Source organism: Streptomyces sp. NPDC028635 (genome assembly GCF_040637635.1).
Taxonomy (GTDB): domain Bacteria; phylum Actinomycetota; class Actinomycetes; order Streptomycetales; family Streptomycetaceae; genus Streptomyces.
In genome coordinates this window covers 4870-61893 of record NZ_JBEZWX010000036.1, presented here as the reverse complement: position 1 = coordinate 61893, position 57024 = coordinate 4870, and the positions used below count along the sequence as shown (strand labels likewise).

General features: G+C 73.3%; 49 protein-coding genes and 1 pseudogene (1 of these 50 only partly in view). 33 read left to right on the top strand and 17 right to left on the bottom strand.

Features of this window, described 5'->3' with window-relative positions:
• The 6 genes in view from AB0E88_RS28890 to cobI are tightly spaced (each overlapping or abutting the next) and all read left to right on the top strand, a layout consistent with a single transcriptional unit that may run on beyond the window.
• Positions 1-1364: the 3' portion of a cobyric acid synthase gene (locus AB0E88_RS28890; protein ID WP_361636466.1), read on the top strand. 145 nt of this gene lie to the left of the window's left edge; the window shows 1364 of its 1509 coding nt (coding positions 146-1509); its start codon lies off the left edge, out of view; it ends in the stop codon at positions 1362-1364.
• On the top strand, positions 1361-5014 hold the full coding sequence (gene cobN / locus AB0E88_RS28885; protein ID WP_361636463.1) for a cobaltochelatase subunit CobN: 3654 nt from the start codon (positions 1361-1363) through the stop codon (positions 5012-5014). The genes AB0E88_RS28890 and cobN overlap by 4 nt, the downstream gene beginning before the upstream one ends.
• Entirely contained in the window at positions 5011-7023 is a 2013-nt protein-coding gene (locus tag AB0E88_RS28880; protein WP_361636461.1) for a putative cobaltochelatase, read from the top strand. Before cobN ends, AB0E88_RS28880 begins: the two co-directional genes overlap by 4 nt.
• A complete protein-coding gene (gene cobO / locus AB0E88_RS28875; RefSeq protein WP_361636458.1) occupies positions 7023-7622 on the top strand; it encodes a cob(I)yrinic acid a,c-diamide adenosyltransferase in 600 nt (199 codons plus the stop codon). Before AB0E88_RS28880 ends, cobO begins: the two co-directional genes overlap by 1 nt.
• The gene (locus AB0E88_RS28870; protein WP_361636455.1) at positions 7616-8965 is read left to right on the top strand and encodes a cobyrinate a,c-diamide synthase; all 1350 of its coding nucleotides are present in this window, start codon (positions 7616-7618) and stop codon (positions 8963-8965) included. The genes cobO and AB0E88_RS28870 overlap by 7 nt, the downstream gene beginning before the upstream one ends.
• Positions 8962-9693, top strand: coding sequence for a precorrin-2 C(20)-methyltransferase (gene cobI / locus AB0E88_RS28865; protein ID WP_361636452.1), 732 nt, complete (start codon positions 8962-8964; stop codon positions 9691-9693). Before AB0E88_RS28870 ends, cobI begins: the two co-directional genes overlap by 4 nt.
• Positions 9694-9716: 23 nt before the next feature.
• Here cobI and AB0E88_RS28860 read toward each other — a convergent pair whose 3' ends face one another.
• Positions 9717-10445 (bottom strand): ZIP family metal transporter, encoded by a 729-nt coding sequence (locus AB0E88_RS28860; protein WP_361636450.1) that lies wholly within the window; start codon positions 10443-10445, stop codon positions 9717-9719.
• Positions 10446-10568: 123 nt separating this feature from the next.
• Between AB0E88_RS28860 and cobM the strand changes: the two genes are divergently transcribed.
• Genes cobM through cobC form a run of 6 tightly spaced genes read left to right on the top strand, consistent with a single transcriptional unit; the run spans position 10569 to position 16874 of the window.
• Positions 10569-11387: a precorrin-4 C(11)-methyltransferase gene (cobM, locus tag AB0E88_RS28855; protein WP_361636447.1), complete on the top strand. Its 819-nt coding sequence runs from the start codon at positions 10569-10571 to the stop codon at positions 11385-11387.
• Positions 11384-12619 (top strand): precorrin-6y C5,15-methyltransferase (decarboxylating) subunit CbiE, encoded by a 1236-nt coding sequence (gene cbiE, locus AB0E88_RS28850; RefSeq protein WP_361636445.1) that lies wholly within the window; start codon positions 11384-11386, stop codon positions 12617-12619. Before cobM ends, cbiE begins: the two co-directional genes overlap by 4 nt.
• The gene (gene cobJ, locus AB0E88_RS28845) at positions 12616-14313 is read left to right on the top strand and encodes a precorrin-3B C(17)-methyltransferase (RefSeq protein ID WP_361636442.1); all 1698 of its coding nucleotides are present in this window, start codon (positions 12616-12618) and stop codon (positions 14311-14313) included. Before cbiE ends, cobJ begins: the two co-directional genes overlap by 4 nt.
• Complete coding sequence (locus AB0E88_RS28840; RefSeq protein ID WP_361636440.1) at positions 14310-14900, top strand: precorrin-8X methylmutase; 591 nt, start codon at positions 14310-14312, stop codon at positions 14898-14900. Before cobJ ends, AB0E88_RS28840 begins: the two co-directional genes overlap by 4 nt.
• Positions 14897-15820, top strand: a complete 924-nt coding sequence (locus tag AB0E88_RS28835) for a sirohydrochlorin chelatase (RefSeq protein ID WP_361636437.1) — start codon at positions 14897-14899, stop codon at positions 15818-15820. The genes AB0E88_RS28840 and AB0E88_RS28835 overlap by 4 nt, the downstream gene beginning before the upstream one ends.
• Positions 15810-16874 carry an Rv2231c family pyridoxal phosphate-dependent protein CobC gene (cobC, locus tag AB0E88_RS28830; RefSeq protein WP_361636435.1) on the top strand — a complete coding sequence of 355 codons (1065 nt, stop codon included), beginning with the start codon at positions 15810-15812 and terminating at the stop codon, positions 16872-16874. The genes AB0E88_RS28835 and cobC overlap by 11 nt, the downstream gene beginning before the upstream one ends.
• A 437-nt stretch (positions 16875-17311) precedes the next feature.
• Here the strand turns inward: cobC and AB0E88_RS28825 are convergent, their stop codons facing one another.
• The 5 genes from AB0E88_RS28825 to AB0E88_RS28805 all read right to left on the bottom strand — a co-directional run bounded on the left by AB0E88_RS28825 (position 17312) and on the right by AB0E88_RS28805 (position 21974).
• Entirely contained in the window at positions 17312-18226 is a 915-nt protein-coding gene (locus AB0E88_RS28825) for an SCO1860 family LAETG-anchored protein (RefSeq protein WP_361636432.1), read from the bottom strand.
• A gap of 142 nt (positions 18227-18368) precedes the next feature.
• A complete protein-coding gene (locus AB0E88_RS28820) occupies positions 18369-19460 on the bottom strand; it encodes an amidohydrolase family protein (RefSeq protein WP_361636430.1) in 1092 nt (363 codons plus the stop codon).
• 44 nt (positions 19461-19504) lie between these two features.
• Positions 19505-20296 (bottom strand): amino acid ABC transporter ATP-binding protein, encoded by a 792-nt coding sequence (locus AB0E88_RS28815; protein ID WP_361636428.1) that lies wholly within the window; start codon positions 20294-20296, stop codon positions 19505-19507.
• A complete protein-coding gene (locus AB0E88_RS28810) occupies positions 20293-21126 on the bottom strand; it encodes an amino acid ABC transporter permease (RefSeq protein ID WP_361636425.1) in 834 nt (277 codons plus the stop codon). The genes AB0E88_RS28815 and AB0E88_RS28810 overlap by 4 nt, the downstream gene beginning before the upstream one ends.
• A complete protein-coding gene (locus tag AB0E88_RS28805) occupies positions 21123-21974 on the bottom strand; it encodes an ABC transporter substrate-binding protein (protein ID WP_361636422.1) in 852 nt (283 codons plus the stop codon). The genes AB0E88_RS28810 and AB0E88_RS28805 overlap by 4 nt, the downstream gene beginning before the upstream one ends.
• 227 nt (positions 21975-22201) lie before the next feature.
• Here AB0E88_RS28805 and AB0E88_RS28800 point away from each other — a divergent pair, with 227 nt between their 5' ends.
• The 6 genes from AB0E88_RS28800 to thpD all read left to right on the top strand — a co-directional run bounded on the left by AB0E88_RS28800 (position 22202) and on the right by thpD (position 27557).
• Entirely contained in the window at positions 22202-23302 is a 1101-nt protein-coding gene (locus AB0E88_RS28800; protein WP_361636419.1) for an aminotransferase class V-fold PLP-dependent enzyme, read from the top strand.
• A 200-nt stretch (positions 23303-23502) separates the two neighbouring features.
• Positions 23503-24030, top strand: a complete 528-nt coding sequence (locus AB0E88_RS28795; protein WP_361636416.1) for a DinB family protein — start codon at positions 23503-23505, stop codon at positions 24028-24030.
• A 345-nt stretch (positions 24031-24375) separates the two neighbouring features.
• Positions 24376-24891: a diaminobutyrate acetyltransferase gene (gene ectA / locus AB0E88_RS28790; protein WP_361636413.1), complete on the top strand. Its 516-nt coding sequence runs from the start codon at positions 24376-24378 to the stop codon at positions 24889-24891.
• 13 nt (positions 24892-24904) lie between these two features.
• Positions 24905-26176, top strand: coding sequence for a diaminobutyrate--2-oxoglutarate transaminase (gene ectB, locus AB0E88_RS28785; protein ID WP_361636410.1), 1272 nt, complete (start codon positions 24905-24907; stop codon positions 26174-26176).
• A 65-nt stretch (positions 26177-26241) separates the two neighbouring features.
• On the top strand, positions 26242-26646 hold the full coding sequence (locus AB0E88_RS28780) for an ectoine synthase (RefSeq protein WP_361636407.1): 405 nt from the start codon (positions 26242-26244) through the stop codon (positions 26644-26646).
• Positions 26647-26651: 5 nt separating this feature from the next.
• Complete coding sequence (thpD, locus tag AB0E88_RS28775) at positions 26652-27557, top strand: ectoine hydroxylase (RefSeq protein ID WP_361636404.1); 906 nt, start codon at positions 26652-26654, stop codon at positions 27555-27557.
• Between the two features lie 117 nt (positions 27558-27674).
• Here thpD and AB0E88_RS28770 read toward each other — a convergent pair whose 3' ends face one another.
• The 3 genes from AB0E88_RS28770 to AB0E88_RS28760 all read right to left on the bottom strand — a co-directional run bounded on the left by AB0E88_RS28770 (position 27675) and on the right by AB0E88_RS28760 (position 30644).
• Complete coding sequence (locus AB0E88_RS28770) at positions 27675-28736, bottom strand: aminotransferase class V-fold PLP-dependent enzyme (protein WP_361636401.1); 1062 nt, start codon at positions 28734-28736, stop codon at positions 27675-27677.
• A 104-nt stretch (positions 28737-28840) separates the two neighbouring features.
• Positions 28841-29557 carry a DsbA family oxidoreductase gene (locus AB0E88_RS28765; RefSeq protein WP_361636484.1) on the bottom strand — a complete coding sequence of 239 codons (717 nt, stop codon included), beginning with the start codon at positions 29555-29557 and terminating at the stop codon, positions 28841-28843.
• Positions 29558-29654: 97 nt separating this feature from the next.
• Positions 29655-30644: a helix-turn-helix domain-containing protein gene (locus AB0E88_RS28760; RefSeq protein WP_361636398.1), complete on the bottom strand. Its 990-nt coding sequence runs from the start codon at positions 30642-30644 to the stop codon at positions 29655-29657.
• Positions 30645-30715: 71 nt separating this feature from the next.
• On the opposite strand from AB0E88_RS28760, the gene AB0E88_RS28755 reads away from it, so the two are divergent.
• Positions 30716-32095, top strand: coding sequence for an MFS transporter (locus tag AB0E88_RS28755; protein ID WP_361636396.1), 1380 nt, complete (start codon positions 30716-30718; stop codon positions 32093-32095).
• A gap of 213 nt (positions 32096-32308) precedes the next feature.
• Here AB0E88_RS28755 and AB0E88_RS28750 read toward each other — a convergent pair whose 3' ends face one another.
• Complete coding sequence (locus tag AB0E88_RS28750) at positions 32309-33838, bottom strand: aldehyde dehydrogenase (NADP(+)) (RefSeq protein ID WP_361636393.1); 1530 nt, start codon at positions 33836-33838, stop codon at positions 32309-32311.
• Positions 33839-33954: 116 nt separating this feature from the next.
• Between AB0E88_RS28750 and AB0E88_RS28745 the strand changes: the two genes are divergently transcribed.
• From AB0E88_RS28745 to AB0E88_RS28720, 6 genes are all read left to right on the top strand, one after another.
• Entirely contained in the window at positions 33955-34728 is a 774-nt protein-coding gene (locus AB0E88_RS28745) for an IclR family transcriptional regulator (RefSeq protein ID WP_361636390.1), read from the top strand.
• 40 nt (positions 34729-34768) lie between these two features.
• Complete coding sequence (locus AB0E88_RS28740; protein WP_361636387.1) at positions 34769-35239, top strand: GNAT family N-acetyltransferase; 471 nt, start codon at positions 34769-34771, stop codon at positions 35237-35239.
• Between the two features lie 82 nt (positions 35240-35321).
• On the top strand, positions 35322-36371 hold the full coding sequence (locus AB0E88_RS28735) for a hypothetical protein (RefSeq protein ID WP_361636385.1): 1050 nt from the start codon (positions 35322-35324) through the stop codon (positions 36369-36371).
• Positions 36371-37627 (top strand): histidine kinase, encoded by a 1257-nt coding sequence (locus AB0E88_RS28730; RefSeq protein WP_361636482.1) that lies wholly within the window; start codon positions 36371-36373, stop codon positions 37625-37627. Before AB0E88_RS28735 ends, AB0E88_RS28730 begins: the two co-directional genes overlap by 1 nt.
• Positions 37628-37711: 84 nt before the next feature.
• Complete coding sequence (locus AB0E88_RS28725; RefSeq protein ID WP_361636383.1) at positions 37712-38371, top strand: response regulator transcription factor; 660 nt, start codon at positions 37712-37714, stop codon at positions 38369-38371.
• A 54-nt stretch (positions 38372-38425) separates the two neighbouring features.
• Positions 38426-39877 (top strand): penicillin-binding transpeptidase domain-containing protein, encoded by a 1452-nt coding sequence (locus tag AB0E88_RS28720; protein WP_361636381.1) that lies wholly within the window; start codon positions 38426-38428, stop codon positions 39875-39877.
• Positions 39878-39990: 113 nt separating this feature from the next.
• On the opposite strand, the gene AB0E88_RS28715 is transcribed toward AB0E88_RS28720, so the two are convergent.
• Positions 39991-40788, bottom strand: a complete 798-nt coding sequence (locus AB0E88_RS28715) for an HAD family acid phosphatase (protein ID WP_361636378.1) — start codon at positions 40786-40788, stop codon at positions 39991-39993.
• Positions 40789-41014: 226 nt separating this feature from the next.
• Between AB0E88_RS28715 and AB0E88_RS28710 the strand changes: the two are divergent.
• A pseudogene (locus AB0E88_RS28710) lies at positions 41015-41539 on the top strand (DUF6584 family protein); the annotation flags it as partial.
• Between the two features lie 63 nt (positions 41540-41602).
• Here the strand turns inward: AB0E88_RS28710 and AB0E88_RS28705 are convergent.
• The 3 genes from AB0E88_RS28705 to AB0E88_RS28695 form a co-directional block, all read right to left on the bottom strand.
• Positions 41603-42193, bottom strand: a complete 591-nt coding sequence (locus AB0E88_RS28705) for a TIGR03086 family metal-binding protein (RefSeq protein ID WP_361636376.1) — start codon at positions 42191-42193, stop codon at positions 41603-41605.
• 285 nt (positions 42194-42478) lie between these two features.
• Positions 42479-43636: a hypothetical protein gene (locus tag AB0E88_RS28700; protein WP_361636373.1), complete on the bottom strand. Its 1158-nt coding sequence runs from the start codon at positions 43634-43636 to the stop codon at positions 42479-42481.
• Positions 43633-44574 (bottom strand): 5-dehydro-4-deoxyglucarate dehydratase, encoded by a 942-nt coding sequence (locus AB0E88_RS28695; protein ID WP_361636370.1) that lies wholly within the window; start codon positions 44572-44574, stop codon positions 43633-43635. Before AB0E88_RS28695 ends, AB0E88_RS28700 begins: the two co-directional genes overlap by 4 nt.
• A 256-nt stretch (positions 44575-44830) precedes the next feature.
• Between AB0E88_RS28695 and AB0E88_RS28690 the strand changes: the two genes are divergently transcribed.
• The 7 genes from AB0E88_RS28690 (at position 44831) to AB0E88_RS28660 (ending at position 52118) form a co-directional block, all read left to right on the top strand.
• Positions 44831-45640, top strand: a complete 810-nt coding sequence (locus tag AB0E88_RS28690) for an NAD(P)-dependent oxidoreductase (RefSeq protein WP_361636367.1) — start codon at positions 44831-44833, stop codon at positions 45638-45640.
• Between the two features lie 257 nt (positions 45641-45897).
• Positions 45898-46668 carry a DeoR/GlpR family DNA-binding transcription regulator gene (locus AB0E88_RS28685; protein WP_361636364.1) on the top strand — a complete coding sequence of 257 codons (771 nt, stop codon included), beginning with the start codon at positions 45898-45900 and terminating at the stop codon, positions 46666-46668.
• Positions 46669-46742: 74 nt separating this feature from the next.
• A complete protein-coding gene (locus AB0E88_RS28680; RefSeq protein ID WP_361636361.1) occupies positions 46743-48113 on the top strand; it encodes a sugar ABC transporter substrate-binding protein in 1371 nt (456 codons plus the stop codon).
• The gene (locus AB0E88_RS28675; RefSeq protein ID WP_361636358.1) at positions 48110-49048 is read left to right on the top strand and encodes a sugar ABC transporter permease; all 939 of its coding nucleotides are present in this window, start codon (positions 48110-48112) and stop codon (positions 49046-49048) included. The genes AB0E88_RS28680 and AB0E88_RS28675 overlap by 4 nt, the downstream gene beginning before the upstream one ends.
• On the top strand, positions 49045-49872 hold the full coding sequence (locus tag AB0E88_RS28670; RefSeq protein ID WP_361636355.1) for a carbohydrate ABC transporter permease: 828 nt from the start codon (positions 49045-49047) through the stop codon (positions 49870-49872). Before AB0E88_RS28675 ends, AB0E88_RS28670 begins: the two co-directional genes overlap by 4 nt.
• On the top strand, positions 49869-50858 hold the full coding sequence (locus AB0E88_RS28665; RefSeq protein ID WP_361636352.1) for a zinc-dependent alcohol dehydrogenase family protein: 990 nt from the start codon (positions 49869-49871) through the stop codon (positions 50856-50858). Before AB0E88_RS28670 ends, AB0E88_RS28665 begins: the two co-directional genes overlap by 4 nt.
• A gap of 60 nt (positions 50859-50918) precedes the next feature.
• A complete protein-coding gene (locus AB0E88_RS28660; protein ID WP_361636350.1) occupies positions 50919-52118 on the top strand; it encodes a TerD family protein in 1200 nt (399 codons plus the stop codon).
• 52 nt (positions 52119-52170) lie between these two features.
• On the opposite strand, the gene AB0E88_RS28655 is transcribed toward AB0E88_RS28660, so the two are convergent.
• The 3 genes from AB0E88_RS28655 to AB0E88_RS28645 form a co-directional block, all read right to left on the bottom strand.
• Complete coding sequence (locus AB0E88_RS28655) at positions 52171-52743, bottom strand: helix-turn-helix domain-containing protein (RefSeq protein WP_361636347.1); 573 nt, start codon at positions 52741-52743, stop codon at positions 52171-52173.
• Positions 52744-52830: 87 nt separating this feature from the next.
• Positions 52831-54429, bottom strand: coding sequence for a TROVE domain-containing protein (locus AB0E88_RS28650; RefSeq protein WP_361636344.1), 1599 nt, complete (start codon positions 54427-54429; stop codon positions 52831-52833).
• Positions 54430-54787: 358 nt separating this feature from the next.
• A complete protein-coding gene (locus AB0E88_RS28645; protein WP_361636342.1) occupies positions 54788-56230 on the bottom strand; it encodes an alkaline phosphatase PhoX in 1443 nt (480 codons plus the stop codon).
• Positions 56231-57024: the final 794 nt, after the last annotated feature.

Below are 57024 nucleotides of genomic sequence, written 5' to 3'. Positions count from 1 at the left end.
CCCGCGAGGGCGCCGAGATCGGGCGGGCGCAGGCCATGCAGGCCCAGGCCTGCCGGATCGAGCCGACCGCGCTGATGAACCCGGTGCTGCTCAAGCCCGGTGGTGAACAGAGCAGCCAGGTGGTGCTGCTGGGCAAGCCGGTGGGCGAGCTGAGCGCGCGCGGCTACCACGGCGGGCGCCAGCAGAAGCTGCTCGGCACGGTCCTGGAGTGCCTGGCCGAGTTGCGGGGCACGTATGACGCGGTGATCTGCGAGGGGGCGGGCTCGCCGGCCGAGATCAATCTGCGCCGGACCGACATCGTGAACATGGGCATCGCGCGGGGTGCGCGGCTGCCCGTGCTCGTCGTCGGCGACATCGACCGCGGGGGCGTCTTCGCGTCCTTCTTCGGCACCGTCGCCCTGCTCTCGCCCGAGGACCAGGAACTGGTCGCCGGGTTCCTGGTGAACAAGTTCCGCGGTGACGTCTCCCTGCTGGAGCCGGGCCTGGACATGCTGCACGGCCTGACGGGCCGCCACACCTTCGGCGTGCTGCCCTTCCGGCACGGGCTCGGCATCGACGAGGAGGACGGCCTGCGGGTCTCCCTGCGCGGCACCGTCCGCGAGTCGTCCGTCTCCCCGCCCGTGGGCGAGGACGTGCTGCGGGTCGCCGTCTGCGCGATCCCCCTGATGTCCAACTTCACCGACGTGGACGCGCTGGCCGCCGAACCGGGCGTGGTCGTGCGGTTCGTGGACCGTCCGGAGGAGCTGGCCGACGCGGACCTCGTGGTGATCCCGGGCACGCGCGGGACCGTCCGGGCTCTTCAGTGGCTGCGGGAGCGGGGACTCGCCGACGCCTTGGTGCGCAGGGCCGCCGAAGGCCGTCCGGTCCTCGGCATCTGCGGCGGCTTCCAGGTGCTCGGCGAGCACATCGAGGACGAGGTCGAGTCGCGCGCCGGAGCGGTCGACGGGCTCGGCGTCCTGCCCGTGCGCGTGCGCTTCGCCCGCGAGAAGACCCTCACCCGGCCGGTCGGGGAAGCCCTCGGCGAACGGGTCGAGGGGTACGAGATCCACCACGGGGTCGCCTCCGTGACGGGCGGGGAGCCCTTCCTCGACGGTTGCCGCGTCGGCCAGACGTGGGGCACGCACTGGCACGGCTCGCTGGAGTCGGACGGCTTCCGCCGCGCCTTCCTGCGCGAGGTGGCCGCCGCCGCGGGCCGCCGCTTCGTGCCCGCGCCGGACACCTCCTTCGCCGCGCTGCGCGAGGAGCAGCTCGACCGGCTCGGCGACCTCATCGAACAGCACGCGGACACGGACGCGCTGTGGCGGCTCATCGAGTCCGGCGCGCCGCAAGGACTGCCTTTCATTCCACCGGGAGCGCCCGCATGAGCACAGTGTTGTTGTTGTCGACCGCCGACACGGATCTGCTGGCGGCCCGGGCCTCCGGCGCGGACTACCGGATCGGCAACCCCACCCGCGTCGACGTCGCCGCCGAACTGCCGGGCCTGCTCGAGGGCGCGGACCTGGCCGTCGTACGGCTGCTGGGCGGCAAGCGCGCCTGGGAGGACGGGCTCGCCGCGCTGAAGGCGTCCGGTGTCCCGACGGTGCTGCTGGGCGGCGAGGCCGTGCCGGACGCGGAGTTGATGGCCGAGTCGAGCGTGCCGGCCGGCGTGGTCGCGGAGGCGCTGCGGTACCTGGTCGAGGGAGGCCCCGAGAACCTGCTGGAGCTGTCGCGGTTCCTGTCGGACACCGTGCTGCTGACCGGTGAGGGCTTCGAGGAGCCGCGAAAGATGCCGGAGTACGGCGTCCACGGCTCGTACGCGCTTCGGGACGGGCGTCCGACCGTGGGCGTGCTCTTCTACCGCGCCCACGAACTGAGCGGCAACACCGGCTTCGTGGACACCCTGTGCGAGGCGATCGAGGCGCAGGGCGCCAACGCGCTGCCCGTGTACTGCGGTTCGCTGCGCGGTGCGGACGCCGGGCTGTACGACCTCCTCGCGCGGGCCGACGCGCTGGTCGCCACCGTGCTCGCGGCCGGCGGCACCCACGCCTCGCAGGCGTCGGCGGGCGGCGACGAGGAGGCCTGGGACATCGGCGCGCTCGCCGAGCTGAACGTCCCGGTGCTGCAGGGGCTCTGCCTGACCTCGTCGAAGAGCGCCTGGGAGGAGTCGGACGCGGCCCTGTCCCCCATGGACGCGGCGATGCAGGTCGCGATCCCGGAGTTCGACGGCCGGCTGATCACCGTGCCGTTCTCCTTCAAGGAGCAGGGCCCGGACGAGGTCCCGGTGTACGTGGCCGACCCGGAGCGGGCCGCGCGTGTCGCCGGGATCGCCGTGCGGCACGCCCGGCTGAAGCACAAGCCGAACGCCGAGAAGAAGATCGCGCTGGTCTTCACCGCCTACCCCACCAAGCACTCCCGCGTCGGCAACGCCGTCGGCCTGGACACGCCCGCGTCGGCGGTGCGGGTGCTGGACGCGCTGCGGGACGCCGGGTACGCGCTGACCGAGTACCCCTCCGGCGGTGACGAGCTGATCCACCGGCTGATCGAGGCCGGCGGCCACGACGTCGAGTGGCTGACCGAGGAGCAGCTGGCCTCCGCCCCCGCGCGGGTGCCGCTGGCGGACTACCGCGCGTGGTTCGACACGCTGGACCCGGAGCTCCGGGACGCCATGCTCCAGGCGTGGGGCGAGCCGCCGGGCTCCCTGTACGTCGACGGCGACGACATCGTGCTGGCCTCCCTGCAGTTCGGGAACGTCGTCGTGATGATCCAGCCGCCGCGCGGCTTCGGCGAGAACCCGATCGCGATCTACCACGACCCCGACATGCCGCCGTCCCACCACTACATGGCGGCCTACCGCTGGCTGGACAACAGCTTCGGCGCGGACGCGATCGTGCACATGGGCAAGCACGGCACGATGGAGTGGCTGCCCGGCAAGGGCCTCGGCCTGTCCGGAGGGTGCGCCCCCGACGCCGTCCTCGGTGACCTGCCGCTGATCTACCCGTTCATCGTCAACGACCCCGGCGAGGGGACCCAGGCCAAGCGGCGCGGGCACGCCACGGTCGTCGACCACCTCGTACCGCCGATGGCCCGCGCCGACACCTACGGCGACCTGGCGAAGCTGGAGCAGCTGCTCGACGAGTACGCGCTGGTGTCCGACCTGGACCCGGCGAAGGCGCCGGCCGTCCGCGCGCAGATCTGGACGCTGGTGAAGGCCGCCGAGCTGCACCACGACCTGCATGTGGACGAGCAGCCGGACGACGAAGAGTTCGACGAGTTCGTCATGCACATCGACGGCTATCTGTGCGAGATCAAGGACGTGCAGATCCGCGACGGCCTGCACGTCCTGGGCGGTGGCCCGGTCGCCGAGCCGCGCGTCAACCTGGTGCTGGCGGTGCTGCGCGCCTCGCAGGTGTGGGGCGGGCAGGCGAACGCCCTGCCGGGCCTGCGGGCCTCGCTCGCGGCGCACTTCGGGCTGGTCGAGAAGGAGCTGCTGGGCGAGCCGGGTGCCCCGGTGAAGGTGCCGGTGGAGCTGACGGACCTGGTGGACGGCCCGGCGCGCACCGCGTCCGACGCGATCGACCTGCTGGAGCAGCTGTGCCGGCGGATCGCGGAGGGCATGGAGGAGCGCGGCTGGGACGCTTCCCTCAGCCGCGGTCTGCTCAGGGACGTCCTCGGCGCCGAACTGCCCGACGCCGTAGCCGTGCTGGAGTTCGCGTGCACGGAGGTCGTGCCGCGCCTCGCCCGGACGACCGACGAGATCGGGCACATCCTGAAGGCGCTCGACGGCGGTTACGTCCCCGCGGGGCCGTCCGGTTCGCCGACCCGCGGTCTGGTCAACGTCCTGCCGACCGGCCGGAACTTCTACTCGGTCGACCCCAAGGCGATCCCGTCGCGGCTGAGCTGGGAGGTCGGGCAGTCGCTCGCCGACTCGCTCGTGGCCCGCTATCTCCAGGACACGGGTGAGTACCCGAAGTCGGTCGGTCTCACGGTGTGGGGCACGTCCGCGATGCGCACGCAGGGCGACGACATCGCGGAGATCCTGGCGCTGCTGGGCTGCCGTCCCGTCTGGGACGAGGCCTCGCGCCGCGTGACGGGCTTCGAGGTGGTGCCCCTGGAGGAACTGGGCCGGCCGCGCATCGACGTCACGGTCCGCATCTCCGGCTTCTTCCGTGACGCGTTCCCGCACGTCGTGGCGCTGATCGACGACGCGGTCCGCAAGGTGGCGGAGCTGGACGAGCCCGGCGAGCGCAACTACGTCAAGGCGCACGCCGACGCGGACACTGCCGAGCACGGCGACCGGCGCCGGGCCACGGCCCGCATCTTCGGTTCCAAGCCGGGCGCGTACGGCGCCGGTCTGCTGCCGCTGATCGACGCCCGCAACTGGCGCTCGGACGCCGACCTCGCCGAGGTGTACGCGGTGTGGGGCGGCTACGCCTACGGGCGGGGGCTCGACGGGCGGGCGGCGCGCGGGGACATGGAGACCGCGTTCAAGCGGATCGCGGTCGCCGCGAAGAACGTCGACACCCGTGAGCACGACCTGGTCGACGCCGACGACTACTTCCAGTACCACGGCGGCATGGTCGCCATGGTCCGGCACCTGACCGGCGCCAACCCCGAGGCGTACGTGGGGGACAGCGCCACCCCCGACCAGGTGAGGACGCGCACGCTCGGCGAGGAGACGCACCGGGTGTTCCGGGCCCGCGTGGTCAACCCGCGCTGGATGGCGGCCATGCGGCGGCACGGCTACAAGGGCGCCTTCGAGATGGCGGCGACCGTCGACTACCTGTTCGGCTACGACGCCACGGCGGGCGTGGTCGACGACTGGATGTACGAGAAGCTCAGCGCCGAGTACGTCTTCGACCCGGAGAACCGGGACTTCATGAAGAAGTCCAACCCATGGGCGCTGCGGGGCATCACGGAACGACTGCTGGAGGCCGCCGAGCGCGGCCTGTGGGCGGAGCCGGACGCGGACACGCTGGAGCGGCTGCGCGCCGCGTATCTGGAGCTGGAAGGCGACCTGGAGGGCGACGAGAAGTGACCACCCCCTTTCCCTTCACGGCCGTCGTCGGCCAGGACGACCTGCGGCTCGCGCTGCTGCTGAACGCCGTCTCGCCGGCGGTCGGCGGGGTGCTGGTGCGCGGCGAGAAGGGCACCGCGAAGTCGACGGCCGTGCGCGCGCTGTCGGCGCTGCTGCCGGAGGTCGACGTCGTCGCCGGCTGCCGCTTCTCCTGCGACCCGGCGGCCCCGGACCCGTCCTGCCCGGACGGCCCGCACGAGCCGGGGGCGGGCGTCGCGCGCCCCGCCCGCATGGTCGAACTGCCCGTCGGCGCCTCCGAGGACCGGCTGGTCGGCGCGCTCGACATCGAGCGTGCGCTCGCCGAGGGCGTGAAGGCGTTCGAGCCGGGCCTGCTCGCCGACGCGCACCGCGGCATCCTGTACGTGGACGAGGTCAACCTGCTCCACGACCACCTGGTCGACCTGCTGCTGGACGCGGCGGCGATGGGCGCCTCCTACGTGGAGCGCGAGGGCGTCTCCGTGCGGCACGCCTCGAAGTTCCTGCTGGTCGGCACCATGAACCCGGAAGAGGGCGAACTGCGGCCGCAGTTGCTCGACCGGTTCGGGCTGACCGTGGAGGTCGCCGCCTCCCGTGAGCCCGACCAGCGGGTGGAGGTCGTCAAGCGGCGCTTGGCGTACGACGCCGACCCGGCCGCTTTCGCGACGCGCTGGGCAGAGGAGGAGAGCGCGGTACGGCAGCGGATCACGGCGGCGCGGGCGCTGCTGCCGCAGGTGCGCCTGGGCGACGGTGCGCTGCGGCAGATCGCGGCGACCTGTGCGGCGTTCGAGGTGGACGGCATGCGCGCCGACATCGTCATGGCCCGCACCGCGACCGCGCTGGCCGCGTGGGCCGGGCGGACCGACGTGCTCGCCGAGGACGTGCGGCAGGCGGCGCTGCTGGCGCTGCCGCACCGGCGGCGCCGCAACCCCTTCGACGCGCCCGGCCTGGACGAGGACAAGCTCGACCGGACGCTGGAGGAGTTCTCCGGCGAGTCCCCCGACGACGACCCTGACCCCGATCCCGGCCCCGACGGTCCCGGTGGGGGCGGCGGGCAGCCGTCCCCCGACGCCGGTCCGCAGGGCGGCGACACCGGGGCGCGGCCCGAGGAGGGCGACGGCGGTGAGCCGCAGCCGTCGGGCGCGGGGGCGGCCGAGCAGCCCGCCGCACGGGCCTCCGAGCCCTTTCGCACCAAGGTGCTGAGCGTGCCCGGGATCGGCGAGGGTGCCTCCGGCCGGCGTTCGCGGGCGCGCACCGAGCAGGGGCGCACCACCGGGGCGCGCCGGCCGCAGGGTGCGCTGACCAAGCTGCACCTGGCGGCGACCGTGCAGGCGGCGGCCCCGCACCAGCGGGCGCGGGGCCGTTCCGGGCCGGGGCTGGTGATCCGCCGGGACGATCTGCGGCAGGCGGCCCGCGAGGGGCGTGAGGGCAACCTCGTGCTGTTCGTGGTGGACGCCTCCGGGTCGATGGCGGCGCGGCAGCGGATGAGCGCGGTCAAGGGTGCCGTGCTGTCGCTGCTGCTGGACGCCTACCAGCGGCGGGACAAGGTGGGGCTGGTGACCTTCCGCGGATCGGCCGCGGATGTGGCCCTGCCGCCGACGTCGTCCGTGGACGCGGCCGCCGCGCGCCTGGAGTCGCTGCCGACGGGCGGGCGTACGCCGTTGGCGGCCGGGCTGCTCAAGGCGCACGAGGTGCTGCGGGTGGAGCGGCTGCGGGACCCGGCGCGCCGGGCGCTGGTCGTGGTCGTGACCGACGGCCGGGCGACGGGCGGCCCGGAGCCGGTGGCGCTCGCCGGCCGGGCGGCGCGGCTGTTCGCGGCCGACTCGGTCGCCTCGGTGGTCGTGGACTGCGAGTCGGGGCCGGTGCGGCTCGGGCTCGCCGGGCAGCTCGCCGCCGATCTGGGCGGCAGCGCCGTCACGCTCGACGAGCTGCGGGCGGACTCGATCGCCGGGCTGGTCAAGGACGTGCAGGGGACTTCGAGGAGGGCCGCGTAATGCCGCAGGGACAGCCGAGTGTCGTACCGGACGACGGCCTGACGACCCGTCAGCGCCGCAACCGTCCGCTGGTCGTCGTGCACACCGGCGTCGGCAAGGGCAAGTCGACGGCCGCCTTCGGACTGGCGCTGCGGGCCTGGAACCAGGGCTGGCCGATCGGGGTGTTCCAGTTCGTCAAGTCGGCGAAGTGGAAGGTCGGCGAGGAGAACGCGCTGCGCGTCCTCGGCGCCTCCGGCGAGGGCGGCACCGTCGACTGGCACAAGATGGGCGAGGGCTGGTCCTGGGTCCAGCGCGACGCGCAGATGGACAACGAGGAGAAGGCCCGCGAGGGCTGGGAGCAGGTCAAGCGGGACCTGGCCGCCGAGACGTACCAGCTGTACGTGCTCGACGAGTTCGCCTACCCGATGCACTGGGGGTGGGTCGACACCGACGAGGTGATCGACGTGCTGCGCGACCGGCCGGGCACCCAGCACGTGGTGATCACCGGGCGGAACGCGCCGGAGAAGCTCGTGGACTTCGCCGACCTGGTCACCGACATGTCCAAGGTCAAGCATCCGATGGACGCCGGGCAGAAGGGCCAGAGGGGCATCGAGTGGTGATGTCCGTTCCCCGGCTGGTCGTCGCCGCGCCCTCCTCGGGCAGCGGCAAGACCACCGTCGCCACGGGGCTGATGGCCGCGTTCGCCGCGCGGGGACTTTCCGTGTCCCCGCACAAGGTGGGCCCGGACTACATCGACCCCGGGTATCACGCCCTGGCCACCGGGCGGCCGGGCCGCAACCTCGACGCGTATCTGTGCGGGCCGGAGCTGGTCGCTCCGCTGTTCCTGCACGGCTCCTCGGGGTGCGACCTGGCCGTGGTGGAGGGCGTGATGGGGCTGTACGACGGCGCGGCCGGGGAGGGCGAGCTGGCCTCCACCGCGCAGGTCGCGAAGCTGCTGCGGGCGCCGGTCGTGCTGGTCGTCGACGCGTCGTCGCAGTCGCGGTCGGTGGCGGCGCTGGTGCACGGCTTCGCGTCCTGGGACCCCGAGGTGCGGGTCGGGGGCGTCATCCTGAACAAGGTCGGCTCCGAGCGGCACGAGGCGCTGCTGCGGGAAGCCCTGGACGCGGCGGGGGTGCCGGTGCTGGGCGTCCTGGGGCGGGCCGAGCAGGTGTCGACGCCTTCCCGGCACCTGGGGCTGGTGCCGGTGGCCGAGCGGACGTCCGCCGCGGTGGAGGCCGTCGCGGCGATGGGGGCGCAGGTCGCCGCCGGGTGCGACCTCGAGGCGCTGCTCGCGCTGGCGCGCGGCGCCGGGGCGCTGACCGACGAGCCGTGGGAGGCGCCCGTCACCTCCGTGGCGCGGCGACCCGTGGTCGCCCTCGCCGGAGGGCCCGCGTTCACCTTCTCCTACGCCGAGCACGCCGAGCTGCTGACCGCCGCGGGGGCCGAGGTCGTGACCTTCGATCCGCTGCGGGACGCGCAGTTGCCGGAGGGCACCGCCGGGTTGGTCATCGGTGGCGGGTTCCCCGAGGTGTACGCCGGTGAGCTGTCCGCCAACGAGCCGTTGCGCAAGGCGATCGCCGAGCTCGCTCTCTCCGGTGCCCCGGTCGCCGCCGAGTGCGCTGGGCTGCTGTATCTGTGCCGGGAGCTGGACGGGCAGCCGATGTGCGGGGTGCTGGACGCCACCGCGCGGATGACCGAGCGGCTGACGCTCGGCTACCGGGACGCCGTGGCCGTCGGTGACAGTGTGCTCGCGCCGGCCGGGACACGGATGCGGGGGCACGAGTTCCACCGCACGGTCGTCGAACCCGGCGCCGGCGCGGCTCCCGCCTGGGGGGTCCGTGCCCCGGCCAGGCGGGTCGAAGGTTTTGTACAGGGCGGTGTGCACGCGAGCTATCTGCACACCCACTGGGCGTCGGCGCCCGGGGTCGCCCGTCGGTTCGTGGAGAGGTGCCGGACGTCATGAGCAGCAGGCTGATCGGGGTCGGAGTCGGTCCGGGCGATCCGGAACTGGTGACCGTCAAGGGCGTGAACGCGCTGCGCGCCGCCGATGTCGTCGTCGTCCCCGTGCTGGACACCGGGGAGCGGGGGCGGGCCGAGGCGACCGTGCTGCACTACGTGGAGCAGGAGAAGATCGTCCGGGTCGTGTTCGCGCTGAACGAGCGCACCGACCGGGGGCGCCGGGAGGCGGCCTGGGACGCGGCCGGCGAGCGGGTCGCGGCGCTGCTGCGGGAGCACGGCACGGTGGCGTTCGCGACGATCGGCGACCCCAACGTGTACTCCACGTTCACCTATCTCGCGCAGACGATCGCCGGGCTGGTGCCCGGCACGGCCGTGGAGACGGTGCCCGGCATCACCGCGATGCAGGATCTGGCGGCCCGCTCGGGCGCGGTGCTGACCGAGGGCACCGAGCCGCTGACGCTGGTGCCGGTGACCGCCGGTTCGGCGGTGCTCAAGGACGCGCTGCACGGGCCCGGCACGGTCGTGGCGTACAAGTTCGGGCGGCAGGCCGCCGAGGTGGCCGAGGCGCTGCGGGAGACCGGGCGGCTCGCGGACGCGGTGTGGGGTTCGGCGCTGGGTCTGCCGGAGGAGTCGATCCGTCCGGCCGACGAGCTCGACGGCGCCCCGCTGCCGTATCTGTCGACGCTGATCGCGCCCGCGCGGCGGGACGGCGGCCGGGGCGGCAAGCTGTGAGACCCGCCCCGGGGCGCACACCGTCACCCGGTGAAGCCCACCACCAGCCAGATGAACGCTGCGCCGGCGATCGTGCACAGCACGGTGGACCGGGCGGGGTGTTCGTGGTGGGCCTCGGGCAGGATCTCGGCGGCGGCCAGGTAGAGCAGGACGCCGCCGAACAGGCCGAGATAGCCGCCGAGGACACCCTCCGGGACACTGACGTACGCCGACGCGGCCGCTCCGGCGACCGGGGCGACGGCGTCCGCGAAGAGCATCGCGTAGGCCTTGCGGCGGGCGTTTCCGTACAGGCTGGTCAGGGTGAAGGTGTTGAAGCCGTCCGCGAAGTCGTGGGCGATGACGGCGAGCGCGACCGCCGTGCCCATGCCGCCGCCGACCTGGAAGGACGCGCCGATCGCCACGCCGTCCATCAGGCTGTGCCCCACCATGGCCGCGGCGGCCGTCAGGCCCACCTCCGGCGCCCGGTGGTTGTGCTCGTCCCCTCCGTGGGAGGCGCGGCGGGCCGCCAGCAGGCGTTCCACCAGATGGGCCAGCAGAAAGCCCGCCACGAACAGCAGCAGGGCGGCGGGAACGCCGTGGACCTCCGAGCCGGCCGCCTTCAGGGCCTCCGGCAGCAGGTCCAGGCCGACCACGCCGAGCATCAGCCCGCCCGCCAGGCCCAGCACCAGGTGGCGGCGGTCGGTCACACGCTGTGCCGTCCAGCCGCCGGCCAGCGTCATCAGGAACGCACCGATCGCCACGAAGACCGCCATAGGCCCTTGCTATCCGATGCACCGGCGTGTGCGCACGTCCGGCAGCCGCCGCCCCCCTGACTCGTACCGACTTCGTACCGATAGTTCCGTCTTGTGCCGACTTGTAGGAGAGGACCGATTCCCATGGCCGAAGCCCCCACCGGCAAGGTGACCTTCGTCGGTGCCGGCCCCGGCGCCGCCGATCTGCTGACGTTCCGTGCCGCACGCGCCATCGCCGAGGCCGACGTCGTGATCTGGGCCGCGAGCCTGGTCCAGGCGGAGGTCCTCGAACACGCCCGGGAGGGCGCCGAGATCCTGGACTCGGCCACCATGTCGCTGGAGGACGTGGTCGCCGTGTACCGACGTGCGTTCGACGAGGGACTGAAGGTGGCCCGCATCCACTCCGGCGACCCGGCCCTGTGGGGCGGCACGCAGGAGCAGCTCGACCGCTGCCAGGAGATCGGCATCGCCACCGAGGTCGTGCCGGGCGTGTCGTCGTTCTCGGCGGTGGCCGCGCTGGCGCAGCGGGAGCTGACGATCCCCGAGGTGGCGCAGTCGGTGGTGCTGACCCGGCTGGGCGGCGGCAAGACGCCGATGCCGCCCGGCGAGGAGGTCCGCGAGTTCGCCAAGCACGGCACCACCATGGCGGTGTTCCTGTCGGCGGCGCGCAGCGGGCAGCTGGTGCGGGAGCTGCTGGAGGGCGGCTACCCGACGCACACGCCGGTCGTCGTGGCGTACCAGGCGACCTGGCCGGAGGAGCTGATCGTGACGTGCACGATCGGCACGCTGGAGGAGACGGTCAAGGAGCACAAGCTCTGGAAGCACACGCTGTTCCTGGTCGGCCCGGCGCTCGACGCGCACGGCACCCGCTCGCACCTGTACCACCCGGGTCACTTCCACGGCTTCCGCAAGGCGGACCCCGAGGCCCGCAGGGCGCTGCGCGAGCGGGGTGCGAGCACATGATCACGGTCGTGGGCGCGGGCACCGGCGAGCCGGCCGGCGCGGACGTCCTCGCGGGGGCGGAACTGGTCGTGGGCGGCCGGCGGCACCTGGACGCGGCGGCGGTGCCGGAGACGGCCGAGCAGGTCGTGCTCGGGCCGCTGGCCCCGGCGCTGGACACGATCGAGGAGTACCTCCGCAAGGAGCGCCGGGTGGTCGTGCTGGCCTCCGGCGACCCCGGGTTCTTCGGGATCGTGCGGGTGCTCGCGGACCGGTTCGGCACGGACCGGCTCGAGGTGCGTCCCGGGGTGTCGTCCGTGGCGGCGGCGTTCGCACGGCTCGGGCTGCCCTGGGACGACGCCGTCGTCGTCAGCGCCCACGGCCGCGACCTGCGCACGGCTGTCAACGTGTGCCGGGCGCAGCCGAAGGTGGCGGTGCTGACCGGGCCGGGCGCGGGCCCCGCCGAGATCGGTGCCGCGCTGCGGTCGTACGACCGGATCCTCGTCGTGGCCACCGCGCTGGGCTCCCCCGAGGAGCGGCTGGAGCGGGTGACGCCCGCCGAGGCCGCCGCCCGTGACTGGGGTACGGCGGTGAGCGTCGTCGTCAGCCTGGACGAGCGGCGGGCCCTGGGCGCCGTACGGACGCTGGCGGGGCGTGGTGCCGGGCCCGCCGGATGGGCGCTCGCGGAGGACGCGTTCGCGCACCGCGACTCGATGATCACCAAGTTCGAGGTGCGGGCGCTGGCGCTGGCCCGGCTCGGGCCGCGCCCGGGCGACCTGGTGTGGGACGTCGGAGCCGGTTCCGGTTCGGTGGCCGTGGAGTGCGCGCGGCTCGGGGCCGCCGTCACCGCGGTGGAGAAGACCGTGGACGGCGTGCAGCGGATCCGCGCCAACGCGGCCGCGCACGGGGTCGACGTGCACGTGGTGCACGGTGCGGCGCCGACGGTGCTGTCCGATCTGGACGAGCCCGACGCGGTGTTCGTCGGCGGTGGCGGGCGGGAGCTGCCCGCCGTCGTCACGGCGTGCGCGCGGCGCGCCCGGCGCACGGTGGTGGTCGCGCTGGCCGCCCTCGACCGGGTGCCGGCGGCGCGTGCCGCGCTCGCGGACGCCGGGTTCGGCGTCGACGGCGTGCTGCTGCAGTCGTCGCGGCTCGCACCGCTGCCCGGGGACGTGACCCGGCTCGCGGCGGCCAATCCCGTTTTCCTGCTGTGGGGCGAGCGGCCCCCGGCATCTGCTGACGAAGGAGTTGCCCAGTGATCGGCCTCATTTCCGCCACCGCGGCGGGGGCGGCGGCGCGGGACCGGCTGGCCGCGGCGTGGCCGGAGAACACCCGCGTGTACGACGGCGCCGTCGCGGACGCCGTGCGCCGCGCGTTCGCGGAGTGCGAGCAGCTGGTGTGCTTCCTGGCGACCGGCGCGGTCGTCCGGCTGGTCGCCCCGCTGCTGGGCGACAAGGCGAGCGACCCGGGCGTGGTCTGCGTCGACGAGGGCGGACGGTTCGCCGTGCCGGTGCTCGGCGGGCACGGCGGCGGCGCCAACGACCTCGCCGCCGAGGTGGCCGAGGTGCTGGGTGCGGTGCCGGTGGTGACCACGGCGACGGACGCCGTGGGGCTGGCCGGTCTGGACACCCTGGGCCTGCCCGTCGAGGGTGCGGTCGCGGCGGTGTCGCGTGCGCTGCTGGACGGGGAGCCGGTCGCGCTGGCAGCGGAGGTGGCGTGGCCGCTGCCGCCGCTGCCGGTGGCCCGGGAGGGCGCGTACACGATCCGCGTCACCGACCGTGCGGTCACCGCCGGCGAGCGCGAGGTGCTGCTGCGCCCGCCGACGCTGGTGGCGGGCGTGGGCGCGTCCAAGGGCGCCCCGGTGGACGAGGTGCTGACGCTGGTCGAGAACACGCTGGCCGAGGCCGGGCTGTCCGCGCGGTCGCTCGCCGAACTGGCCACGGTGGACGCCAAGGCGGACGAGCCGGGTCTCGTCGAGGCCGCCGAACGGCTCGGCGTCCCCCTGGTGACGTACCCCGCCGGAAAGCTGGCGGCGATCGAGGTGCCCAACCCGTCGGACGCGCCGCTCACGGCCGTCGGCACCCCGTCCGTGGCGGAGGCCGCCGCGCTCGCCGGGGGCGGTGAACTCCTCGTCCCCAAGCGGAAGTCGGAGCGTGCGGACGGCTCCCCCGCCATGGCCACCTGCGCCGTCGTACGGCGTCCGGGACGCGGCCGGCTCGCGGTCGTCGGGCTCGGCCCCGGCGCCCGCGACCTGCTCACCCCGCGCGCCAGGGCCGAACTGCGCCGCGCCTCCGTGCTCGTGGGCCTCGACCAGTACGTCGACCAGATCCGCGACCTGCTGCGCCCCGGCACCCGGATCCTGGAGTCCGGGCTCGGCGCCGAGGAGGAGCGGGCCCGTACCGCCGTCGCCGAGGCACGGCGCGGCCAGGCGGTCGCGCTCATCGGCAGCGGTGACGCCGGGGTGTACGCGATGGCCTCGCCGGCGCTCGCCGAGGCGTCCGACGACATCGACGTGATCGGCGTGCCCGGCGTGACCGCCGCGCTCGCGGCCGGGGCGATCCTGGGCGCACCGCTGGGCCACGACCATGTGTCGATCTCGCTGTCCGACCTGCACACGCCGTGGGAGGTCATCGAGCGGCGGGTGCGGGCCGCGGCCGAGGCGGACCTCGTGGTGACCTTCTACAACCCGCGCTCCCGGGGCCGCGACTGGCAGCTGCCCAAGGCGCTCGCCATCCTCGCCGGGCACCGCGAGCCGACGACGCCGGTCGGTGTCGTACGCAACGCCTCCCGGCCGGACGAGTCGAGCCGGGTGACGGCGCTGGGCGAACTCGACCCGGCGACGGTCGACATGATGACGGTCGTGACCGTGGGCAACACCGCGACCCGGAACATCGCGGGGCGCATGGTCACCCCGCGCGGCTACCGCTGGCAGACCCAGGAGGAGGCCCGGTGAACCGCGTGGTCCACCCCATCGAGGAGGAGTCCTACCGGCGCCTGCGCAAGCGGCTCGACACCTCCCCCTTCCCGCCGCTGACCCGGGCCGTGGTGGAGCGGGTCATCCACTCCGCCGCCGACCTGGAGTACGCCACCGACCTCGTCATGGACGAGGACGACCTGGTCACGGCGCACGCCGCGCTGCACGCCGGGGCGCCCGTCGTGGTCGACGTCGAGATGGTCGGGGCCGGCATCACCCGCCGGGAGACCGTCTGCCGGCTCAAGGACGGCGTCGCCGGCCCCGGCCTGACCCGCTCGGCGCACGGCATCCGGCTCGCCTACGAGCAGGTCGGGCCCGGCGCCCTCTGGGTGATCGGCAACGCGCCGACCGCGCTGGAGGAGCTGCTGACGCTGGACGCCGCCCCGGCGCTCGTCATCGGCCTGCCCGTCGGTTTCGTCGGAGCCGTCGAGTCCAAGGCCGCGCTGCGCGAGAGCGGGCTGCCGGCCGTGAGCAACGTGTCCGAGAAGGGCGGGTCGGCGGTCGCCTCCGCCGCGCTGAACGCCCTGCTGTACCACCCCCTTTCGTCTTCCGAGGAGAACGTGTGACCACCCCGCCCGCCCTGCTCATCGCCGGCCACGGCACCCGCGACGACGCCGGAGCCGAGGCGTTCCGCGACTTCGTCCGGGAGCTGGGCCGCCGCCACCCCGAGCTGCCCGTAGCGGGCGGCTTCATCGAGCTGTCCCCGCCGCCGCTCGGCGAGGCCGTGACCGAGCTGGTGGAGCGCGGGGTGCGCCGCTTCGCCGCCGTCCCGCTGATGCTGGTGTCCGCCGGACACGCCAAGGGCGACATCCCGGCGGCGCTGGCCCGCGAGAAGGAACGGCACCCCGGCATCACGTACACCTACGGCCGCCCGCTGGGCCCGCACCCCTCGCTGCTGAACGTCCTCGAGCGGCGCCTGGAGCAGGTGCTGGACGGCGTCGACCGCTCCGAGGTGACGGTGCTGCTGGTCGGGCGCGGCTCGACCGACCCGGACGCCAACGCCGAGGTCTTCAAGGCGGCCCGGCTGCTGTGGGAGGGCCGCGGATACGGCGCCGTGGAGACGGCGTTCGTGTCGCTCGCGGCGCCGGACGTGCCGAGCGGGCTCGAGCGGTGCGCGAAGCTCGGCGCGCGGCGGATCGTGGTCCTGCCGTACTTCCTGTTCACCGGCATCCTGCCGGACCGGGTGCGCGAGCAGACCGAGGCATGGGCGGCGGCGCACCCCGGCCTCGACGTGCGGTCGGCGGACGTGATCGGGCCCGAGCCGGAGCTGCTGGACCTGGTGATGGAGCGGTACCGGGAGGCCGTCAAGGGCGACCTGCGCATGAACTGCGACTCGTGCGTGTACCGGATCGCGCTGCCGGGCTTCGAGGACAAGGTGGGGCTGCCGCAGCAGCCGCACTTCCACCCGGACGACGACGGGCACCACCACCACCACGGACACGGACACGGGCACGGGCACGGGCACACGCACTCCCATGCGCACTGACGGGCACGACCTGCGCCACCACGGCGACGCCGAGGTGCGCGACGACGGGGCGGCGCTGGTCGACCTCGCGGTGAACGTCCGCGCGGACACCCCGCCGGCCTGGCTGCGGGAGCGGATCGCGCACTCCCTGTCCTCGCTCGCCGCCTACCCGGACGGACGGGACGCGCGGGCGGCGGTGGCGGCGCGGCACGGGCTGCCGGCCGAGCGGGTGCTGCTGACGGCCGGGGCGGCGGAGGCGTTCGTGCTGCTGGCGCGGGCGCTGAAGGTGCGCCGGCCGGTCGTCGTGCACCCGCAGTTCACGGAGCCGGAGGCGGCCCTGCGGGACGCCGGGCACACCGTGGACCGGGTGCTGCTGCGGGAGGCGGACGGCTTCCGGCTGGATCCGGCGCTGGTGCCCGAGGACGCGGACCTGGTGGTGGTCGGCAATCCGACCAACCCGACGTCGGTGCTGCACCCGGCCGCGGCCATCGCCGCCCTGGCCCGCCCCGGGCGGACGCTCGTCGTGGACGAGGCGTTCATGGACGCGGTGCCGGGTGAGCGGGAGGCGCTGGCCGGGCGCACGGACGTGCCCGGCCTGGTGGTGCTGCGCAGCCTGACCAAGACCTGGGGTCTGGCCGGACTGCGCATCGGATACGTCCTCGCCTCCCCCGAGGTGATCGCCGATCTGGAACGGGCCCAGCCGCTGTGGCCGGTGTCCACCCCGGCGCTGGCGGCGGCGCGGGCCTGCGTGGAGCCGGCGGCGCTGGAGGAGGCGGCCGGGGCGGCGGACACGATCGCGGCGGACCGCGCGTATCTCCTCGCCGGGCTGGACCGCCTGGGCGTGCGCGTGGTGACCCCGGCCGAGGGCCCGTTCGTGCTGATCCGGCTCCCGGGCGCGGCGGCGGTACGGCACCGGCTGCGCGCCCTCGGGTACGCGGTCCGGCGCGGGGACACCTTCCCGGGGCTGGGCGAGGACTGGCTGCGCCTGGCGGTACGGGACCGTTCGACTACGGACGGCTTCCTGCGAGCGCTGGCCTCGGTGACGGAGCAGGAGGACCATACCGGGCACCGATGACGGACCGACAGGGCCACGCGGGGCGCGCCGGGCAGCGGGTGAGCGCTCACCGGCATAGGGCCGGCCCATCCGACGCCAGGGGCCCCCTCGACGGCAGCGGGCCGACCCCGCCCGGCCTCGAACGGGCGCGCCCACCGGCACGGGATGGGCCCACACAGGCAGAGCGAAAGCCTGCCCGAGCCGCGAACGGCCCCCGCCCGGCCACGGGTTGGGCCCAGCCGAGACGGCCCGGCCGGGTGCGGGTGGGCGCCCTCCCCGACGGCGCCCACCCGGTCCCCCGAGCCGAGCGTGGCCGAGTCCCCGAGCCGGGCCACCCGGTCACCCAGAGCCGAGCGCGGCCGAGTCCCCCGGGACCGGGCCACCGGATCCCCCCGATCCGGGCCCGCGAGGCCCCCCGGGACCGGGCCCGCGAGCCCCCCTCAGGCCGGGCCCGCCGGTCAGCTTCGGCGGCGGGCCAGGGCGAACGCTCCGGCGCCCGCCGCGAGGAGGGCCACGGAACCGCCCGCGATGTACGGCGTCAGGGAGTTGCCGCCGGTCTCCGCGAGGTCGGCCTGCGTGGCGGCGCCCTGCGGCTCGACGTCCGGGGCGGGCTGGGCCGAGGCGGGCTTCGGCGTCGGCGCGGCCGGTTTCGGCGTCTCGCAGGTCGCCTTCGCCAGGGTCACCGTGCCGTTGACCTCGGCCACGTTGAGCTTCAGCGGGTTCACCGAGACCCTCAGTTCCAGGGCCGTCGCCGCCGCCGTGCGGGAGGTCGTCCCGCTCTTGGAGAGGTCCAGGCGGACCTCGCCCACGCCGGGCACCTTCACGTCCGTGGTGCCGCCCGACGTCAGCGTGACGCGCTTGCCGAGGACCGTCACCGCGCCCAGCACGTTCGACGTGGCCACCGGGGCCTTCCCGGCCTCGCAGGTCGCCTTCGCCGTGACGTCCTCGACCTCGATCAGTGACAGCAGCGGCAGACCGGGCACGTGCAGCCGGGCGTGCGCGAGGCGGGTGGAGCCCTCCGCCCCGTGCGCGGTCGTCGTCGCCTTCGCCGTGGCGACCTCGGCGCTGAGCACGCTGAACGGATCGCCGTTGTTCACACCGTCCAGGCGGACGGAGAGCGCGGTCTTCTGTGCGCTCTGCGGCGCCTGGACCTCGTTGAGCGAGACCGCGAGCGGGACGTTCACGGTCTTGTTGAGCAGGGACACGTCGAGGCCGGTGCGCAGGACCACGGCGCTCGCCCGGCCCTGGTCGCCGGTCGCGTGGGCGGTGCCTGCGCCCGCGAGGACCACGGGAGCGGCGGTCAGGGCCGTGGCGGCCGCGACGGCGGTCAGGCGTCGGCGGCGCGCGGGCATGCGGAAGGTGTTGCCGTTCAAGGGTGGGACCCCCAGAGAAGGAACGCTTCGGGACCCCGCAAGGATTACGGCTCGAACGTCCAAGGGTCAGCGCAGGGAAGGGACTTCACCCCAAAGGGTGTTCGTCGCGCACACCTTCGAATCCCACGCCTCATCAGGCCGCTCAGCTCACCACGGTCCCGTTCACCACGACCCGCTGCGGCGCGACCAGGACGCGTACATCCGCACGCGGGTCGCCCTCGTAGACGACGAGGTCGGCCGGTGCGCCCTCGTCGAGGCCGGGGCGGCCCAGCCAGGCGCGGGCGCCCCAGGCCGTCGCGGACAGCGCCTCGACCGGCGGGATGCCGGCCGTCACCAGCTCCGCGACCTCCGCGCCGACCAGCCCGTGCGGGAGGGAGCCGCCGGCGTCGGTGCCCACGAACACCGGGACGCCGGCGTCGTAGGCGGCGCGCACGGTGTCGTAACGCCGCTCGTGCAGTCGGCGCATATGGGCCGACCAGCGCGGGAACCTGCTCTCGCCGCACGCCGCGAGCTGCGGGAACGTGGCGATGTTGACGAGCGTCGGGACGATGGCCACGCCGCGCTCGGCGAAGAGCGGGATGGTGTCCTCGGTCAGGCCCGTGGCGTGCTCGACGCAGTCGATGCCGGCTTCGACCAGGTCGCGCAGGGAGTCCTCGGCGAAGCAGTGCGCGGTGACGCGGGCGCCCAGGCGGTGGGCCTCGGCGATCGCCGCCTGGACGGCCTCGCGTGGCCAGCAGGCGGACAGGTCGCCGAGGTCGCGGTCGATCCAGTCGCCGACCAGCTTGACCCAGCCGTCGCCGCGCCGCGCCTCCTGGGCGACGTACGCGACGAGCTCGTCCGGTTCGATCTCCCAGGCGTAGTTGCGGATGTAGCGGCGGGTGCGGGCGATGTGGCGGCCCGCGCGGATGATCTTCGGCAGGTCGTCGCGGTCGTCGATCCAGCGGGTGTCGGACGGCGAGCCGGCGTCCCGCAGCAGCAGGGCGCCGGCGTCGCGGTCGGTGAGCGCCTGCTTCTCGGCCGTCTCCGGCTCGACCGGGCCGTGCGCGTCGAGCCCGACATGGCAGTGTGCGTCGACCAGGCCGGGCAGCACCCAGCCCTCGACCGTGCGCACGTCACGGGCGCCGGCCGGGCGGTCGTAGGAGATCCGCCCGCCGACCACCCACAGCTCGTCCCGGACGTCGTCGGGTCCCACCAGGACCCGCCCCTTCACGTGCAGCACCGCGCCATCGCTCATGCACGGCACTGTAATCAGCCCCCGCGCGGCTGTGCAGGCAGCCCCTACTCGCCCTTGCCCACCTGGTCGGAGGCCTCCTCCTCGACCTCGGCCATCGCCGGGTCGAGGAGGCGGGAGAGGAAGTGGCGGGTGCGCTCGTGGCGCGGCTGGGTGATGACCTGTTCGGGGCTGCCCTCCTCGACGATCACTCCGCCGTCCATGAAGACGACCCGGTCGGCGACCTCGCGGGCGAAGGTCATCTCGTGGGTGACGACCATCATCGTCATGCCCTCGCGGGCGAGCATCCGCATGACGGCGAGGACGTCACCGACCAGCTCCGGGTCGAGCGCGGAGGTCGGCTCGTCGAACAGCATCACCTCGGGGCCCATCGCGAGCGCCCGCGCGATGGCGACACGCTGCTGCTGGCCGCCGGAGAGGGAGGACGGGTAGGCGTCCGCCTTCTCCGACAGGCCGACGCGCTCCAGGTTCTCGGCGGCCACCTTCGCGGCCGTCGCCTTGTCCCGCCGCAGGACCCGGCGCTGCGGCAGCGTGAGGTTCTCCGTCACCGTCAGGTGGGGGAAGAGGTTGAACTGCTGGAACACCATGCCGATACGGCGGCGTACGGCGTCGATGTCGACGTCCGGGTCGGTGACCTCGGTGCCGCCGACGAAGACCTGGCCCTTGCCCGGCTCCTCCAGGAGGTTCACGCAGCGCAGCAGCGTGGACTTGCCGGAGCCGGACGGGCCGATGACGCAGACGACCTCGCCCTGGCCGATCTCCAGGTCGATGCCGCGCAGCACCTCGTTGTCGCCGAAGGACTTGTGCAGGTCCCTGATCTCGATCTCGGGTCGGCTCACTTGACGGCCTCCTGGGCCTTGGCCTCCATGCGGCGCACGACGAAGCCGAGCGGGATCGTGATCAGCAGGTAGCACAGGCCGGCCACCAGGATCGGGGTGGAGTTGGCGGTCGTGCTGGCGAGGTCGCGGCCGTACTTGGACAGGTCGCGCTCCTCCAGGGTGACGCCGAGGAAGAGGACGAGCGAGGAGTCCTTGAACAGCAGGACGAGTTCGTTCGTCAGCGGCGGGAGGATGATCCGGAACGCCTGCGGGATGATCACGGAGATCATGGCGCGGGCGGGCGAGAAGCCCAGCGAACGGGCCGCCTCCATCTGGCCCTTGGGCACGGCCTGGATGCCGGCCCGGATGGTCTCCGCCATGTAGGCGGCGGCGACCAGGCCCAGCGCGATGGCGACCTTGCCGTAGGTACCGCCGATGATCTCGGTGCCGGGGAAGGCGAGGGGTACGGCGACCCCGATGAAGATGAAGATCAGCAGGGCGGGCAGACCGCGGAAGATCTCGATGTAGATGCCGGCGACCCAGCGGTAGGGGCCGACGGACGACAGCCGCATCAGCGCGATCACCATGCCGAGCGCGAGTCCGACGACGAAGCCGGAGACCGTGTACAGCACGGTGTTCTTCAGCGCGAGCGTGATGACGTCCGGGAACATCTGGCGCGCGATGCTGCCCTGCGCGAACTGGTTCTTCAGCCGCCCCCAGTCCGCCGTGACCGCGAGCGCGATCACGGCGGCGACGAACACGGCGTACTGGGCGCCGCGGGACACGCTGCGCTTCTGCCGCCGGGTCAGGCCCTTCCTGCGAGGCTGTACGTGCGTGTCGGTCGCCGTCATGAGGCGGCGGGCGAGGCGACGGAGGCGTCGTACGGGCCGATCCACTGCTCGTACAGCTTCTTGTACGTGCCGTCGGACTTGGCCTTCGCGATCGCCTTGTCGATGGCCTCGCGCAGCTTGGTGTTGCCCTTCTTGACGGTGAAGCCGTACTGCTCACCGGTCTTGAGGTTGTCGACGACCTTGAACTTGTCCGCGTTGGCCTTGTCCTTCAGCCAGCCCTGGACCACGGGGTAGTCGATGATGACGGCCTTGACCTGGCCGGTGCGCAGGCCGTTGAGGACGGCGTCGGAGGACTCGAAGGAGACCGGGTCGAAGCCCTTGCTCTTGGCGTAGTCCTCGCCGGTGGTCTGCGCCTGGGCGCCGAGCTTGATGCCCTTGGCCTTGACGTCGGCGAGGGAGTTCACGCCGCTGGTCTTGTCGACCAGGACGGCCTGGGTGGCGTCGAAGTACGGGGCGGAGAAGTCGACGTTCTTCTTGCGCTCCGCGGTGATGGTCATGCCGGCCGCGGCCAGGTCGCACTTGCCGGCGTTGAGGAAGGCGCCGGTCTTGAAGTTCTCGAACGGCGTGTCGAGGATCTCCTGCTTCACGCCGAGGTCCTTGGCGACCAGGTCGATCAGGGAGACGTCGAAGCCCTGCACCTTGCCGTCGATCTCCGACTGGAACGGCGGGTACGGCAGGTGGGTGCAGGTGGTCAGCTGCCCCGCCTTGACCAGCTCGACGCCGCCGGCGGCGGTCTTGGAGCCGCTGCCGCCGTTGTTCGTGGAGGTGCACGCGGCCACGAGCATCAGCCCGGCCGTCGCGGTGGTGGCGGCCAGAACGCGGGTCCGGCGCCCGGGGAGCGTGTTCACGGGGGAGCCTCCTGTGTTGGAACTGAGAGTTCCGATTATAAGGAGAGGTTTGGGCCTCTCAAATCAAACCCATGGTTACGGGGCGGTCTCACCTTAGAAAGACGCGCCGGGCAAGGGGGACCAACCCGCCCAAGACGCCGTGACGGAAGGGGCTCAGGGGGTGACGGTTACCCTCGGACATGGCTGTACCCCCTGAGTCGTACCCGTGAAGTGAAGAGAGCACCGCCGTGACCCACCCCTTCCTGGATCTCGCCCCGCTGAGCGCCGCCCGCTTCGCCTCCATCGAGGACCGGGTGGCGCGGCTGCTCTCCACCGAGCAGGACGTGCTGATCATGCAGGGCGAGGCGCTGCTGCCGCTGGAGGGCGCCATCCGCGCGACCGCCGGACCGGGCACGACCGCGCTGAACGTGATCACGGGGCCGTACGGGCAGACCTTCGGCGACTGGCTGCGCGACTGCGGCGCCACCGTCGTCGACCTGTCGGTGCCGTTCCACACGGCGGTGAGCGCCGAGCAGATCCGTGCGGCCTTCGCCGAGCACCCGGAGATCGACTTCGTGTCGCTGGTGCACGCGGAGGCGGCGACCGGCAACACCAACCCGGTCGCGGAGATCGGACCGGTGGTGCGGGAGCACGGCGCGCTGTTCTACCTGGACGCGGTGGCCTCCGTCGGCGCCGAGCCGGTGCTGGTGGACGCGTGGGGCGTCGACCTGTGCGTCATCGGGGCGCAGAAGGCGATGGGCGGGCCGGCCGGGGTGTCGGCGGTGTCGGTGAGCGAGCGGGCGTGGGCGCGGATGGCGGCCAACCCGGGCGCGCCGCGCCGGTCGTACCTCTCCCTCCTGGACTGGAAGGAGCGCTGGCTCGACGGCGGCCGCAGGGCGCTGCCGCACGCGCCGGCGCAGCTGGAGATGCTGGCGCTGGAGGCGTGCCTGGACCGTATCGAGGCGGACGGGCTGGACGCGGTGATGGCCCGGCACGCGCGTGCCGCGGCGGCCACCCGCGCGGGCGCGGTGGCGCTGGGTGCCGGCCTGGAGCCGTACGTGTACGAGGCGGCGGAGTCGGCCCCGGTGGCCACGACTCTGCGGGCGCCGTCCGGTGTGGACGCCTCGGAACTGGTCGCCCGCGCCCTGGCCGCCGACCCGGCACTGCCGCTGGCCGCGGGCGGCGGCGCGCTGGCCAAGGAGATGATCCGCGTCAACCACTACGGGCCGGCCGCCACCCCGGGCACGGTACGAGGCTGCCTGGCGGCGCTGGGGACGGCCCTGACCGGCAAGGGCCTGAACGCCGACCTGCCGGCGGCCCTGGACGCCGCGGACGCCGCCTGGCACTGACCGCACCCCCGCCGGCCTGACCCCGGTCGGCTCGGCCCCGGATATGCGCCCCCCGGATGTGCGCCCGGACCCCGGATGTGCGCTCGCACCCAACCCAGGCCGGGCGTGAGCGGCCGGGGTCCTGCCGGGCCGGTCACGGTCCGGGCTCCCCGCCGTGTCGCCCGGAGCCCGCCGCAAGTGCGGCGTGTCATGCTCCAGGCATGGCCAACGACGCGCATCAGATGCTGCCCGACGGACGCCCCGTGCCGCTGCTGACCGGGGAGGAGCGGCCCATGCTGGAGAGCTGGCTCGCCTTCCACCGGGCCACGCTGGAGCTCAAGTGCGCGGGGCTCGACGACGGCCAGGTGCGGCTGGCGGCGGCCGAGCCGTCCTCGCTGACCCTGCTGGGGCTGGTGCAGCACCTGGCGGAGGTGGAGCGCACCTGGTTCCAGCGGGTGTTCGCGGGCCTCGACGTCCCGCCGGTCTTCGGTGAGGAGACCGGGTACGGCCTCGATCCCGAGCGCGGGCTCGGCGAGGCGCTGGCGATCTGGCGTCGGGAGGTGGCCCGCGGGCAGGAGCTGTGCGCCGGGCGCTCGCTGGAGGCCACCGGGCGCATCGTGGACGGGCCGATGACCGGCCTGGAGGTCTCCTTGCGCTGGATGCTGATCCACATGATCGAGGAGTACGCCCGGCACAACGGCCACGCGGACATCCTGCGCGAGCGCATCGACGGCACGATCGGCGCCTGAATTCACGACACGGAACGACACGCATCTATTCCGGGAATTGCGTTTCCTTATTCCAGCCCTATTCTTGCGGGTAGCTTCCCGTCTTCTTCTGCCCGCTTCTCACGACCCTAAACGCAAAGATTTCGCGAACACCGAGGGGGGAAATTCGGGCGGATCTCGCGGGGGTTACATGGTTGTGACGCGTTACACATCGCGCCCCTTTTGCCGCCTTCCTCCCGGTCAAATGCGGACAATCCTTCAGCGGCTCGCGTACCTGCCCGCGCCCGCGCGATAACACAGAACGGGCCCGCAGGAAACCCCCTCCGTCCATGCATTTTTCAATTTCGCTCGGTAAATTCAATTTGCATGACCGCCGCACCAGCAGACCTGCTCATAGACCGCCCGTCGGTGGCCGACGGAGCCGCCCTGTGGCGTATCGCCAAGGACTCCGAGGCCCTCGACCTGAACTCCTCCTACAGCTACCTGCTGTGGTGCCGCGACTTCGCGGGCACCTCCGCCGTCGTACGCCGGGAGGACGGGGAGCCGGTCGGCTTCATCACGGGGTACGTGCGGCCCGAGCGGCCGCACACCCTGCTCGTCTGGCAGGTGGCCGTCGACGCCGCGTACCGCGGCAAGGGCCTCGCCGCCGCGCTGCTCGACGGGCTGACCGCCCGGCTCGCCGCCGAGCACCGGATCACCGACGTCGAGACCACGATCACCCCGGGCAACACCGCCTCCGAGCGGCTGTTCACCTCGTTCGCCGCCCGGCACGGCGCGCGGGTCGAACGGGAGGTCCTGTTCGACGCGGGACTGTTCCCGGACGGCCCGCACGACCCCGAAGTGCTGTACCGCATCGGCCCGTTGACCCTGACTTCCCACTGAGGAGCGATTCGTCGTGACCATCACCCAGCCCGACCTGAGCGTCTTCGAGACCGTGGAGTCCGAGGTGCGCAGCTACTGCCGCGGCTGGCCCACCGTCTTCGACCGCGCGCAGGGCAGCCGCATGTACGACGAGGACGGTCACCAGTACCTCGACTTCTTCGCCGGTGCCGGGTCACTGAACTACGGCCACAACAACCCCGTACTGAAACGGGCGCTGATCGACTACCTCATGCGGGACGGCGTCACGCACGGTCTGGACATGTCGACCACGGCCAAGCGCTCGTTCCTGCAGACCTTCCAGGACCTGGTGCTGCGCCCCCGTGACCTGCCGTACAAGGTCATGTTCCCGGGGCCGACGGGCACCAACGCCGTGGAAGCGGCGCTGAAGCTGGCCCGGAAGGTGAAGGGCCGCGAGTCGATCGTGTCGTTCACGAACGCCTTCCACGGCATGTCGCTGGGCTCCCTCGCCGTCACCGGCAACGCCTTCAAGCGGGCCGGCGCCGGCATCCCGCTGGTGCACGGCACCCCGATGCCGTTCGACAACTACTTCGACGGCACGGTCCCGGACTTCCTGTGGTTCGAGCGGCTGCTGGAGGACCAGGGCTCCGGCCTGAACAAGCCCGCCGCGGTGATCGTGGAGACCGTGCAGGGCGAGGGCGGCATCAACGTGGCCCGGCCCGAGTGGCTGCGCGCGCTCAAGGAGCTGTGCGAGCGGCAGGACATGCTGCTGATCGTCGACGACATCCAGATGGGCTGCGGCCGCACCGGCGCCTTCTTCTCCTTCGAGGAGGCGGGCATCACGCCGGACATCGTCACCGTCTCCAAGTCCATCAGCGGCTACGGCCTGCCGATGTCGCTGTGCCTGTTCAAGCCCGAGCTGGACGTCTGGGAACCGGGCGAGCACAACGGCACCTTCCGCGGCAACAACCCGGCGTTCGTCACCGCCACCGCCGCGCTGGAGACGTACTGGGCCGACGGCGCCGCCATGGAGAAGCAGACCCGCACCCGCGGTGAGCAGGTCGAGCAGTGGCTGATCGCCATCACCGAGGAGAACCTCGCCGACGTCAAGGAGTACCGCGGCCGGGGCCTGGTGTGGGGCATGGAGTTCCACGACAAGGCCCGCGCCGGACGGATCGCGCGCCGCGCCTTCGAGCTGGGGCTGCTGGTGGAGACCTCCGGCCCCGAGTCCGAGGTCGTCAAGTTGCTGCCGGCCCTGACCATCACCCCGGACGAGCTGGACGAGGGCCTGAAGACCCTGGCCCGCGCCGTCCGTGAGACCGCCTGAGCCGCACCTCGGGACCACCCCTCACCCACCGCCCCACACCCCGACCTAGGAGGCATCGCACCACCGTGATCGTCCGTTCGTTCAAGGAGATCGAAGGCACCGACCGCCATGTGAAGGCCGCGTCAGGCACCTGGGAGAGCAAACGGATCGTGCTCGCCAAGGAACGCGTCGGCTTCTCGCTGCACGAGACGATCCTGTACGCCGGGACCGAGACGTCGATGTGGTACGCCAACCACATCGAGGCCGTGGTCTGCACCCGGGGCGAGGCGGAGCTGACCGACCACGAGACCGGGAAGACCCACACGATCACGCCCGGCACCATGTACCTCCTGGACGGCCACGAGCGGCACACGCTCAAGGTCAAGGAGGACTTCCACTGCATCTGCGTGTTCAACCCGCCCGTCACCGGCCGGGAGGACCACGACGAGAACGGCGTCTACCCGCTGCTCACCGAACCCGAGGAGGTGTGAACCGCATGACGGCCACCACGACTTCGACCACCGTCACGGACCTGTACCCCACCCGCGGCACCACCGAGGTGACGGTGCCCCGGCAGGATCCGGTCGTCTGGGGCGCCCCGGACGCCCCGGGCCCGTTCCAGCCGGCCGACCTCGGCGCCTTCGAGCGTGACGGCTTCATCGCCGTCGACCAGCTCATCCGCCCCGACGAGGTCGCCGAGTACAAGCGCGAGCTCGACCGGCTGGTCGGCGACCCGGCGATCCGCGAGGACGAGCGGTCCATCGTGGAACCGCAGTCCAAGGAGATCCGCTCCGTCTTCGAGGTGCACCGCATCAGCGAGGTCTTCGCGAGGCTGGTGCGCGACGAGCGGGTCGTCGGCCGCGCCCGGCAGATCCTCGGCTCGGACGTGTACGTCCACCAGTCCCGGATCAACGTCAAGCCGGGCTTCGGCGCCAGCGGCTTCTACTGGCACTCCGACTTCGAGACCTGGCACGCGGAGGACGGCCTGCCGCGGATGCGCACGGTGTCCGTGTCGATCGCGCTGACCGAGAACTTCGACACCAACGGCGGTCTGATGATCATGCCGGGGTCGCACAAGACGTTCCTCGGCTGCGCGGGCGAGACGCCGAAGGACAACTACAAGAAGTCGCTGCAGATGCAGGACGCGGGCACGCCGTCCGACGAGGCGCTCACCCAGCTCGCGAGCGAGCACGGCATCCGGCTGTTCACCGGCAAGCCGGGCTCGGCGACCTGGTTCGACTGCAACGCCATGCACGGCTCCGGCGACAACATCACGCCGTACCCGCGCAGCAACGTCTTCATCGTGTTCAACAGCGTGGAGAACACGGCCGTGGAGCCGTTCGCGGCGCCCATCCGACGCCCCGAGTTCATCGGCGCGCGGGACTTCACGCCCGTCCGGTGAGCTGACCGGACACCGACCACCGGGCCGGGACCTCCTCGTGTGGGACGGGGGGTCCCGGCCCGGTCGCGTGCCGGGCCGGGACCCGCGCGGTCGCGTGCCGGGCCGCGACCAAGGCGGTCAGCCGGCCAGTACGTCCAGCAGGCGGTCGACGTCCGCGGGCGTGTTGTAGAGGTGGAACGCGGCGCGCAGGTTGCCGGCGCGGTCGGAGACCTCGATGCCCGCGTCGCTCAGCTCGCCCTGGCGGCGGCCGAGTCCGGGCACGGACACGATCGCGGAGCCCGGCGCCGCGATCGGCTCGTGGCCGAGCGAGCCGAGCCCCTTGCGGAAGCGTTCGGCCAGCGCCACGTCGTGGGCGTGGACGGCGTCCACGCCCAGCTCCTCCACGAGTTCGAGCGAGGCGCGCAGCCCGGCGTAGCTGAAGAGGGCCGGACTGACGTCGAACCGCCGTACGGCCCGGGCGAGTTCGGTGACCGGTCCGTAGCAGCTGTCCCAGGGACGCTCGCCCGCGGACCAGCCGGCGAGCAGCGGGCTGAGTCCGCCGAAGTCCCGCGTGGCGTCCGGGGCGACGAGGAACGCGGCACCGTGCGGTCCCATGAGCCACTTGAAGCCGACAGCGGCGAGGAAGTCGTAGGCGTCCGGGTCGACGGGCAGCCAGCCGGCCGACTGGGAGGCGTCGAGGTAGACGCGGGCGCCGTGCGCGCGGGCCGCCTCCCGCACCGCGGCCAGGTCGGCGAGGCGTCCGTCGGCGGACTGCGTGACGCTGACCGCGACCAGCGCGGTGCCCGGACGGACGGAGGCGGCGAGCCTCTCCAGCGGTACGGCGCGCACGGTGAGGCCGGCGCGCATGTGGAAGGGGTTCACCAGGGAGGAGAAGTCGTCCTCGGCGGTGAGGACTTCGGCTCCGGCGGGCAGGGAGGCGGCGATCAGCGCGCCGTACTCGGCGACCGACGCGCCGGTCGCCACCCGCTCCACCGGGACACCGGTGAGCCGGGCGAAGGAGGCGCGGACGGCCTCCACGTCCTCGTACAGGGAACCGAGCGGCCTGCCCTCGGCGCGCAGCCGTATCGCCCGGTGCAGGGCGGCCACGGTGCGGGCCGGGAGCAGGCCGTTGCTCGCGGTGTTCAGATAGGTGTTCTCCGGGGCGAACTCGGCGCGGACGACGCTCTCGAAGGTCTCCATGGGACCACTGTGCGGCTCCGCGTTCTCCCCGTCCATTGCGATTTTTTGCGCGGTACCGCCAAGCACTGCTTATGGGTAGCGGCTGACCTGCGCCTTTGCCCGGCTCAGCCCTGCTGCGGCACCGCGCATCCGTCCGGACCGCACGTCTCGGCGCCACCCTCGTCGAGGAGGGTCAGCGGGGAGCGGTCGCCCCACGCCTGGGTGAGCGCCTGTGTGAAGACCTCGGCGGGCTGGGCGCCGGAGACGCCGTAGGCGCGGTCGAGCACGAAGAACGGCACACCGCGCGCGCCGAGCTGGGCGGCCTCGCGTTCGTCCGCGCGGACGGCGTCGGCGTAGGCGTCCGGGTCGGCGAGCACCGCGCGGGCGGCGTCCGCGTCGAGACCGGCGGCGACGGCCAGGTCCACGAGTCGTCCGTCGTCGGCGAAGACGGACCGTTCCTCGGCGAAGTTGGCCTTGTACAGCGCGTCCAGCAGCTGGTCCTGCCTGCCGTGCTCCTTGGCGAAGTGCAGCAGGCGGTGCATGTCGAAGGTGCTGCCGTGGTCGCGGCCGCGGGTGCGGTAGTCGAGGCCCTCGGCGGCGGCCTGGGCTCCGAGGTTGTCCTCGCCCGCCTGCGCCTGCGCCTCGCTCATGCCGTACTTCTTGGTGAGCATGGTGAGCACGGGCTGGATGTCGTCCTTGGCCCGGCCGGGGTCCAGCTCGAAGGAGCGGTGCACGACCTCCACCTCGTCGCGGTGCGGGAAGGCCGCGAGCGCCTTCTCGAAGCGGGCCTTGCCCACGTAGCACCACGGGCAGGCGATGTCGCTCCAGATCTCGACGCGCAGGGTCACGGCTCACTCACTCCAGGTCGTGCGGGGTGCGGAGACTCCCTCCGCCTTCGGTGTGTGAACGTTCAAGCAGCGGGGTTCATTCCCGGGTGCCCTAAGCCACCGCGGAGGCGGCGCGGGTGCCGCCGGGGCCCAGGCGGCTGAACTGGGCGCGGTAGGCGCTCGGGGTCAGTCCCGTGCGCCGCACCAGGTGGACGCGCAGCGAGTCCGCCGTGCCCAGACCGCAGGCGCGGGCCACCTGGTCCATCGGCAGAGCGGTGGTCTCCAGCAGTTCCCTCGCCCGCTCGATGCGCTGGTGCAGCAGCCACTGCAACGGGCTGACCCCGCTCTCGGCGTGGAAGCGCCGCGTCAGAGTCCGCACCGAGACGCCCGCGTGCCGGGCCAGATCCGTGAGGGTGAGCGGCTTGTCGAGGTTGCGCATGGCCCAGCCGCGGGTGTCGGCGCAGGCGGTGCCGCGCTCGGGCGGCAGCGGGGTCTGGGTGAACTGGGTCTGCCCGCCCGGCCGCACCGGTGCGACCAGGGCCTGCCGGCCGACCTCGTTGGCGACGGCGGCGCCGTAGTCGGTGCGGATCATGTGCAGGCACATGTCGATGCCGGCGGCGTAGCCGGAGGAGGTGAGGATGCGGCCGTCCTGTACATAGAGGACGTCGCCCTTGAGGTCGACCGAGGGATAACGCACGCGCAGTTCGGCGGCCAGCTCCCAGTACGTGGTGGCGCTGCGGCCGGCCAGCAGTCCGGCCTCGGCGAGCACGAAGGCGCCGCTGCAGATGGAGGCGATCCGCTTGCCGGCGGCGTGGGCCTCGATGACGGCGGCGACGGTCGGCGGATCGGGGGCGTACCGCTCCCCGGTACCGGCGATCAGTACGGTGTCGGCGTCGCGGACCGCCTCCAGCCCGGTTCCCACGTGCAGGTCGAGGCCGCCGGTGGTGACGATCTTCCCGGGCTGCGGCGTGCACACGGTCACCTCGTACCCGGGGACGCCGTCCACCCGCGCCTTCTCGAACAGCAGCTCGGGAATGGCGAGGTTGAACATCGACACCCGCCAGGGCGCGACGACGGCGATGCGGTGCGGCACGACGGGCATGGCCAGAACCTCCGGAGGTATGGCATTCAGGCCACTACTGTACGACGGTCCGGATCCGCATGATCGACGGCATGACGACGCAGCACGCCCCACAGGGCGAGGAACTCCTCGTACACGGCCGGGAGTTGAGGGACGACCGGTCCTCCTCCCCCGCGCTCACCCTCACCGCCGCCCTCCTCGGTTTCGCGCTGATCACCCTCGACGCCTCCGTGGTGAACGTGGCCCTGCCCGCGATCGGCGGGGACCTCGGGGGCGGACTGTCCGGCCTGCAGTGGGTGGTGGACGCCTACACCCTGGCCTTCGCGGCGCTGATGCTGTCCACCGGTGCCTTCGCGGACCGGGCCGGGGCGAGCCGCGCCTTCGCCCTCGGCACCGCGGTGTTCACCCTGGCCTCCGCGGCCTGCGGCCTGGCCCCCGACCTGCCGGCGCTGATCGGTGCCCGGGTGGCGCAGGGCGTGGCGGCGGCCGTGGTGCTGCCGGCCTCACTGGCGCTGGTGCGGCAGGCCTATCCCGAGCCCGGCCGGCGGGCGCGGGCGGTGTCGCTGTGGGCGGCGGGCGGTTCCGTGGCCGTGGCGCTGGGCCCGGTCGCGGGCGGCGCGCTGACCACCGTGTGGGACTGGCGGGGGATCTTCTTCATCAACCTGCCGCTGGGCGCGGCGGCCCTCGCCCTGCTGCTGCGCGCGCCCCGCTCCGAACGCCGTCCGGCGCCGCTGGACGTGCCGGGCCAGCTGACGGCGGTCGTGGCCCTGACGGCGCTGACGTTCGCCGTGATCGAGGGCGGCCGGGTGGGTCTCGCGGCGCTCGCCGTGGCAATCGTGGCCGCCGTGGTCTTCCTGCGCGTGGAGGCGCGCAGCCCCCATCCGGTCGTACCGCTCGGCCTGTTCCGGGACCGGACGGTGACGATCGCGGTGGCCGCGGGGTCGGCGTGCAGTGTGGCCTTCTACGGCGTGCTGTTCGTCTTCGCCCTCTTCTTCCAGCAGGTCCAGGGCCACTCGGCGCTCTACTCGGGGCTGCTGTTCCTGCCGATGTCGGCCCTGATCGCGGTGACGAACATCGCCTCCGGCAAACTGGCGGCCCGCTACGGCGCGCGGATGCCGATGCTGCTCGGTCAGAGCCTGGCGGCGCTGGGCCTGCTGGCCCTGCTCACCGTGGACGCCCGCACCTCCCCGGCGGCGGCGGCGCTGCTGCTGGTTCCCATGGCCCTGGGCTGTGCCCTGACGATCCCCCCGCTGACGGCGGTGATGATGGACGCGGTCCCGGCGGAGCGCGCGGGTCTGGCGGCGGGCGTCCTCAACTCGGCCCGCCAGGTGGCGGGTGGCCTCGGGATCGCACTGTTCGGCACGCTGGTCTCCGACGGCTTCGAGGCCGGAATGCGCTGGAGCCTGGTCATCGGGGCATCCCTCTTCACCCTGACCGGCCTCGCCAGCACCCACCTGCGCCGGCGCCCCTGACGGGCGAAGGACCGGCCCTGTCCAGCCCCTTCGGGCGCCGGCCCGCGCCAACACCCGCAGGGGCGCGGGGAACTGCGCGAGCAACCGACGACACCCCCGCAGCCCGCATCGCACCCGCACCCCCACGGCGAACCCGCGCCCCCACGGCGAACCCGGAACCGCCCCGGCGCACCCGGAACCGCCCCGGCGAACCCGGACCGCCCCGGCGAAGCCCTACCGCTCCAGCCGCCCGTCGAACCGCCGCGGCAGCCCCAGCGGGTTGTCGTCCCGCAGCTCCGGCGGCAGCAGCGCCTCGGGCGCCCCCTGGTACACCACCGGCCGCAGCCACCGCTCGATGGCGGTCCCGCCGACCGACGTGGACGTGGACGTCGTCGCCGGGTACGGCCCCCCGTGGTGCTGCGCGGGCGCCACCGCGACGCCCGTCGGCCAGCCGTTGACCAGCACGCGTCCGGCGAGCGGGGTCACCTCCCGCAGGATCTCCGCGCCGCGGCCCTCGCCCGCGGCCTCCTCCGACGACAGCTGGACGGTCGCGGTGAGGTTGCCCGGCAGGCGGGACAGCACGCCCTTGACCTCCGTGTCGTCCTCGTAGCGGGCCACGACGGTGACCGGACCGAAGCACTCCTCGAGCAGCAGGTCGTACGCCCCCTCCTCGGTCAGCTTGCTCGCCGGCACGGTGAGGAAGCCCGCGCTGACCGTGTGCTCGCCGCCCGCGCCCGGTGTCACCGGCGTCTCGACACCCGGCAGCCCGGCGCGCTCGGCCACCCCGGCGACGAAGTTGTCCCGCATCCGGTGGTCGAGCAGGACACCGGCGTCGGTGTCGCTGACGGCGTCGGTCAGCGACTTCACCAACTGATCGCCCGCGCCGCCGGCCGGCACCAGCACCAGGCCCGGCTTGACGCAGAACTGGCCGACCCCGAGCGTCATCGACCCGGCGAGCCCGGTACCGATCGCCTCCGCGCGTTCGGCGGCCGCGGCCTCGGTCACCACGACCGGGTTCAGCGAGCCCAGCTCGCCGTGGAACGGGATCGGCACCTCACGCGCCGCTGCCGCGTCGAACAGCGCCCGGCCGCCGCGCACCGACCCCGTGAAGCCCGCGGCGCGCACCAGCGGGTGCTTGATCAGCTCGACGCCCGCCTCGAAGCCGTGGACGAGGCCCAGGACCCCCGCCGGGATGCCGTGTTCGGCGGCGGCGTTCCGCAGCACCTTCGCGACCAGCTCGGACAGCGCCGGATGGTCGGGGTGGGACTTGACGACGACCGGGCAGCCCGCGGCGAGCGCGCTCGCGGTGTCACCGCCGGGCACGGAGAAGGCGAAGGGGAAGTTGGACGCGGAGTAGACGGCGACGACACCGAGGGGGATCTTGTAGCGGCGCAGGTCCGGGACGGGCGGGGTCGCGGTGTCGTCCGGGTGGTCGATGACGACGTCGAGGAAGGCGCCCTCGTCGACGATGTCCGCGAAGGCGCGCAGCTGGTAGCAGGTGCGGGCGAGTTCGCCGGTGAGCCGGACCGGGCCGAGCGCGGTCTCCGCGTCGGCGACCTCAACGAGGTGGTCCTTCGCCGCGTGCAGCCGGTCGGCGGCGGTCCGCAGGAAGGCGGCGCGGACGGTGCGGTCGGCGAGCGAGTCGCGGGCGGCGTGCGCGGCGCGGACGGTGGCGTCCACCTCCTGGGCTGTGGCCTCCACCGCAACCTGTTCCCGCTGCTTCCCGGTTCGGGGGTCGACACTCCAGACTGGTGCTGCTGCCACCGTGGGTCCCTCCCAGTACGTCGCCGCCCCACCAGGGGCGTTCGATATACTGAACGCTGTCTCTGATGATGAACAGCTCGGAGACTATTTGCCGTCCAACGAAGGGGTCAAGGGCGATGTCGGCAGGCGAGACGGGCGGCGGGGCGCAGGTCAAGTCGGCGGTGCGGACGGTGGAGCTGCTGGAGTACTTCGCGGCGCGCCCCGGCATGCACTCCCTGGCCTCGGTGCAGGAGGCGGTCGGCTATCCCAAGTCCAGCCTCTACATGCTGCTGCGCACCCTCGTGGACCTGGGCTGGGTGGAGACCGACGCCACCGGCACGCGGTACGGCATCGGGGTGCGGGCGCTGCTGGTCGGCACCTCCTACATCGACGGCGACGAGGTGGTCGCGGCGGCCCGGCCGACACTGGACCGGCTCTCCGACGACACCACCGAGACCATCCACCTGGCCCGGCTGGACGGCACCAACGTCGTCTACCTCGCCACCCGGCAGTCGCAGCACTACCTGCGGCCCTTCACCCGGGTCGGCCGCCGGCTGCCCGCCCACTCCACGTCGCTGGGCAAGGCGATCCTCGCGACGTACAGCGACGAGCAGGTCCGCAAGATGCTCCCGGAGACGCTGCCGGCGCTGACCGAGAACACGATCACGGACCGGGAGAAGCTCATCGAGGAGCTGCACCAGGTGCGTGAGCAGGGCTTCGCCGTGGATCGCGAGGAGAACACGCTGGGCCTGCGCTGCTTCGGCGTGTCGATCCCCTACCGCACCCCGGCCCGGGACGCCATCAGCTGCTCGGTGCCGGTCGCGCGGCTCACACCCGCCCACGAACAGCTGGTGAAGGACGCCCTGTTCGACGCCCGCGACCGGCTGACCCTGGCCACCCGCCGGCTCTGAGACGTGGGCGCCCTTCGGGGCGGCCCGTAGGCTCTGCGGCATGGATGTCGTACTCCGTGAGGTCCTCGACAGTGATCTGCCGGTGTTCTTCCGGCAGATGAACGACCCGGAGGCGCTGCACATGGCCGCCTTCACGCCGAAGGACCCGGCCGACCGGGACGCCTTCGACGCGCACTGGCGGCGGGTGAGAGCCTCGGCGCACGTGCTGCGCACCGTCCTCGCCGACGGGGACGTGGTCGGCTCGGCCGCGGTGTACGGGGAGCCGGGCGAGCGCGAGGTGACGTACTGGGTGGACCGGGCGTACTGGGGGCGCGGGGTGGCCACGGCCGCGCTGCGGGCCCTGATCGGCCTGGTGCCCGAACGCCCGCTCTTCGCGCGGGCGGCGGCCGACAACACGGGTTCGCTGCGGGTGCTCGCCAAGTGCGGCTTCCTGGAGACGGCCCGGGCCGTCGACTTCGCGCAGGCGCGCGGCGAGGAGATCGAGGAGGTCGTGCTCCGGCTGCCGGGCTGACACCGCTCTCCCCCGCGCGGTGGAGGCGGATCGTCACCGCGCAGGAGGCCCGGGGCGGGCTGTGCGCGAGAGCGTGGGGGGCATGAGCCGATCACTCACCCCGTCCGATGCCCTCGGGCGGCCGCGCCGCGTGCTGCGGGCCGTCACGATCGCGGCCTGCGTGCCGTATCTCGGCCTCAAGGCCGCCTGGATCGCCGGGAGCCGCCTCGGGGTGCCGGACGGCAGTCCGCTGCTGGAGCACCGCACGACCATGGTCGTCGCCAACGCGGTCACCGTGCTCATGGACGGCGCGGTGATCGTGCTGGCGCTGCTGCTGACCCGGCCGTGGGGGTTGCGCGTGCCGGCCTGGCTGCTCGCCCTGCCGGTGTGGGTGGCCACCGGTCTGCTCGCGCCGATCATGGCGGGGTTCCCGCTCCAGCTGCTGGTCACGGCGCTGGGCGGCCGGACGCACACGGCCGGCGGCGGCGAACCCTTCCTGGACGCCTGGGTGTTCACCGTGGTGTACACCGGTTTCATCGTGCAGGGGCTGTGCCTGGCCACGCTGTTCGTGCGGTACGCCCACGACCGCTGGGGCGGCCTGTGGCGGGGCCGGGTGGGCGACCTGCCCTCGGGGGCGCGGGGGCGGGCGCAGCGGGTGGCCGCGGGTGCCGCCGCGGTGCTCGCGCCCGCCGTCGCCGCACCGCACGTGCTGTGGCTGTCCGGCAGCACGGCGGCCCTCAGCACGGGCCGCGCCGCCGGCCGGGACAGCGGCTTCTACGTCATGGAGGCCCTGTACGTCGTCTTCCTCGCGTCGGCCGTCGTCGGCGGCCTGGCCCTGGCGCTGCGCCGGGGCCGCCGGCTGCCCGCCGTGGTGCCGCTCGCCGCGGCCTGGCTCGGCTCCGGCGCGACGGCCTGCTGGGGCGGCTGGCTCGCGCTGGCCTCGCTGACCGGCGTGGAGAAGGCCGCCGACCGGCCCACGGGGCCGATGAACCTCACCTACGCTGGCCACATGATCACCGGACTGCTGGTCGCCGCCGCCGTGGCGTGGTTCCTCGCGGAGCGGTCCGCGGTGGCCGGCGCGGGGGCCGCGCCGCGCGCCGGGCGGGCGACTGCTCCCGTCGGACCGGCGGCGGCCACGGAGCCCGGCGCGTGATGTCCGGGGTCCGGCTGCTGTTCGGGGGGCGGGCGCGGCGGCGTTGGGTTCATCTGATCCTCGGTGGTGCGCTCGCCATGCCGTACGTCTTCGTCGGTGAGGTGGTCATCGGGCCGGCCATGGACTCCCGGTACGTCTTCGGCGATCTGCCGCTGCAACTGCTGTCGTTCGCCGCGGGGTTGCCGCTGGCCGCGCTCACCGCCGCCCTGTTCCCGATGACCCGGCCGCTGGAGGCGGGCGCGGTGCGCGCCCTGTGCGGTGTCGACCCCGACGCGCTCTCCCCCACGCCGGCCCGGGGCCGTGCCGCTCGTGGCCGGTCGGCGGCCTGGTTCACGCTGCATCTCGGGCTCGGCGGCATCCTGTCCGGGATGTCGCTGGCGGTGCCGCCGTTCGCGGTCGTCCTGATGGTGCTGCCGCTGTTCGCGGGGCTGCGCGGAAACGGGCTGGGGCTTCCCGGCGTCCTCGTCCACGGCTGGGGCCTGGTGCTCGCCCCGCTCGCGGGCGTGGCCATGCTGCTGGCGCTCGCCGGATGCGCGGCCGGCTGCGGGGCGTTGCTGGCCCGGTGGGCGCCCGCGCTGCTCGGGCCGACCCCGGAGGACCGGCTCGCGGCCACCGAGGCGCGCGCCGCCGACCTCGCCGTGCGCAACCGGCTCGCCCGCGAGCTGCACGACTCGGTCGGGCACGCGCTCAGCGCGGTCACTTTGCAGGCGAGCGCGGCCCGCCGGGTGCTGGACAGCGACCCGGGGTTCGTGCGCGAGGCGCTCGCCGCGATCGAGGACACCACCCGGCGTACCGTCGGTGAACTCGACGCCGTCCTCGGCGTGCTGCGCGCCGGTGACGCCCCCGGAACGGCGCCCGCGCCGACGCTCGCCGCCGACCTCGACGCCCTGCTGCGCCGCACCCGCGCCGGCGGGCTGCGGGTACGGGCCGAGGTCGGCGTGGACCCGGCCGTCCTGCCCGACCTGGTGTCCCGGGAGGCGTACCGGATCGTGCAGGAGGGGCTGAGCAACGCGCTGAAGCACGGCGGCACCGGGACCGCGGTGGACGTGCGGATCGTGGCCGACGGCCCGCGTCTGGAGATCACCCTGACCAACTCCCTCGGCGCCTCCCGCGCCCCGGCCGCCCGGCCCGGCGGCGGCCACGGCCTGCACGGCATAGCCGAGCGGGCCCGGCTGCTGGGCGGCGCCGCCGAGGCCGGCCCGGCCGGAGAGGCCTGGCGGCTGCACGTCCACCTGCCGATGCGGGGGACCGCATGACCCCACCGCAGCGACCGCAGGGCCGCTCGAGCCGCCGCACGACCGCGCCGGGCGGAACCGCACCACCCCGACGAAGGGACCCGTATGAGCCGTGAGCCGATCCGGATCGTCCTCGCCGACGACGAGCGCATGGTCCGCACCGCGCTGCACGCCATCCTGTCCGCGGAACCGGACCTCGACGTGGTCGGGGAGGCGGCGACCGGCGCCGAGGCCGTGGCCGTCGTGCGCGACCGGCGACCCGACGTGGTGCTGATGGACGTGCGCATGCCGCAGATCGACGGCATCCGCGCCACCGAGCAGATCCTCGCCACCCTCCCCGACCCGCCCCGCATCGTCGTCGTCACCACCTTCGAGAACGACTCCTACGTGTACGACGCCCTGCGCGCCGGAGCCGCCGGGTTCCTGCTGAAACGGGCGGACGCCGACACGCTCGTCCAGGCGGTACGGCTGGTCGCGCGCAGCGACACCCTGCTCTTCCCCTCCGCCGTGCGCACGCTCGCGTCCGCCCACGCGGGGGCCCCGGCGGCGCCCCCGGCCTGGGTGAGACGGCTCACGGACCGCGAGCGCGAGGTGCTGCGCCTGATGGCGGCGGGGCTCACCAACGCGGAGATCGCCGGGCGCATGGGCGTCGGCCCCGCCACCGTGAAGACCCATGTGGCGTCGGTGCTGGCCAAGACAGGGGCCCGGGACCGCACCCAGGCGGTGATCGCGGCGTACGAGGCGGGCTTCCTGAGCGGACGATGAGAAAACCGGGCGCGAGGGAACGATCGACGCCCTTCTGCTCGTCTTCTGATCGGGATGAACAAGACGATCAGGCGCGCATCGGTCTTCGCGCTGCTCCTGGTGCTCGCCCTGCTGGTGCGGGCGACCTGGGTGCAGTTCTACGACGGCACGGCGCTCGCGGACGACAAGGACAACCGGCGCAACGCGATCCAGACGTACGCGGAGCCGCTCGGCAACATCATCGTGGCCGGGCGTTCCGTGACCGGCTCGACGCGGACGTCGGGCGGTGATCTGGCGTACAAGCGCACGTACACGGACGGGAGGCTGTACGCGGCGGTGACGGGCTATGCCTCGCAGGCGTACGCCCCGACCCAGCTGGAGGGCATCTACGCACAGCTGCTCAACGGCACGGACCCGCGGCTGCGGACGGTGATGGACACGGTCACCGGCAAGCGGGCCGACCCGGGCGACGTCCTGACGACCATCGACCCGGACGTGCAGAAGGCGGCGTACAAGGCGCTCGGCGGCAAGAAGGGCGGCGCCGTCGCCATCGACCCGAAGACGGGCCGGATCCTCGCCGTCGTGTCGGCGCCGTCGTACGACCCGTCCGCGCTCACCGACGCCAACACCGCGGGCTCGGCGTGGAAGGAGCTGAACGCCGACGCGGACAAGCCGCTGAACAACCGGGGGCTGCGCCAGCCGCTGCCGCCGGGCTCCACGTTCAAGCTGGTGGTGGCCGCGGCCGCGCTGGAGGACGGGCTGTACTCCTCGGTGGACCAGCGCACGGCGAGCCAGGACCCGTACCGGCTGCCGGGCACCACGCGGGACCTGAGCAACGAGAACCCGTCGGCGCCCTGCGAGAACGCCTCCATCCGGGTCGCGCTGCAGTACTCCTGCAACAACGTCTTCGCGAAGATGGCGGTCGACCTCGGCCAGGACAAGGTGCGGGCCATGGCGGAGAAGTTCGGCTTCAACGACGAGCAGCAGGACGTGCCGGTGCGGGCGTACCCGAGCGTGTACCCCGAGGACATGGACAAGGCGCAGACCGCGCTGACCGGTATCGGCCAGTTCGACGTGACGGCGACGCCGCTGCAGATGGCGATGGTGTCGGCGGCGATCGCGAACGGCGGCAAGCTGGTCTCGCCGCACATGGTGTCCCAGATCACCGACAGCGGCGGCGATGTGCTGCACAACTACGACGAGGACGCCCAGAGCAAGGAGATCGTCAGCTCCCGCACCGCCGAGCAGCTCCAGTCGGCGATGCAGACGGTCGTCGAGGAGGGCACGGGCACCAACGCCCGGATCTCCGGCGCGACCGTCGGCGGCAAGACCGGTACGGCCCAGCACGGCGAGAACAACAGCAAGACGCCGTACGCCTGGTTCACCTCGTACGCCAAGGCCGGCGACAAGGAGGTCGCGGTGGCGGTCATGGTCGAGCAGTCCGACGCGGCGCGCTCCGAGGTCAGCGGCAACGGGCTGGCCGCGCCGGTGGCCAAGGCCATGATGAAGGCCGCGCTGAAGAGCTAGCGGCGCACGGAACGCGGGGGACACAGGGGGCAGCCGCTCGGGGGCTGCCCCCTGTGTCGTGCCCGCGCCCCGCCGGTGAGAACCGGCGGGGCCGCTGCCGGCGTGCCCGGGGACTAGCCCACGTAGTACGTCGGGTTGGGCAGCTTGTACGTCCGGTCGGCGTAGCCGCCCTCGAGGTCGGAGTACTGGTCGCCGAAGTTGGCGATGACCTCGTAGCCGAGGTCGTCCTCGATGTGCCGGCGCGTGCCCGCCTTGTACTGCACGGTGGTGCAGTTCCAGGTGCCGGGGGTGGCGCAGTCGCCCAGGTAGGCGGGCGGGTTGGCCTTGTCCTTGAGGAACATGTGGCCGGCGTCCAGGTTCACATCGGCGCCGACCTTCTTCAGGTTGTCGACGGCGGCGGTGCGCTGGGCCTCGCTCAGGCCGGAGTTGTAGAAGACCGTGACACCCTTGGACGCGGCGTAGCCGACCAGCTCGGGACTGCCGAAGACGGCCGGGCGGTCGGCCTTGTCCACGTAGGCGTTCCAGGTGGCGCCGTTGTACGTGTAGTTGGTCTTCTTCTCGTAGTCGAGGCTGAGCAGCAGGGTGTCGTCGATGTCGAAGACGACGGCCGGCTTCTCGCCCTTCTTCAGCGCCTTGCGGGCGGCCTTGTCGATGTACTTGCGGGCGGCCGCGTCGATCCGTGCGAGGTCGTCGGCGTACGGGCTGGTGGGCGAGGCCTGGTAGACGCCGTTGCCGTCGAGCGTCGCGCCGTAGTAGGTGTCGATGTCCTTGACCAGGACGCCGATGTTGTACGGCTCGTGCGTGGAGTTGGCGGTCGACTGGTCGGCGGTGGCCGCGCCGGCGCCGTAGAGGGCGGCACCGGCGACGGCACAGGCGGCCGCGGCGGCCGCGAAACGCAGTGGCTTATGCATGACAGGTTTCTACGCGCGTCACCCCCTCGGGCGCGAGGCCCGTGGCCCGATCGAGACCTCTTTCGCAGGCAAAAATCCGGTCAAGCCGACGGTTGCGCCGCATCCTTGGGGTGCCGCCCCCGGAGGAACTGACCCGCGTCCCGGACGGCCCGGGCGTCGCCGTCCCGGGGCCGGGGGCCGCGTAATCAGGTCGACGCACGTCAGCACGGTGCTCGATCATGCGGTCATGCCTCTGAGAGAGACCCTTGCCCGAGCCGAGGCAGACCTGGCCGCCGGCCGGATTCCCGTCGCACGCCAGCGTCTGCGCGGTCTCGTCTCGTCCTTCCCGCACGACCTGACGCTCCGCCGGCGCCTGGCCGAGGTGTACCGGCTCTACGGCGACGCCGCCGAGGCCGGACGCTGGATGTACCTCGAAGAGGACCGGGACGCCGACGAGACCGCCGCCTTCGAGGCACGGTACGGCTCCCCGGGGTGGCGGATGAAGGCCCTCGCCTGGCGCGGCCCCGAGACGACGGCCGGCACCGCCTTCGCCGAGCGGCAGCTGGTGGCGGTGCGGACCGCCTGCGCCGAGGCGTCGGGGCATCCCGTCGACTGGGACGTCCCCGCCTCCTACCGGGACGACCCGGAAGGGGAGTGCGCGGCGCCCCCCGAGCGGCGGACGGCCGGCGGCGTCCTGGCGCGCGCCGGCTGCCTGGTGGCGGCCCTCGCGTTCCTCGCGATCTGGGTGAACGGAGTCCTCGCGCTCTTCGACCGACTCAGGACGGCGAGGCCGGGCGCACCTGCGCGGCCTTCAGCGCACGGTGGACGTGCATCGTCAAGAGCGGGGCCACTGCGGGTCGCGGCCGCTCAGGGCGACCGTCGCGTCCAGGAGCGGGGCGTTGCGGGGTACCGGGACCACCGGGCCGAAGGCGCCGTTGCCGTTGCCGTCGGTGGATGCCTGGAGGAAGGTGTGCGCCGCCTGGAGCGCGACCGGGTCGGGCTCGTACGGCCGGCCGGTGGCGCGGGCCAGGTCCCAGGCGTGGACGACCAGTTCGTCGATGGCGACGGCCGCCGTGACCGCGGCGGGGAGGTCGATGCCGCCCGCACGGGTCATGCCGGTCCAGGCGGCCGGGTCGCGCCAGGCGTCGGCGAGTTCGTCGAGGGCCTTGGGCAGTGCCGCGCGCCAGTCGGGGCCGATGTCCGGCACCTGCGCGCCCGGCGGGGTGTCCGTGGTCGGCCCGAGATCCTTGCGCGCGGCGTCCCGGAAGGCGACGGCGAGGCCGGCGAGGTGGCCGAGCAGGTTGCGGACCGCGTAGTCGGGGCAGGGCGTGGGATCCGAAAGCTGCTCGTCGCGGACACCCTCCGCGAGGCGGGCCACGATCCGGGCCTGCGGTCCGAAGTCGAAGGGCGGCGTGTCGTCACTCATGCGGTGCTCCCGGAGCGGATCGAGGCCACGCGGGTCGTGGGCCACTCGGACGGTGGACCGGGACGAGCCGCGGAACTCATCGGTGCCGGGGCGGCGGCCGTGTGCCGCACGACGCGACCGCACCGCGCGCCCGTGCCCGACCACCGGGCTGGTCTCCGGTTTCCCGGTGTCGTCTCCGGGCAGGGCGCCGTCACCTCGCTGGGCCCGGCAGCACGCAGAGTGGGTCCCGGAGCACGCACGGTGGGCTGGTTTCACCCCGTGAGGCCGCTGTCCGGCGGGGCCCTGTCAGCCCCCGCTCAACGCCGCCCGCACCGCCGCCAGGTCGGCGTCCGACGCCAGCCCCGCATGGTAGAGGCGGAGCGCGTTCGCGCCGAGGTCACGCGCGCGTGCCGTGTCCGCCGCGAGGGTGTGCGGGCTGCCGCCCATGCCGGTGACGACGGTGAGGTTGGCGGCGAGCACGCCCCGGCGCTGCCCGGCGAACGGTGCCAGCAGGTCCGCGCCGCCGGTGCAGGGGACGACCACGCCGTCCGCGACGGAGAGGATGTGCGCCGGGTCGACGCCTGCGTTGGCGCCGCAGTGGTACGACACCGGGTCGGCGTGCAGCAGCACCTGGAAGCCCTCCGGCGCCGCGGCACGCACGGCGGCGACGGCCTCCTCCTGGAGGGTGCGGGCGGTCTCGTCGCGGTACGCGCGCGTGGCGGCGGCCGTCGACTCGCCGAGCAGCTTCTCGACGCCGGCCCAGCCGGGCGCGCACGGCTCCTCGCGCCACACCGGCTCCAGCGCGGTGCGCACGGCTGCGGCCAGTTCCCCCGCGTCCAGGCCGTGGCGGCCGTAACCCTCCCGGCAGGACGGGCAGAAGCACAGCGACATCAGGTACTGCCCGGCCTCCCCCAGCCCGACGCCGCCCGTCTTGTCGTGGGCGTGCAGATGGGCGAGCCCGTACCAGCCGAGGGATTCCAGCTCGGTGCCGCGCGCCCCGGGCCGTACCGCGGCCTCGGCGGCGAGCGCGACGAGATACGCGCGTGTGGCGGGCTGCGCGATGCACGGCGCCCACGGGTAGCGGTCGCCGTAGGCGTTGACGACCGAGGTGTGCGGATGCTCGGCACCCAGACGGGAGTTGTGGGCGAGGACCACCCAGGTGTGCACCTGGAGGCCCGCGTCGGCGAGCGCCGCGGCGGCCTCGCCGTAGGCGTCGCCGGGCGCCCACGCCCCGGCCGGGTACGGGCGCAGGGTGTGCTCCCGCCACGCCTCGCCCGGCGGGTAGAGCACGGCGGCGTACTCGGCGGTGACGACACGGTGGCGCGGGTGACGGGGCGTCAGCGCGCGCGTGGAGTGGTAGGCGGCGGCCAGCGTGACCTGGTCCACGCCGAGGTCGGCGATCCGCGCCGGTGCCTGCGGGTCCCCCGCCACGTCCCAGGGGTAGACGAACGCGGACGCCTTCACTTGCCCTCCTCCAGCAGGGCCTGTCCGCGCTCGATCAGCCGCGCGAGCTGCTTGACATGGTCCTCGGCCGGCTCCTGCAGCGGGGGCCGCACCGGGCCCACGTCCGGTCCGCACAGCCGTACGCCCGCCTTGACCAGGGAGACGGCGTAACCGCGGCCCCGGGCGCGCAGCTCGGCGAAGGGGCGGTAGAAGCCGTCCAGGAGCCGGTCGGCGCTCGCCCGGTCGCCGTCGCGAAGCGCCCGGTGGAAGGCGAGGGCGATCTCGGGGGCGAAGCAGAAGACGGCGGAGGAGTACAGCGGGACGCCGATGGCACGGTAGGCCCTCTGGGTCAGCTCGGCGGTCGGCAGGCCGTTGAAGTACAGGAAGGGGCCCGGCACTTCGGTCCGCACCGCGCTGACCGTGCGCTGCATCAGGTCGAGGTCGCCGAGGCCGTCCTTGAGGCCGATGACGCCGTGTGTGCGGGCGAGTCCGACGACGGTCTGCGGGGTGAACACGGCGTTGTCGCGCTGGTAGACGATCACCGGCAGGGCGGTCGCGGCGGCGATCTCGCGGTAGTGCCGCAGCAGCCCCTCCTGCCCCGCGACGACGAGGTACGGCGGCATGGCGAGCAGCCCGTCGGCCCCGGCGTCCTCGGCGAGCCGGGCGAAGTGGGTGGCGAGGGCGGTGCCGTAGCCGGTGCCGGCGAGCACGGGGACGCGCCCGTCGGCGGCCTCGACGGCCGTGCGCACGCAGGCCGCGAACTCCTGCGGCGTCAGCGCGTGGAACTCCCCGGTGCCGCAGCAGGCGAACACGGCGGCGGCCCCGGCCTCGACGCCCTGGCGCACATGGGTGCGGTAGGTGTCGAGGTCGACCGAGCCGTCGGGTCCGTACGCGGTGACGGGGAAGAACAACGGCCCACCGGGGGCGCCGAGTCGAGCGGCGAGGGGGACTGACGACACGGGCACTCCCTGGGCACTTGCACTTCCGGCCGATTACGTCACTGATTGATGTCCATATTCATGAACGGCGTCAGCCTAGGGAGCCCGTTCGCCGCCGGTCAAGCACACGGCCGGTGCGAGCGCGCCGAGAGAACCGCTGGGCACGTGGGTTCCGCCGCTCCGCGCGCCCCTTGACGGTGCGGCGCGCCGATCTCTAGCGTGTCCACGCATGTGAATGTCCGCCACGCATGCGGCCGTTGACGCAAGGAGACCGAGGATGCCCGCTCCCCGTACCGTTCTGCTCACCGGCGCCGCCGGCGGACTCGGCACCCTGATGCGCGGCCTGCTCCCCCAACACGGCTACGCCCTGCGCCTGCTCGACGTCCGCCCGATCGAGGACGCGCCGGAGGCGATCACCGCCGACCTCGCCGACGCGGACACCCTGCGAGAGGCCGTCCGGGGTGTCGACGCGATCATCCACCTCGCGGGCATCTCCCTGGAAGCCTCCTTCGGCAAGATCCTCGCGGCGAACATCGAGGGCACCTACAACCTGTACGAGGCCGCCCGCCGGGAAGGCGTGCGGCGCATCGTCTTCGCGTCCTCCAACCACGCCGTCGGCTACACCCCCCGGCCGCAGGGCGACGATCCGCTGATCCCCGTGGACACCCCGCACCGCCCCGACACCTTCTACGGACTGTCCAAGTGCTTCGGCGAGGACCTCGCCCAGCTGTACTGGGACAAGCACGGCCTGGAGACCGTCTCGGTGCGCATCGGCTCCTGCTTCCCGGAGCCGACCAGCGTGCGCATGCTGTCGGTGTGGATGAGCCCGGCCGACGGCGCCCGCCTCTTCCACGCCGCCCTGACCGCCGAGCACGTCGGCCACACCGTGGTGTACGGCTCCTCCGCCAACACGCGCCTGTGGTGGGACCTGACCTCCGCGCGGGCGCTCGGCTACGCACCGCAGGACGACTCCGAGCCCTACGCCGCGAAGCTGCTCGCCGAGCAGGGCGAGCTGGATCCGGCCAACGAGGCGCACGCCCACCTGGGCGGCCACTTCGTCACCGACCCGCCGATCTGGCCGTACTGATCCGGCGCGAAGTCGTCGCTTGCGGGGGCGGGCGGGCACCGAACGGGCCCGCCCGCCCCCGTGTTCGGGCACCCGCCGTGCCCGATCCCACGCCCGCCCACCGCTCTTGCGCAGGTCCGCGGCGGGCACCGCGCGGCACACTCGGGCACGTCCGGGCAGCATCGGGCGCGCAACAGACCTGGTCAGCGCCCGGCACCCGCTGTAGAACTTCCCCCATGGGCCCGAACGGGCACCACGGCGAGGGAGGTGGGCCGGTCATGACCACGAGAAGTGCGGAAGAACGCCAACGGGAGATCGTGCGGGCCGCCCGCGCCACCGGGTCGGTGGACGTCACCGCGCTCGCCGCCGCACTGGGCGTGGCCAAGGAGACCGTACGACGGGATCTGCGGGCCCTGGAGGACCACGGGCTCGTCCGCCGCACCCACGGCGGGGCCTACCCGGTGGAGAGCGCCGGCTTCGAGACGACGCTCGCCTTCCGCGCCACCAGCCACGTGCCCGAGAAGCGCCGGATCGCGGCCGCCGCGGCCGAGCTCCTCGGGGACGCCGAGACGGTCTTCGTCGACGAGGGCTTCACCCCGCAGCTCATCGCCGAGGCCCTCCCCCGGGACCGGCCGCTGACCGTCGTCACCGCGTCCCTGCCGGTCGCGGGCGCACTCGCCGGGGCCCCGGACACGTCGGTGCTGCTGCTCGGCGGGCGGGTCCGCTCCGGCACCCTCGCCACCGTCGACCACTGGACGACGAAGATGCTCGCCGGGTTCGTGCTCGACCTCGCCTACATCGGCGCCAACGGCATCTCCCGCGAGTACGGCCTGACCACGCCCGACCCGGCGGTCGGCGAGGTCAAGGCGCAGGCGATGCGCGCCGCGCGGCGCTGCGTCTTCGCGGGCGTGCACACCAAGTTCGGAGCCGTCAGCTTCTGCCGGTTCGCCGAGGCCGGCGCGCTGGAGGCGATCGTGACGAGCACCCAGCTCCCGGCGGCCGAGGCCCACCGCTACTCCCTGCTGGGCCCGCAGGTCATCCGGGTCTGATCCACGACAGGTCCCCTCGGGACGCCGCCCTGCCCGCGGCGCCCCTTATGTCCCCATACCTCCAGGAGCGATCCATGCGCACCCCGAGCCGACGGAGGCCGCGAGCCGCACTCGCCACGGCCGCCGCAGGGATGCTGCTCGCCCCGCTGTTGTCCGGCTGCTGGGCCGGCGCGGGCGGGTCCGGTTCCGGCGGCGACTCCCTCAACGTCCTGATGGTCAACAACCCGCAGATGGTGGAACTGCAGAAGCTGACCGCCGACCACTTCACCCGCGAGACCGGCATCAAGGTCAACTTCACCGTCCTGCCGGAGAACGACGTCCGCGACAAGATCAGCCAGGACTTCGCCAACCAGGCCGGCCAGTACGACGTGGCCACGCTGTCCAACTACGAGATACCGATCTACGCCCGCAACGGCTGGCTGCACGAGATGGACTCCTACGTCGCCGCGGACCCGGCGTACGACGAGAAGGACGTCCTGCGGCCCATCGCCGAGTCCCTCACCGGCGACGACGGCAAGCGCTACGGACAGCCCTTCTACGGCGAGTCGTCCTTCCTGATGTACCGCAAGGACGTGTTCGCGGCCAAGGGCCTGACCATGCCCGCCCACCCCACCTGGCAGCAGGTGGCCGCCCTCGCGGCGAAGGCGGACGGCGCCGAGCCCGGCATGAAGGGCATCTGCCTGCGCGGACTGCCCGGCTGGGGCGAGCTGACCGCGCCCCTGACGACGGTCGTGAACACCTTCGGCGGCACCTGGTTCGACAAGGACTGGACGGCACGGCTGGACTCCCCCGCCTTCGAGAAGGCGACAAAGTTCTATGTCGACCTCGTCCGTGCGCACGGCGAGTCCGGCGCCGCCCAGTCCGGCTTCGCCGAGTGCCTGAACAACATGACCCAGGGCAAGGTCGCCATGTGGTACGACGCCACCTCGGCGGCCGGTTCCCTGGAGGCCGCGAACTCCCCCGTGAAGGGCAAGGTCGGCTACGCCCCCGCTCCCGTGGAGCGCACCAGGTCCGCCGGCTGGCTCTACACCTGGGCGTGGGGCATCCAGAAGGCCTCCCGCAACTCCGACAAGGCGTGGACGTTCGTCTCCTGGGCGTCGGGCAAGGGCTACGAGCAACTGGTCGGCCAGGAGTCGGGCTGGTCGGACGTCCCGGCCGGCAAGCGCGCGTCGACGTACACCAACCCGGCCTACGTCCAGGAGGCCTCCGCCTTCCAGGAGATGACCCGCGAGGCCATCGAGTCCGCGCGCCCCCGCGACCCCGGTGTCCAGCCGCGCCCCGCGCCCGGCATCCAGTTCGTCGGCATCCCCGAGTTCACCGACCTCGGCACCAAGGTCTCCCAGGAGATCAGCGCGGCCATCGCCGGACGCCAGTCCGTCGAGACGGCCCTGGAGAAGTCCCAGCAGCTCGCCGAGCGCGTCGCCAAGGAGTACGAGGGACGATGACCGCCACGACCACCACGCCCTTGCGGGCAGCCCCCGTCCGCGCGCCGCGGCAGCCCTCGGCCCGGCTGCGCGCCTGGGCCACCCGCGCCCCGCTGCTGCCCGCCCTGGTCTTCATGATCGCCGTGACCCAGCTGCCGTTCGTGGCCACACTGGCGATCTCCTTCTTCGACTGGAACGCCCTCTACCCCAAGGCCCGCCGCTTCACCGGCCTCGACAACTACCGCCAGGTCCTCACCGACGCGGCCCTGCGCCACTCGGTGTGGACGACGGTGCTGCTGACGGCAGCCGTGGTGCTGGTGAGCCTGGTCCTGGGCCTCGCCCTCGCGCTGCTGCTGGACCGCAGGTTCCGCGGCCGGGGCGTGGTGCGCACCCTGCTGATCGCGCCGTTCCTGATCGTGCCGGTGGCGGCGGCCCTGCTGTGGAAGCACGTGCTGTACAACCCCGAATACGGCCTGCTCAACGGCCTGTTGCACTACGTCGGCGGCCCGCAGCCGGACTGGATCTCCGACGCCCCGCTGCTCGCGGTGGAGGCGTCCCTGGTGTGGCAGTGGACCCCGTTCATGATGCTGATCCTGCTGGCCGGGCTGCAGAGCCGCGACCCGGAGCAGCTGGAGGCCGCCCGTGTGGACGGCGCGAACACCTGGCAGGTCTTCCGCCACCTCACGCTGCCGCACCTGCGCCGCTACCTCGAACTCGGCGCCCTGCTCGGCTCGATCTACATCGTGCAGAACTTCGACGCGGTCTTCACGATCACGTCCGGCGGTCTCGGCACCGCCAACCTGCCCTACACCGTCTACCAGAGCTTCTACCAGGCCCACGAGAACGGCCTCGCCTCCGCCGCGGGCGTCCTGGTCGTCATCGGCTCGATTCTCATCGCGACCCTCGCGCTGCGCGTGGTGTCGTCCCTGTTCCGTGAGGAGGTGGCGCGCTCATGACCGCCGTACTGCGCCGAGGCGGCCCGGGTCTGCTGGCCTGGCTGGCCGGGATCCTGTTCTTCCTGCCCGTCGCGTGGATGGCGCTGACGTCCCTGCACTCCGAGCAGGACGCGGCGGCCAACCCGCCCTCCTTCGCCGCGTCACTGACGCTGGACGGCTACCGCGAGTTCTTCGGCGCGGGCGGCGGCGCGAGCCCCTGGCCGGCGCTGATCAACTCGGTGGTGGCGTCGGTGGCCTCGACGGCGCTGGTCCTGCTGCTGGCGCTGCCGGCGGCGTACGCGCTGTCCATCCGGCGGGTGCGCAAGTGGACGGATGTGCTGTTCTTCTTCCTGTCCACCAAGATGCTGCCGGCCGTGGCGGGCCTGCTGCCGGTCTACCTCTTCGCGAGGAACGCGGGACTGCTGGACAACATCTGGCTGCTGGTCGTCCTGTACACCTCGATGAACCTGCCGATCGCGGTGTGGATGATGCAGTCCTTCCTCGCCGAGGTCCCGGTCGCGGTCATCGAGGCGGCGCGGGTGGACGGGGCCAGGCTGCCGACGATCCTCGCGCGCGTGGTCGCGCCCATCGCCCTGCCGGGCATCGCCGCCACCGCCCTGATCTGCTTCATCTTCAGCTGGAACGAGCTGCTGTTCGCCCGGGTGCTCACCGGTGTCGTCGCCGAGACCGCGCCCGTCTTCCTGACCGGTTTCATCACCAGCCAGGGCCTGTTCCTGGCGAAGGTGTGCGCCGCGTCGCTCGTCGTCTCCCTGCCGGTGCTCGCCGCGGGGTTCGCCGCCCAGGACAAACTCGTCCAGGGCCTGTCGTTGGGAGCCGTGAAATGAAGGCCGCCGTCATCGAGTCCGTGGGCCGCGCCGTCGTCACCGAGGTCCCGGACCCGGCGCCGGGCCCGCGCGAGGTCGTCGTCGAGGTGGCGGCCTGCGGTCTGTGCGGTACGGATCTGCACATCCTGCAGGGCGAGTTCGCGCCGAAGCTGCCGATCGTGCCGGGGCACGAGTTCGCGGGGACCGTCGTCGCCACCGGCCGCGAGGTCACGGAGATCGCGGAGGGCGACCGGGTCGCCGTCGACCCCTCCCTGTACTGCTACGAGTGCCGGTACTGCCGCAGCGGCCACAACAACCTGTGCGAACGGTGGGCGGCGATCGGCGTGACGACGGCGGGCGGCGCGGCGCAGTTCGCGGTGGCCCCGGTCGCCAACTGCGTGAAGCTGCCCGAGCATGTGCGCACACAGGACGCGGCGCTGGTGGAGCCGCTGTCGTGCGCGGTGCGCGGCTACGACGTGCTGCGCGCCCGTCTCGGCGCGCACGTCCTGATCTACGGCTCCGGCACGATGGGCCTGATGATGCTGGAGCTGGCCAAGCGGACGGGCGCGGCGAGCGTGGACATGGTGGACGTGAACCCGGCCCGCCTCGAGACGGCCCGCCGGCTGGGCGTGTCCGCGTCGGCCGCGGGCGCCGACGAGCTGGACCGCCCGCAGGGCTGGGACGTGGTCGTGGACGCGACGGGCAACGCCGCCGCCATCCAGGACGGACTGGGCCGGGTGGCGAAGGCGGGCACGTTCCTGCAGTTCGGGGTGGCCGACTACGCGACGCGGGTGACGATCGACCCGTACCGCGTCTACAACCAGGAGATCACGATCACGGGTTCCATGGCGGTGCTGCACAGCTTCGAACGGGCGGCGGAGCTCTTCGCGGGCGGCGTCCTGGACCCGGAGGTCTTCATCAGCGACCGGCTGCCGCTGGAGGAGTACCCGCGCGCCCTGGAGCAGTTCGCCGCGGGGGTGGGGCGCAAGATCGTGGTGGTGCCGTAAGCCATTCGGCGGGTAAGGGAACGGTAAAGCGGTGTCATTCGTTCACCCGGCATGACAGCTATGACCCCTGGCTCGAACATCCCTCTGCCGGCCGCGCGCGTGACGGTGGACGTCGCCGCCCCGGTGCGGCTCGACGTGTCGGGCCTGCTGCTCACCTCCGACGGCAAGGTGCGCTCCGACGACGACTTCATCTTCTACAACCAGCCGGCCGGCCCGGGCGTGACGTACCGCTCGGGCGGCGGCACGGCCCCGGACGCGATCACGGTCGACACGACCGCGCTGCCGCCGGGCATCGAGAAGGTGGTCGTCACCGCCAGCCCGGACGCCGCCGGGCAGACCTTCCAGGGCATCGAGCCGACGGCCACCCTGCGCGACGCGGACGACGGCTCGGTCCTGGCCACCTTCACACCCCCGCAGCTGGGCACCGAGACGGCGCTGGTCGTCATGGAGATCTATCAGCGCGGCGGCCAGTGGAAGGCCCGCGCCGTCGGCCAGGGGTACGCCAATGGCCTGGCCGGCATCGCCACGGACTTCGGCGTGACGGTGGAGGAGCCCGCCCCGGCCGCGGCCCCGCCGCAGCCGGCGGCCCCGCCGCAGCCCGTGGCGCCCCCGGCGCCCGTGCAGACCCCGGCGGCGCCGCCCGCCGCCCCGGCCGCGCCGCCGGCCCCCGCCCCGGGCGCCGGGAAGATCAACCTCGACAAGGGCCGGGTCAGCCTGCAGAAGAACCAGACCGTCTCCCTGGTCAAGGGCGGCCGCCCGCTGCTCTCGCAGGTCAAGATGGGCCTCGGCTGGGAGCCCGCGTTCCGCGGCGCGGACATCGACCTCGACGCGTCCGTCATCGCCTACGGCCCGCAGCGCAACCACCTCGACAGCTGCTACTTCGGCAAGCTGTCCATCCTCAACGGCGCGGTGAAGCACTCCGGTGACAACCTCACCGGTGAGGGCGCGGGCGACGACGAGGTGATCGTGGTCGACCTCGGCCGCCTCCCCCAGGACGTCACCGGCCTGGTCTTCACGGTCAACTCCTTCTCCGGCCAGAAGTTCACCGAGGTCGCCAAGGCCTACTGCCGTCTGATCGACGCGGCCACCGGCGAGGAGCTGGTCCGCTTCGACCTCACCCACGCCGAGGCGCAGACCGGCGTGATGATGGCCAAGCTCATCCGCCAGTTCTCGGGCGAGTGGGAGATGACGGCCATCGGCGACTTCGTGAAGGCCCGCACGGTCCGCAACATGGTCAAGCCGGCGGCCCAGGCCCTGTAGTCACCGCGCCCGCACGGGCGCCCCGTCGGCACCGGGGCGCCCCGGGCCCGGGTCACCTCCCGGGCCGCAGCCCCTCCGTCAGCACCGACAGATACCGCCGGATCTGCCCGCCCTCCGGGTCCGCCAGTTCCGAGGCCGTCGCCACGCCGTGGGCCAGCCGCAGCAGGTCCACCGGCCCGACGTCCCCGCGCAGCGTTCCCTCCGCCCGGGCCGCCTCCACCAGCCGCGCCGCCGCGGCCTTCATCGACGTCCCGCACACCGTCAGCGCGGCAGCGCTGCCGTCCGTGACGGCCGACCCCAGCAGGGCCTTCAGCCCACGCACCTGGATCGAACCCACGCAGAGCTCGTACAGCCACTCCACGAGCGCCTCGCCCGGCGGCAGCTCACGCGCGATCTCACCGGCCCGCGCCGCCATCGCCTCGACGCGGTCCATGTACGCGGCCTCCAGCAGCGCCTGCCGCGTCGGGAAGTGCCGGTACAGCGTGCCGGAGCCGACACCCGCACGCTTGGCGATGTCGTCGAGCGACGCGCCCTCCCCATGCTCGGCGAACGCCTGTGCCGCCACCTTCAGCAACCGCTCGTAATTGCGCCGAGCGTCCGCGCGCATGGGCTTGACCTGCGTCATCCCGAAACTCCTTGGACGTGGCGGAGAGCCTCTCCGGATTCTAGCGAGAACGGGACGAGGACCGTCGGTTGCCGTGCGCGGGAACGCTCAGTGAGCGGCCGGCCGGTCCGTCCACGGCCAGTCGGCGTCGGCGCCGGCCTCCAGCAGGGGAACCATGCGGAACGCCGCGTCCGTGAGGCCGCCGAAGGTGTGCCGGTTGCCCTGCCCGGAGGGGCCGTGGCCCGCCCGGTGGCCGGCCAGGTTCCAGGTGTAGACGGGAACGTGGGCCGGCACCTGTTCGGTGGGGTCGCCGTGCCGGCTCGCGGCGTACTGCTCGTCGGTGACGATCAGCACCCGGTCGTGGCGCCGGTAGTGGCGGCGCACCGCCTCGACCGTGTCGGTGCCGCCCAGGTCGCCGAAGCGGGCCAGGACGTTCAGCACCGACTCGCCCTTGCGGAACGGCACCAGGCTGCTCGTCGACCCGAACTCGACCAGGTCCGCGTGGTCCGCGCGCTGGGCGAGCGCCGTGCCGAAGACCGCCGCCGCGTCGGCCCGGGTGAGTTCGGAGCGGTCGGACAGCCGCGACCAGAACATCGATCCCGACCGGTCGACGAGCACCAGCGTCCGGCCGGGCAGCGCGGGCACGTTGGCCAGCGAGTGGCGCAGCGCCTGCTCCAGCGGGTAGGCCCAGCGCAGCGACGGCGCGTGCCGGTGGGCGGCGAGGTAGCGGAAGGGGAACTGCCGCGAGCGCGCCACCTCCAGCGGGTCGCTGATCCGGGCCGCCACGCGTGCCGCGACCTCGTCCGAGACGCCGGCCTCGTCGAAGTTGCGCAGGTTGCGCACCAGCGCCATCGTGCCCATGGACGGGATCACGGCCTCCCAGGCCGCCCGGTCCATCGGGCCCCGCAGCCAGCCCGCCAGCGCCTCCCAGGTCATCCCGGCCGCCGCCAGCCGCTCGGCCCCGCCGGCCGAGGTCACGACCGCGCGCCGCTCCGCCACCGGCAGCGCCGTCAGCGCGCGGTGCGCGGTCAGGACGCGGTCCGCGGCGGGCGGTACGGCCGTGTCGGGGTGGTGCCTGCGGTCCAGCGCGTACCGGAACAGCTCGCCCTGCCCGGGCTTGTCCGGGTCCGGCGTCGCGTGCACGAGGTTCAGGATGTCGCCGAAGCGGTAACCCTTGGCGGCGGTGTCGTACTTCAGCAGCGCCTTGCCGGTGTACAGCCGTCGTACGGCGTCGGCGATGCCGCGCTTGACGGGCTTGGGCACGGCCCGGCCGTACGTCGCGGTCCAGTAGGCCAGCAGTTCGCCGGGCTCGTCCGGGCGCCGCAGGACCGAGTCCACGACCTGCCGGTTCGACGGGCCGTCGGTGGCGCCGGCGTCCAGGCGCGCCTTCACGTACTCGGCGGCGCCCACGACCGCGGCCGTGCGGATGCCGCCCTCGCCGCGCAGCCAGCCGAGGAGGCCGGCCGTCCAGGAGGGGTCGGTGACGGCGAGCTCGCGCACGAGCCGGGCGAAGCGGTCGTCGCGCTGTGCGCCGGACTCGTAGAAGGTCTGCTGGGAGACGAGGTTCGACACCGCGAGCAGGAAGAGTTCGGAGCGCGCGTCGCGCTCGTGGCCCCGGCCGCCCTCGTACGTTCGCAGCACGCGGCCGGTGGAGGTGACGCGGGAGACGGGCTGTGCTTTCGCGGTGCGCGTGTTGAATCGCGCCATGATGAATTCCCCCGAATTCTGCGGCATTTCGGAGGGAGGGCGCGGCAGATGGAGGGTGCCCGAGGTCGAAGTCGGCGACGGAGGAAGAACAGCTGCTCTATCCGCTGAGCTACGGCACCCCGAAGGTGCCGACGGGATTCGAACCCGTGACCCGCTGACCGAAGTATCCGCTGCCTGCGCACCGGGCACCCACCATGAGCTGCGCCTCCCGAGATCAGGTCGACTGCGGCATCGGATTCTTTCGGGAGAAGAAGTAGCCGCTGTCATCGCACCGGGAGGTGCGCTGCGTCGTGATCTCACTGTAGGAGGCGCAGCTCGGGGCGTGCGAACGAATTAACGGCCGCCCAGGCGGGCGCGGTTACCGCTTGTGGCGCTTCCAGGGACCGGTGATGGCCAGCATGATGCCCGGTTCCTGGATGTTGGCGAAGAGGGTCTTGCCGTCGGGCGAGAAGGTGACGCCGGTGAACTCGCTGTACTCCGGCTCCTGTGCGGTGCCGATGTTGAGCTCGTTGCGGGCGATGGGGTAGGTGCGGCCGCTCTCGGTGGCGCCGAACAGGTGCTGCACGCCCTCGCCGTCCTCGGCGATCACGAGGCCGCCGTAAGGGGAGACGGTGATGTTGTCGGGGCCGTCGAAGGCGCCGTCCTTCGCCGGGTCCGGGTTCACGCCGAGCAGCACCTTCAGCGTCAGGGTGCGCCGCTTGGGGTCGTAGAACCAGACCTGTCCGTCGTGCTGGACCGGGCTCTCCGCGCGGGCGAAGGAGGAGACGATGTAGGCGCCGCCGTCACCCCACCACATGCCCTCCAGCTTGCGGGCGCGGGTGACCTGGCCGGCGGTGAACTGCTTGCGCACGGCGACGGTCCTCGCGTCGCGGTCGGGGACGTCGACCCAGTCCACGCCGTAGACCGTGCCGGTCTTCGTGGCGCGGGAGAGGTCGTCGACGAACTGGCCGCCGGAGTCGAAGCACTTGAACGCCTGGAGCACACCGGCGTCGTCGGCGAGGGTGCGCAGCTTGCCGCGGCCGTGCTCGAAGCCCTCCGGCGGGGTCCAGCGGTAGAGCAGGCCGTTGGGGCCGGCGGCGTCCTCGGTGAGGTAGGCGTGGCCGCGCTTGGGGTCGATGACGACGGCTTCGTGGGCGTAGCGGCCCAGCGCCTTGATGGGCTTGGGGTCACGGTTGGCCCGGCGGTCCTCGGGGTCGACCTCGAAGACGTAGCCGTGGTCCTTGGTCATGCCGTTCTGGCCGGCCTTGTCCTCGGTCTCCTCGCAGGTGAGCCAGGTGTCCCAGGGGGTGCGGCCGCCGGCGCAGTTGGTGGAGGTGCCGGCGATGCCGACCCACTCGGCGACGTGGTCGCGGCGCACCTCGACGACCGTGCAGCCACCGGAGGCGGCGGGGTCGTAGACGAGGCCCTCGGTGAGCGGCACCGGGTACTTCCAGTTCGCCCGGGGGCCCTTGAGCTCGTGGTTGTTCACCAGCAGGGTCGCGCCGCGCGGGCCGTCGAAGGTGGCGGTGCCGTCGTGGTTGGACGGGGTGGACTCGCCGGACTCCAGCGTGGTCTTCCCGCTGTAGGTGATGACGCGGTAGGAGAACCCGGCGGGCAGGGCCAGGATGCCCTTGGGGTCGGGCAGGAGCGGGCCGTAGCCGGCCCCGTGGTGAGCATCCGCCGACGCCTCGCCCGCGGTCTCGGTGTCGGCGAAGGCGAGGGCGTTGGGCGCGCTGGCCAGGGCGCCGACCGTGCCGGCCAGGGCGACCCCGGCACCGGTGGCCGCGGTGTTCCTGCCGAAGTCCCTGCGGGTGAGCGACATGCGTGTCTCCTGAGACGGGGGGTGTGCCGTGGAGGGTGGCGGACCTCTGAGTCGGCGCCACCGTCGCGCCCGCGACTGAACGGGGGTTGAACGCGGGGCGTCATGAGCGGGTCGGCTTCCATGAATCCGTACGGCGCGTCCCATGAGTCGGTATGGATCCACCCGTAACCACACCGCAACCCGCCGCGAACCGGCACCGCGACGCCCCGCCTCCCGGCGCTCAGGCCCCCGGCGGCACGGCGCTCCCGCGGAGGCCGCCACGGACCCGGCGGGCCTCCCCGCACCCCCCGTCGGCGCCGACCCGGACGCCCGGACGGCCCCACCGGGCACTCCGTGATGCGGCCGGCCCGAGCGCCCCTGCAGCGTTGCCCCGCACTCCCTGATGGGCCGCGCCCAAGCACCGGTACGACCCCGCCCGGCACTCGGAGAAGCGGCCCGCCCGACCGTCTCCGCAGCCCGACCGGCGCCCCGACGGAGCACGCCCAAACACCCGAGCAGCCCCACCCGGCTCTCCGGGGTGCGGCCCACCCGAGCGCCCTTGCAGCCTGACCTGCACTTCCCCGATGGGGCACGCCCAAGCGCCCGCCCCCGGCTCTCCGGGATGCGGCCGGGCCGACCACACCCGCCGCCCCACCTGCATCCCCGACAGGGCACGCCCCAACACCCGAGCAGCCCCCGGCACTCCGATATGCGGCCCGCCCGACCACACCCGCCGCCCCACCTGCATCCCCGACAGGGCACGCCCCAACACCCGAGCAGCCCCCGGCACTCCGATATGCGGCCCGCCCGACCAC

Coding starts and splice junctions, on each gene's coding strand:
- cobN (WP_361636463.1), top strand. CDS start 1,361: ATGAGCACAGTGTTGTTGTTGTCGACCGCCGACACGGATCTGCTGGCG.
- cobO (WP_361636458.1), top strand. CDS start 7,023: ATGCCGCAGGGACAGCCGAGTGTCGTACCGGACGACGGCCTGACGACC.
- cobI (WP_361636452.1), top strand. CDS start 8,962: ATGAGCAGCAGGCTGATCGGGGTCGGAGTCGGTCCGGGCGATCCGGAA.
- AB0E88_RS28860 (WP_361636450.1), bottom strand. CDS start 10,445: ATGGCGGTCTTCGTGGCGATCGGTGCGTTCCTGATGACGCTGGCCGGC.
- cobM (WP_361636447.1), top strand. CDS start 10,569: ATGGCCGAAGCCCCCACCGGCAAGGTGACCTTCGTCGGTGCCGGCCCC.
- cbiE (WP_361636445.1), top strand. CDS start 11,384: ATGATCACGGTCGTGGGCGCGGGCACCGGCGAGCCGGCCGGCGCGGAC.
- cobC (WP_361636435.1), top strand. CDS start 15,810: ATGCGCACTGACGGGCACGACCTGCGCCACCACGGCGACGCCGAGGTG.
- AB0E88_RS28820 (WP_361636430.1), bottom strand. CDS start 19,460: ATGAGCGATGGCGCGGTGCTGCACGTGAAGGGGCGGGTCCTGGTGGGA.
- AB0E88_RS28810 (WP_361636425.1), bottom strand. CDS start 21,126: ATGACGGCGACCGACACGCACGTACAGCCTCGCAGGAAGGGCCTGACC.
- AB0E88_RS28795 (WP_361636416.1), top strand. CDS start 23,503: ATGGCCAACGACGCGCATCAGATGCTGCCCGACGGACGCCCCGTGCCG.
- ectA (WP_361636413.1), top strand. CDS start 24,376: ATGACCGCCGCACCAGCAGACCTGCTCATAGACCGCCCGTCGGTGGCC.
- thpD (WP_361636404.1), top strand. CDS start 26,652: ATGACGGCCACCACGACTTCGACCACCGTCACGGACCTGTACCCCACC.
- AB0E88_RS28770 (WP_361636401.1), bottom strand. CDS start 28,736: ATGGAGACCTTCGAGAGCGTCGTCCGCGCCGAGTTCGCCCCGGAGAAC.
- AB0E88_RS28760 (WP_361636398.1), bottom strand. CDS start 30,644: ATGCCCGTCGTGCCGCACCGCATCGCCGTCGTCGCGCCCTGGCGGGTG.
- AB0E88_RS28755 (WP_361636396.1), top strand. CDS start 30,716: ATGACGACGCAGCACGCCCCACAGGGCGAGGAACTCCTCGTACACGGC.
- AB0E88_RS28745 (WP_361636390.1), top strand. CDS start 33,955: ATGTCGGCAGGCGAGACGGGCGGCGGGGCGCAGGTCAAGTCGGCGGTG.
- AB0E88_RS28740 (WP_361636387.1), top strand. CDS start 34,769: ATGGATGTCGTACTCCGTGAGGTCCTCGACAGTGATCTGCCGGTGTTC.
- AB0E88_RS28735 (WP_361636385.1), top strand. CDS start 35,322: ATGAGCCGATCACTCACCCCGTCCGATGCCCTCGGGCGGCCGCGCCGC.
- AB0E88_RS28730 (WP_361636482.1), top strand. CDS start 36,371: ATGTCCGGGGTCCGGCTGCTGTTCGGGGGGCGGGCGCGGCGGCGTTGG.
- AB0E88_RS28725 (WP_361636383.1), top strand. CDS start 37,712: ATGAGCCGTGAGCCGATCCGGATCGTCCTCGCCGACGACGAGCGCATG.
- AB0E88_RS28720 (WP_361636381.1), top strand. CDS start 38,426: ATGAACAAGACGATCAGGCGCGCATCGGTCTTCGCGCTGCTCCTGGTG.
- AB0E88_RS28715 (WP_361636378.1), bottom strand. CDS start 40,788: ATGCATAAGCCACTGCGTTTCGCGGCCGCCGCGGCCGCCTGTGCCGTC.
- AB0E88_RS28705 (WP_361636376.1), bottom strand. CDS start 42,193: ATGAGTGACGACACGCCGCCCTTCGACTTCGGACCGCAGGCCCGGATC.
- AB0E88_RS28690 (WP_361636367.1), top strand. CDS start 44,831: ATGCCCGCTCCCCGTACCGTTCTGCTCACCGGCGCCGCCGGCGGACTC.
- AB0E88_RS28685 (WP_361636364.1), top strand. CDS start 45,898: ATGACCACGAGAAGTGCGGAAGAACGCCAACGGGAGATCGTGCGGGCC.
- AB0E88_RS28680 (WP_361636361.1), top strand. CDS start 46,743: ATGCGCACCCCGAGCCGACGGAGGCCGCGAGCCGCACTCGCCACGGCC.
- AB0E88_RS28675 (WP_361636358.1), top strand. CDS start 48,110: ATGACCGCCACGACCACCACGCCCTTGCGGGCAGCCCCCGTCCGCGCG.
- AB0E88_RS28670 (WP_361636355.1), top strand. CDS start 49,045: ATGACCGCCGTACTGCGCCGAGGCGGCCCGGGTCTGCTGGCCTGGCTG.
- AB0E88_RS28665 (WP_361636352.1), top strand. CDS start 49,869: ATGAAGGCCGCCGTCATCGAGTCCGTGGGCCGCGCCGTCGTCACCGAG.
- AB0E88_RS28660 (WP_361636350.1), top strand. CDS start 50,919: ATGACCCCTGGCTCGAACATCCCTCTGCCGGCCGCGCGCGTGACGGTG.
- AB0E88_RS28655 (WP_361636347.1), bottom strand. CDS start 52,743: ATGACGCAGGTCAAGCCCATGCGCGCGGACGCTCGGCGCAATTACGAG.
- AB0E88_RS28650 (WP_361636344.1), bottom strand. CDS start 54,429: ATGGCGCGATTCAACACGCGCACCGCGAAAGCACAGCCCGTCTCCCGC.
- AB0E88_RS28645 (WP_361636342.1), bottom strand. CDS start 56,230: ATGTCGCTCACCCGCAGGGACTTCGGCAGGAACACCGCGGCCACCGGT.